The following is a 55,513-nucleotide window of genomic DNA, read 5'->3' as shown; positions in this document are numbered from 1 at the left end:
GCCCCAGCCGAAGAGGCTCTCGGCGAAGAACCCGTACACGCCGGTCAGCAGCCACATCCAGGCCGCCGTGCGGGGCCGGGTGCGGATCGCGACGACCGTCAGCACCACCAGGTGGGAGAGGAAGGCGCCGGGCGGCCACGGCCAGTCGCCCCAGCCGCCCAGCACGCCGCATATCAGCGTCGCGGCCATCGACGCCCAGAACGCGGCGACCGGCCGGACCATGGTCAGCAGCACCGGCGCGAGGGCGCACAGCGCGACGATCGGGTCCGCGCTGCCGCCGTCGCGGCCGACGGACGCCAGGAGCAGCGCGAAGAAGCTGGCGGCGCAAGTCACCGCGTGCGGGGTCCACGACACGTACTCCCGGAGCCGGCCCCGCAGCCGCCGGGTGAGCGGGCCGTCCGCCGCCATGCGGGGCAGCGGGCGGTAGGCGAAGGCGTCGCGGAACAGGTCCTGCCGCAGGCCGCGCAGGGCGTCGGCGGCCAGCCGGTACTCGGGGCTGCGCGGCTTGTAGGCGGCGTACGGGGAGCCGGCGGAACCGGCGGAATGCGTGGAGCCGGCAGAACCCGCGGGGCTCGGGGGGACTGTGGATGCCGCGTGTTCCGCGCGGCTCGCGGAGTGCGTCGGGTGGGTCTGGGGCGTCTCGGTCACGTTCGGAACGTTAGGCCGGTCGGGGGGTCACCGTCGTCACCACGCAGACGGGTCCTTCGGCGTCCGTCTCAGGTACTACGGGTCGCCCCCGCTCAGTAGCCCGTCGGCCGCACCAGCCCCGACTCGTACGCGAACACCGCCGCCTGGGTCCGGTCGCGCAGCCCCAGTTTCACCAGGATGCGGCCCACGTGCGTCTTCACGGTCTGCTCGGCGACCACCAGCTGACGGGCGATCTCCGCGTTGGACAGGCCGCGCGCGATCAGGGCGAGGACCTCCGTCTCGCGCTCGGTGAGATCCGCGACGCGTTCCTTCAGCGGGGCGCGCGGCGCGCCCCCCAGGCGGGAGAACTCGGTGATCAGCCGCCGGGTGACACCGGGCGCGAGCAGCGCGTCCCCCGCGGCGACCACCCGGACCGCCTCGGCGAGCTGGTCGGCGGAGGCGTCCTTCAGCAGGAACCCGGAGGCGCCGGCCCGCAGCGCCTCGTACACGTACTCGTCGAGGTCGAAGGTGGTCAGCACCAGCACCCGGGTGCGCTGGGTGGACGCGGTGACGCGGCGGGTGGCCTCGATACCGCCCAGCTCCGGCATGCGGATGTCCATCAGCACGACGTCCGGGTCGAGTTCGGCGACCTTGGCGACCGCGTCCAGGCCGTCCACCGCCTGGCCGATCACCTCGATGTCGGGCTTGGTGTTGAGCAGCACGGTGAAGCCCTGCCGGACCATCTGCTGGTCGTCGGCGATGAGTACACGGATCGTGCCGCTCGTCATGGGGTCTCTTCTCCTGTCGGTGGGGCTGTCGGAGGGTCGGTCGGTGGGGCTGTCGGTGGCTCTGTCGGTGGGTCGGGAAAGATGTACTCCGCCTCCGGCAGGCCGCGCAGGTCCTCGTCGGAGTCGTCGATGGCGCCGTCCCTGGGCAGGAAGGCGTTGACCTGGAATCCGCCGTGCAGGGTCGGCGACGCGGTGACGTGCCCGCCGAGCATCGCCGCGCGCTCCCGCATCCCGAGCAACCCGTGCCCGGCGCCCGGGGAGGGCGGGGCCGGGCGCTCCGGGCGGCCGTTGACCACATCCAGGAGCAGACCCTCCGGCATGTGGTCGACCACGACGCGCACGCGGGAACCCGGCGCGTGCCGCAGCGCGTTGCTCAGCGCCTCCTGCACGATCCGGTACGCCGACAGCTCCACGCCGGGCGGATACGGCGACTCCGGCCGGCCCCGCACCTCGGCGGCCACCTTCAGCCCGGCCGCCCTGGTGTTCTCGATCAGCGCGTCCAGGCGGTCCAGGGTGGGCTGCGGGGCGTCCGGCGCCGCGCCGGCCCCGGACTCGCCGAGGCCGTAGGGGTCGTCGGGGTTCTCCGAGCGCAGCACGCCGAGGACGCGCCGCAGTTCGGTCAGCGCCTCCAGCGCGTTCTGCCGGATGCCGGCCAGGTTCTCCTTCAGCTCCTCCGGCGGGTTCTCCACCAGGTGGGGGGCGACCTGGGCCTGGATGGAGATCACCGACATGTGGTGGGCGACCACGTCGTGCAGCTCCCGCGCGATCCGGTTGCGCTCCTCCAGCAGGGTGCGGCGGGCGCGTTCCTCGGCGGTGATGGTGGCCTGCCGGCCGAGTTCGGCCCGGGCCTCGCGGCGGCCGCGCAGGGCCATGCCGAGGATGACGGCGACGGCGAAGACGGCGATCGCGAGGACGCCGGTGCTCTGGTAGTCCGGTGCGCCCAGCAGGCCTTGCAGCGCCCAGGTCAGCGCCAGTGTGACGAACAGCGCCTCGGCGGACACCCGGCTGGGCACCCGCAGCGCGAGCAGCAGCAGCACGAGCAGGCCCGCGATGATCCCGGCGGAGGTCCACGGCCAGGTGAACTCGTCGGCGGCCCCCGACAGCTGCCGCTGCCGCAGCGCCACGGCCCCGGCCACGAACGCCGCCGTCGACAGCCACCAGGCGGGCACCGGCCGCCACAGCGCGAGCACCACCGCGCCGCCCTTCGCCGCGGCGATCGGCAGGGCGAAACCGAAGCCCAGCGCGCCGTGGTCCTGCAGCTGCGCCAGATCGCCGACCGTGAGGGCGACCGCGGTCAGGCACACCAGGCCGTGCGGCAGCCAGCGCAGCCACACGAACGGGGGCAGCGGGTCCGCCGCGAGGGTGCACAGGTCGTCGCGCAGCACGCGCAGCCAGACCCGCGCCCGCTCCCCCGGCCCGCGCAGCACGCGCAGCCAGAACCGCGCCCGCTCCCCCAACCCACGCACCGCCGCGTCCCGTCCCCGGCCACGGTCCCGGTCCCGGTCCGTCTCCTTTTCCGTCACTCGCTCAACCCTAGGCACGGCGGGCCTCCTTCGGCGCCGCGTCGGCGGGGCCGCGGTGGGTGCGGACGACCCGGGACGGGTGCCGCGCCGGCCGGTCCGGACGTCGCTCGCGGCCGCGGAACGCCGTCCAGCACACGCCCAGCGCGAGGGCGAACACCGGCAGCCACAGCAGCCGGGCCGCGACCCAGCCCATACCGTCGGGGACCGTGTGCAGGCCGGGCAGCCGGCCGGCGAGCAGGCCGGTGGCCGTGGTGGCCATCAGGGCCGTCTGATGCCACAGGAAGACCGTCATGGCGGACAGGCTGACCAGGACCACCGCCGCCCAGGCGACCGGGCGGCGCAGCGCGCGGCGCAGCGGCGCGCGCAGCAGCAGGGCCGCCCCGCACTGGGCCACGCCGAAGGTGACGGCGGCCAGCGTCGGCGGGTTCAGGTTGGAGACCTCGGCGCCCGGCACGCCGACCATGGACGCCGGGTATCCCGCCCAGGCCACCAGCGCCGCCGTCACCGCCGCCCCGCCGGCCAGCAGGATCCAGCCGGCGCGCCGGCGCTCCAGCTCGCCGCGGGTCCAGGCCGCGCCGAGGGTGTAGGGCACCAGCCAGCCCGCGGCCAGATTGGCCCAGCCCGGCCAGGAGGGGCCGCCGAGGCCGAAGCGCACCAGGTCCACATGGAGGACGACGGCGAGCGGCCACAGCGGGTTCACCCGGGTGAGCAGCGGGGTCGCCGCCGTCAGCGCGGCGAAGACCAGCAGGAACCACAGCGGGGACAGGGCGAGCTTGACCAGGGTGCGCACGGTGGCGAGGTCGGCGCCGGTCAGCAGCAGCGCCGCCGTGGCCACCGCCCACAGGGCGAGCAGGGCGGTCACCGGGGCGAACAGCCGGGCGAGCCGGGCGCGCAGCCACTGTCCGTACGTCTCCCCGCGGGCCTGTGCCGCGGCCAGCGACCGGGTCGCCACATGCCCGCCGGCCAGGAAGAACACGGCGAGGGTCTGGAAGACCCAGGAGACCGGTGTCAGGAGGGGCAGGTGTCCGAGCGGGCTGTCGGCGCGCAGGGTGGCGCCGTCGGCGACGAGCGCGGTCACCAGCCAGTGGCCGAGGACGACGCCGAGGATGGCGAGGGCGCGCAGCGCGTCGACCGCGCGGTCCCGCGTGGCGGGGGTCGCCGCGTCCAGCCGCGCGGCGCCCCGCAGGAGCGGACGCATGAGGTCACGCACGGGTCACCTCCGAGGTCTGGCCGAGGACGATCCGGGCGAGGTTGGCCAGGGGGACGGAGCCCGGGTCGAAGTAGTCGCTGTGGCCGCCGTCGCCTGCGGCGAAGACGCGGGCGCCGAACGCCGGGGACACCGGGTCGGTGCCGAAGCCGACGGTCGTGCCGAACAGGTCCGCCTCCGCGTGGGGCACTCGCGCGACCCAGTCGTCGCCGCCGCGGGCCGCCCAGATCCGCGCGGGGGTGTGCAGCGCGGCGGCGTCTGCGGCACCGGTGCCGGGGCTGCCGAGGAGGGCGATGTCGGCGACGGGCGGGCCGCCCCGGACGGCGGCGCGGGCGCAGACGACCGTGCCGTAGGAGTGGCACAGCAGGGAGACGCGGGTGTCACGGCCCGTTACGGCGTACAGCCCGCGCAGGAACTCGTTCAGCACGGGGGCGGCCTGGTCGGCGCGGCCGGGGGTGAGGACGGCGGTGCTGACCGTGCCGGGGGTGTCGTAGCCGAGCCAGGCCACCACCGCGACCCGTCCCGCCGCGCGGCCGTCCTCGGCGGTGAGCCGGTGGTGCAGGGCGGTCGCCGTCGCGCGGAAGCGGCCGTAGGTGTCGAGGGAGGTGTCGGAGCCGGGGACCAGCACGGCGACGCGCTCCGCGCGGGCGAGGTCGCCGAAGACCTCGACGACCCGGCCGCTGCCGCGGCCGTCGAAGGCGAGGAGCCGGCGGGACGCGGCGGCCAGGGCGCGGTCCGCGTCCGCGCGGTGCCGGTCGCCGTGCGCGGCGGCCATCCGGGCGGCCCGCGCGGCGTTGGCGCGGTTCGCCGCGTACGCCGTGTCCAGCGTGGCCGCGGTGAGCGGGGGGAGGACGGCCGGGGCCGGGGCCGGGATCGAGGGACGGGCGGCGGCGGACAGCGGCAACACCACACAGGCGGTGATGAGCAGGGCGAGCAGGGCGCGCACGCGGCGCGGCGCACGGCGGCGGCGCGCACCACCGCGACGCGCCGACGAGACGCCGGCGGTGCGAAGGCCGCTGCGGGCGCCGGAAGCCTCGGAGGCGCCGTGCATGCCGGGAGCACCGAGGGCACCGTGAGTGACGGGGGCACCGGCGGCGCTGTGCGTGCCCGGAGTGCCGGGGACGCTGTGTCCGCCGGAGGTGCCGCGGCCCGATACGGCGGTCGGCTCCATGGTCGCTTCCCTTCCGGCCCGCCCGTCCATCGGGCAGGCCCACCAGGGAAGTTACGGAGCGCGGGCCGTCGCCCGCGTCCCGCCGCGGAGCTCTTCGCGGACGTAGCTCTCAGGTACTACGGGTATGACGAGGGCCGCGGCCCGGACGCCCGGCCCGCCCGCCCGGCCGGCCCGCCCGGCCCGCCCGGCGTCTCCCCCTCACCACGCCAGCTGCGCGATCTCCTCCACCACCACCGCGCAGGCGTCCGCCGCTGGGTCGATCAGCGGGAAGTGGCCGACGTCCTCCAGCAGCGTCAGCCCGACGACCTCCCCGGCCTTGGCCGCCGCGTCCGCGTACGCCTCGGCGACCGCCTGCGGCACGTCCCGGTCGGTGCGCCCCTGGACCAGGGTCGTCGCGATGCCCGTCGGCAGCAGCAGCGCCGGGTCGGCGTACGGCTGCCGTTCGGCGAACGCGTCCTGTCCGCCCAGGAGTTGACGCACCGCGCCGCCGCACACGTCGAGCTTGTCCGCGACCGCGAGGTCGGCGATCGGGGCGAGGGCGACGACCCCGCGCAGCGGGGCGGGTCCGTCGGTGCGCCAGGGCGCGTCGGCGGGCAGCAGGTGCCGGGCGGCGGCCCACAGCGCGAGGTGGCCGCCGGCCGAGTGCCCGGTGAGCACCGTACGGCCGGGATCGGCCTGCGGCACGGCCGGGCGCACCAGCGCGGGCAGGGCGTCGAGCGCGGCGGCCACGTCGTCGAAGGTGTCCGGCCAGCGCCCGGCGACATGCGGCCCGCCGGCACCGCCCTCCTGCGTCCCGCCCGCTGCACCGCCCCCCTGCGTACCGCCCGCCGCACCGCTCCCCCGCACCCCGCCCGCGGCTCCCTCCGGCGCCCCGCGCCGGTACTCCACACTCGCCACCGCGAAACCCCTGCGGGCCAGGAAGCCGGCGAACGGGCTGATGTGACGGCGGTCGTACGGGGCCCGCCAGGCGCCCCCGTGCAGGACGACGACCAGCGGCGCGAGGGACGTGGGGCCGGCGGGCTCGGTGCCGCGCGGGGCGTAGAAGTCGATCACCTGGTCGGGATGGTCCCCGTACGCGGCGGTGGCGTCGGGGGCGACGGGCGGATGCGAGAAGGCGGACTCCTCCTCGGCGGCGGCCCGTGCTGCTGCGACGTCGTCCGTCATGCTCCAACCTCTCAGCGATGAAACCTTTTTGGCGGACCGGGTGGGTATCAGGCCGTTGGCCGGGACGGTATCAGGCGGGTGACGTGCGGGGACATGGGGATGTCACGCTCGGTGAGGGATAAACGGTTCTGCTGTTTCGTTACCCTGAAGGGACGACACAGGGACGACGAAGGGACGACCCTCAGGGGTCCCCGCGTGCACCGAGGAGGCCGCCATGTCCGCCGAACCCGGCACCGTACGTCCCGGAGGACGGACCGCCCGAGTCCGCGCCGCGGTGCTGCGGGCCGCGGGAGACGTGCTCGCGGAGCAGGGCTTCGACCGGCTCGATCTCGCGGACGTGGCACGGCGGGCGGAGGTCGGCAAGACGACCGTCTACCGGCGGTGGGGATCGGTCACGGGGCTCGTCGCCGACCTGCTCGTGGACATGGCCGAGCAGTCGTCGCCCCGGGAGGAGACCGGCTCGGTGCTCGGGGACCTGCGGGCCAACGCCTCGCTGGTGCAGCGCACCCTGGCCGACCCCCGGCAAGGGGCGCTGTTCCGTGCGGTGATCGCCGCGGCGACCTGCGACGAGCGGACGGCGGCGGCGCTGCGCCGGTTCTACGAGGTCCGGGTGGACGAGTGGGCCCCCTGTGTGGAACAGGGGGTGGCCCGCGGCGAGTTGCCCGCGGGCACGGACCCCCGGGCGGTCGTACGGGCCGTGTCCGCCCCCCTGTACTACGGGTTGCTGACCTCCGGAACCGTCCCCGACGCCCCCGCCGCGGAGCGCGCCGCGCGCGCCGCCCACGCCGCCGCCGTGGCGGGGGTGTACGTGACCGGCCCTCCCGGGCCCTAGGCCAGCACCTCCCCCAGCACCCGCGCCGCCCGCTCCACGTCCGCGAACCCCACGTACAACGGGGTGAAGCCGAACCGCAGGACGTCCGGGGCGCGGAAGTCTCCGACCACGCCCCGCCCGATCAGGCGCTTCATGACCTCACCGGCGTCCGCGCAGCGCAGCGCGACCTGGCTGCCGCGCTCCGCGTGCGGGACGGGGGTCACGGACTCGACGCGGCCCGACGGCACGTACGCGGACACGCACTCGAGGAAGAAGTCCGTGAGGGCCAGCGACTTGGCCCGCACCGCCTCGATGGAGACCCCGTCCCAGACGTCGAGGGCCGCCTCCAGCGCGAGCAGCGAGAGGATGTCGGGCGTGCCGACCCGGCCGCGGAGGGCGCCCGGCGCGGGCTCGTACTCCGGGCGCATCCCGAACGGCTCCGCGTGGGAGTTCCAGCCGGGCAGCGGGGAGTCGAAGCGGTCCTGGTGCTCGGCGCGCACGTAGAGGTACGCGGGTGAACCCGGCCCGCCGTTCAGGTACTTGTAGGTGCAGCCGACCGCCAGGTCGACGCCGTGCTCGTCGAGGCCGACCGGCAGGGCGCCCGCGCTGTGGCACAGGTCCCAGACGGCGAGGGCGCCCGCGCGGTGCGCGGCGGCCGTCAGCGCCGGCAGGTCGTGCAGCCGGCCGGTGCGGTAGTCGACGTGGTTGAGGAGCACGGCGGCCGTCCGGTCGCCCAGCGCGTCCGGTACCTCGGCCGGGGCCACCGGGCGCAGCGTGCGGCCCGTCAGGCGGGCCGCGGACGCGGCGATGTAGCCGTCGGTGGGGAAGGTCGTCGCGTCGACGAGGATCTCGTCCCGCCCGTCCCCGGCCATGCGCACGGCCGCGACCAGCGCCTTGAAGATGTTCACGCTGGTGGAGTCGCCGACCACCACCTGCCCGGGCGCCGCGCCGAGCAGCGGGGCGATCCGGTCGCCGATCCGCTCGGGCGCGGTCCACCAGCCGCTCTCCTCCCAGGAGCGGATCCGCAGTTCGCCCCACTGGCGGGAGACGACGTCGGCGACCCGTCCGGGGACGACGGCGGGCAGCGCGCCCAGCGAGTTGCCGTCCAGGTAGACGACGTCGTCGAGGACGAACTCGGCGCGTTTGCCGGCCAGTTCGTCGGCCGCGTCCAGTTTCTCGGCCCGTGCCGTGAGGTCAGACATACGACCTCGCCGTCCACAGCTCCGGGAAGACGTTCTTGCGCGCCCGCTTCTCCAGCCAGGCCACACCGGCCGAGCCGCCCGTGCCGGGCTTGGCGCCCATGGCGCGGCGGGTGGCGACCAGGTGGTCGTTGCGCCATCGCCACACCAGTTCCGCCACGTCCGTCAGCGCCTCGCCGAGGCGGGCGAGTTCGTCGCTCTCGTCGCCGGAGTAGACGGCGGCCCAGGCCCGTTCGACCTCCTCCGACGGCTCGTAGCGCCGGGACACGTCACGCTGCAGGACGGACGCCGGGATGGCGTGGCCGCGGCGGGCCAGCAGCCGCAGCACCTCGTCGTAGAGGCTGGGCTCGTGCAGCGCCTTCTCCAGTTCCGCGTGGACGCGGGGCGCGCCCCGGTGCGGGACCAGCATGGACGCGGACTTCTCACCGAGCAGGAACTCCAGCCGCCGGTACATCGCGGACTGGAATCCGGAGCCCTCGCCCAGGGCGCCGCGGTAGGCGTTGAACTGCGCGGGCGTGAGCTGGCCGAGCGGCTTCCAGGACGCGTTGAGCGCCTCCAGCTCGCGGACGGATCGTTTCAGCGCGGCGATCGCCACCGGGACGTCGTCCTCGCGCAGCGCCTTCGCGGCCGTCTCCCACTCGTGGACGACGCAGGTGAACCACAGCTCCATGACCTGGGTCGTGACCAGGAAGACCATCTCGCCGGGATCGTCGGAGAGGGTGTGCTGGAGATGGGTGAGGACGTCGGCCTTGACGTAGTCCTCGTACGGGGTGGTCCCCTGGAAGTCGAGATGCGGGGTCTCGGGCTCGTGGATGTGCTGAGCCTCGTGGGACATCGCTGTCTCCTGTTGTGCTCCGGGTAGCGGTCCGCCCCTGCCGTTACCGGCACGGGGGCCCCGGTCCCCACCCCGCATCCTGCGCAATGCCCGGCAACATCGCAAGGCCCGCCCGGTCACACCTGGCCGGACGGGCCTCACCGGCGGGCAGGACTCAGCCCAGCGTCTGCGCCGCCGTCGGCGAGGAGTCCTTCAGGAACTGCGAGCAGCGCTCGTACTCCTCCTGCTCGCCGATCGCCTGCGCGGCGCGGGCGAGGGCGTGCAGGGCGCGCAGGAAGCCGCGGTTCGGCTCGTGCTCCCACGGCACCGGGCCGTGGCCCTTCCAGCCGTTGCGGCGCAGCGCGTCCAGGCCGCGGTGGTAGCCGGTACGGGCGTAGGCGTACGACTCCACCGTGCTGCCCCGCTCGAACGCCTCGTCGGCCAGGCGGGCCCAGGCCAGCGACGAGGTCGGGTACTTCGCGGCGACCTCCGCGGCGGGGGTGCCGCCGGCCAGCAGCTCGCGCGGCTCCGGGTCGTCGGGGAGGTGGGTCGGGGGCGGGCCCCCGAGCAGGTTCTCGTGAATCGTCATGGGTTCAGTCTGTCACTGGGGGGTGTCATCGGCCGGTGGCCCTCCGGACGCGGCCGACGGGTCGCCCTCCAGCGGCGGCGCCTGCACCCCGCAGTGGGTACGGCACTGCGGGTGGCGGCAGTCCGGCGCGGGCCGGCGTACGGTCGCCCAGGCCAGGGCCGCGCCCACGGCGAGCACGCCCGCGCACCACAGCATGGCCCGGCCGAACGCGTCGTCGAAGGCGGCCGGCGAGCGGTACGCCTCCGGCCCCATCCCGGCGAGCAGCGGCAGCGCGGCGACCGCGACCAGGCCCGCCGCCCGCGCGGCGGCGTTGTTGATGCCGCTGGCCAGACCCGCCCGCGCGGTGTCGACGGAGCCGAGGACGGTCGCGGTCAGCGGGGCGACGAGGGTGACCATGCCGAGGCCGAGCACCAGCAACGCGGGCAGCACGTCCGCGGCGTACGACGCCTCCGGCCCGACCCGCAGCATCAGCAGCATGCCCGCCGCGCACAGCAGCGGCCCCACGGTCAGCGGCAGGCGGGGACCGGTCTTCTCGCCCAGCTCGCCGGCGCGGGCGGAGAACAGCAGCATCAGGGCCGTGGCCGGCAGCAGGGCGGTGCCCGCGCCGAGCGCCGAGTAACCGGAGACGACCTGGAGCTGGAGGACGGCGAGGAAGAAGAAGCCGCCGAAGGCCGCGTACACGCACAGGGTGATCAGGTTGACCGCGGTGAACTGGCGGGAGGCGAAGATGTCGGGCGGCATCATCGGGTCCGGCCGCCGCCGCTCGACGCCGACGAACGCGACGGCGGCGAGCAGGCCCGCGCCCGCCGTGACGACCACGGTCAGGGCGCCCGCGTGCGCCTCGATCAGGGCGTACGTCAGCAGTGCCAGCGCCAGCGCGCCCAGCGCGGCGCCGAGGACGTCGAAGCGGCCGCGCGCGCCCGGGTCCGCGGACTCGGGTACGTGACGCAGGGCGACCAGCACGCACAGCAGGGCCGGCGGGACGTTGATCAGGAACACCCAGCGCCAGCCGGGCCCGTCCACCAGCCAGCCGCCCAGGAACGGTCCGACGGCCGCGCCGATGCCGCCGAACCCGGACCACAGGCCGACCGCCCGGCCCCGGTCGTCGGGGTGGAAGGAGGCCTGGATCAGCGCCAGCGACCCGGGGGTGAGCAGGGCGCCGCCGACGCCCTGGAGGGCGCGGGCGGCGACCAGTACGCCCGCGTTCGGGGCGAGCCCGCACAGCAGGGAGGCGACGGCGAACCACACCACGCCGAGGACGAAGACCCTGCGGCGGCCGTAGCGGTCGCCGAGCGCCCCGCCGAGCAGGATCAGCCCGGCCAGGGTCAGGAGGTACGCGTTGACCGTCCACTGGAGCACCGCCAGGTCGGCGTCCAGGTCGCGGCCGATGCGGGGCAGGGCGACGCCCACGACCGTGGAGTCCAGCAGGACCATGGCGGAGCCGAGGACCGTGGCGAGCAGAAGCCACCTGCCCTGGGGGGAGGCCAGCCGGACGTCGGGCATGTTCCCAGGTATACAGCGAGCCCGGTGCCGGGGCACCGGGCTCGACGCGTACGGCTCAGCGCCGCAGGGAGTGACGGCTCGGCGCCGCCGGGGTGACCGGTCGGCGCCGCCGGGCTCACTTCAGCTTCGTACCGGCCGACCGCAGGCTCTGGCAGGCCTCGACGACCCGCTGGGCCATGCCCGCCTCGGCCAGCTTGCCCCAGGTGCGCGGGTCGTAGGTCTTCTTGGAGCCGACCTCGCCGTCGACCTTGAGGACGCCGTCGTAGTTCTTGAACATGTGGTCGGCGACCGGACGCGTGAAGGCGTACTGGGTGTCCGTGTCGATGTTCATCTTCACGACGCCGTTCTCCAGCGCGGTGTGGATCTCCTCGATGGTGGAGCCGGAACCGCCGTGGAAGACGAAGTCGAACGGGGAGGCCTTGCCGAACTTGGCGGCGACGCCCTCGTTCAGCTCCTTCAGCAGCTCGGGGCGGAGCACGACGTTGCCCGGCTTGTACACGCCGTGGACGTTGCCGAAGGACGCGGCCAGCAGGTAGCGGCCCTTCTCGCCCAGGCCCAGGGCCTCGGCGGTGCGGATCGCGTCGTCGACGGTGGTGTACAGCTCGTCGTTGATCTCGTGGGTGACGCCGTCCTCCTCACCGCCGGTGGGGGTGATCTCCACCTCGAGGATGATCCTGGCGGCCTGGGCGCGGGCCAGCAGCTCCTGGCCGATGGCCAGGTTGTCGGCCAGGGTCTCCGCGGAGCCGTCCCACATGTGGGACTGGAACAGCGGGTTCTCGCCGCGCGCGACGCGCTCCTCGGAGATCGCCAGCAGCGGGCGGACGTACCCGTCGAGCTTGTCCTTCGGGCAGTGGTCGGTGTGCAGGGCGATCGTCACGTCGTACTTCTTGGCGACGATGTGCGCGAACTCGGCCAGGGCGACCGCGCCGGTGACCATGTCCTTGTTGTGCTGGCCGCCCAGGAACTCGGCGCCGCCCGTCGAGATCTGGATGATGCCGTCGCTCTCGGCCTCGGCGAAGCCGCGCAGCGCCGCGTGCAGGGTCTGCGACGAGGTGACGTTGATGGCCGGGTAGGCGAACTTGCCTGCCTTCGCCCGGTCGAGCATCTCGTTGTAGACCTCGGGGGTTGCGATGGGCATCTGTCCGCTCCTTGTATGTGCGGGTGGGCGTGTGGTGCGTTTACGGCCCTGACCTAGACCATGGGGGCGACGTCATCGTCGGCCCCATCTTTCCAGACTCGGCCGGAAGGTCCATGGGGCCGTCCGAGCCGTGGGCGGCCCAGAAGGCCGCGAGGTCAGTCGAGGCCCAGCTCGTCCTTGGAGAAGGCGTACAGGTAGGGCACCCCCGCGCCCTCCTGGATCTTCTCCGCGGCGCCGGTCGCCCGGTCGACGATGGTCGCGACGGCGACGACCTCGGCGCCCGCCTCGCGCACCGCCTCCACCGCGGTCAGCGGGGAGCCGCCGGTGGTGGAGGTGTCCTCGACCACCAGCACCCGGCGGCCGGCGATGTCCGGGCCCTCGACACGGCGCTGGAGGCCGTGTGCCTTGGCGGCCTTGCGGACGACGAACGCGTCCAGCCGCTGCCCGCGCGCGGCGGCGGCGTGCAGCATGGCGGCGGCGACCGGGTCGGCGCCCATGGTCAGGCCGCCGACCGCGTCGAACTCCAGGTCCGCGGTCAGGTCCAGCAGCACCTGGCCGACCAGCGGGGCGGCCTCGCCGTCCAGGGTGATGCGGCGCAGGTCGACGTAGTAGTCGGCCTCGAGACCCGAGGAGAGGGTCACCTTGCCGTGCACCACGGCCTTGTCCTTGATCTGCTGCAGCAGCGCCGCGCGCGCGCCGGGCGGCGTTGCTTCGTTGACGTCCGTCATGCCGAACAGCTTAGAGGCGCGTCCAGCTCCAGGTCGTGGTGGCCTCCAGCGGCTCCAGCGGCGTGACCAGGCGCGGCGCGGTGTTCAGGCCGTTGGGCGGGCCGGTCTGCGGCTCCACGCACACGGCGGCCTCCTGCTCGTCGTAGACGACGACCCACTGCTCGCGGCTGGTGACCTTCAGCCGCAGCACACCGGGCCAGGTCAGGGTGACGTCCACACCGTCGGGCATCCCGAAGCAGTCGTCCCACGGGCCCGGCTTCGGGTCGATCCGGTTGCCGGTGGGCAGGTGGTCCTCGCCGCGCTCCTCCTGCCAGGCCGGGGAGAAGTCGATCTCCACGTCGGCGCCGGCGAGGGTGCGGTGGAACCACGGGTGCCAGCCCACCTGCGCCGGGAAGGACGACGCGTACGTCTCGACGGCCATCGTCAGCGTCAGGGCGTCCGGGGTCAGGGCGAACACCTGGGTGACCCGGCCGGGGTAGGGCCAGGGGTCGGTCAGGTCGTACGTGAGGACCGCCTCGTCCGCGGTGGCGCGGGCCACGTTCCACGCGGCGTCGCGGGCGGTGCCGTGGATGGCGTGCGGGGGAGCGTTCAGCGGCAACTGGCGCTCCTCCGCGCCGTCCCGGAACCGGCCGTCGCGGATCCGGCCGCACCAGGGCACCATCGGGAAGCAGCCGAAACGGTCGCCCTGCCGCAGCAGCTCGGTCCCGCCGAGCCGCAGTCCCGCGACCCGGCCGCCGTTGCCGGGTGCGAGGGTCACCTCCGCGTCTCCCGCGGTCAGCGTGATGTCTTCGTTACTCACGAGACGACCCTACTGGGCTGATCAAGAGGGCGTACCCGCCTTTCGGACACGGGCCGGGGCACCCCCTAGCGGGCGGGCACCCCCTAGCGGCGTCTGCGCAGGGCCCTGCCCACGACGATCGCCGAGGCGACGGCCAGGGCCGCGGCGGGGGCCGCCCAGCGCAGGACGCCGGAGCGGGCCACCGTCTGCGGGGTGGGCACGGGGGCGTACCGGCCGCGCGGCGGGGCGTGGTCGACCTCCTCCGCGCTGCGGCCGATCATCGTGCGCCGGGCGTGCGCGGCCTCGGCGGGCGGCTGCGAGGAGTCCCACGAGGCATCGGACTCGCCCGCGTCGTCGGTGTCCGGGGCGAGGGAGGGCGGCGGGACCTCGGTGTCGAAGAGGGAGGCCTTGGCCTCGGCCCGGGTCACGTCGTCGGGCGCGGGCGCGGTCCGCGGGGCCTCCTCGCCGCCGGCCGGCGGGGCCTCCTCGCCGCCGGTGGCCGCGGGCTCGTCGTCCGCCTCGTCCCCCAGGTTCTCCGCGAAACGGTTCAGCAGCCGGGTCGCCGCGGAGCGCACCGCGTCCTGGGGCAGCTCGGTGATCCGGCCGTCCGCCGAGGCCGTGCCCTCGAAGACGACGGTGGTGCCCTCGTCCTCGGGGCGCAGACGCAGGGTCAGGGAGAGCTTGACGGTGCCGGTGCCGCGGGTCTCGGTGCCCTCGCCGACGAGGGTGTGCGCCCCGTCGTCGCGCGCGGAGACCTCGGCCGTGCCCCGGTAGGTGATGGTGGTGCCGCCCGCCCGGAGTTTCAGCCGCCCCGCGACGGGCTCGGCGCCCGCCTCCTGCTGGAGCCCGGGGACCGCCCGGGCGACCCGCGCGGGGTCCGTGAGCGCCGCCTTGAGCCGGTCGGCCGGTACCGGTACGAACACCTCGTGCTCCATGTCGTCGGAGCCTACCCAGTGACGGCCCGGACACAACCCGCCCGGCAGCCGCCCGTCACCCCCGCGTCACCCGCCCGCGGCGCCCGGCCCGCCCGGTGTCACCAGCCCCTGCGCACCAGGGCCGTGACCCTCACCGTCGCCGCCGCCATCGCGGGCGGCGACGGCCTCACCGCGGCCGGGCCGGCCGCCGCCAGCTCGTCCCAGGGCTTCGTCTCGGGGACCAACGGCGTGAAGGACGAACTGGGGCGGGAAGCACAAGGTCACCTTCAAGCGCATCGGCGGCAAGTACCTGCTGAAGGTCAACGACGCCAAGGGCTGGAAGGTCGCCCACTACAAGACGCTGAACGTCGTCTGAGCCACCGCCCACGGGGGTGCGACGGCGGCCCGTTCCGCTCCTGGGGGAGGCGGGGCGGGCCGCCGCACGCGCGCGTACGCCGGTCAGTGCCGGTAGCGCGGGTGCATCAGGTCAGTGCCGGTAGCGCGGGTGCATCAGCGTCGACGGTGGCAGCCCCGGCACCCGGGTGGCCGCCGCCGAGGCGCGCCCGGCGGTCAGCCGGGCGGGGGTGAGGGTGCGGGGGCGCGGCGCGCCGGGGCGGCCGTCCAGGCGCAGCGGCGGGCGGGCGCCAGGCGCGGCGAGGATGAGGCCGCGGTCGCGGGTGTCGAGGTAGGGGGTGGTGTGCAGGCCGGCGGCGTGCAGGGTGCTGTCGACGGTCCAGTAGACGCGGGGGCGGACGGTCGCCGGGCCCGTGTGGACCACCAGCCGGCCGTCCGGGGCGAGGGCGCGGCGGGCCAGGCCGTAGAACTCCTGCGAGTACAGCTGGGGGCCGGCCGCGAGGCGCGGGCCGGGCAGGTCGGCGACGACCACGTCGTACGCGGCGTGCGGCGCCCCGCGCAGCCAGCGGAAGGCGTCCGCCGTGGTGACCCGCACGCGCGGGTCGTCGTAGGCGTGGCCGTTGAGCGCGGACAGTGCCGGGTCCGTCCGCGCGAGCCGCACCAGCTGGGCGTCGCGTTCCACCACGCGCACCCGCCGCACTCCCGCGAAGCGCAGCACCTCCCGCGCGGCCAGCCCGTCGCCGCCGCCGAGGATCAGCACGCGCGCGTGCGGGCCGTTCATCGCGGGGTGGACCAGCGCCTCGTGGTAGCGGTGTCCGTCGCGGGCGCTGACCCGCAGCCGGCCGTCGAGGAACAGGTCCAGGGGGCGGCCGCGGGTGCCGCCGGTGAGGACGACCTCCTGGACGTCGGTGCGCAGCGCGACCCGGACGTCCGCCCCGTACACGGCGGTCCGCGCGGCGCGTTCGAAGTCGTCGACGAGGACGGCGGCCCCGCCGAGCACGCCGAGCACGGTGACGTTGACGGCCAGCAGCGCCAGCCGGGCGCGGCGGGTGAGGTCGCGGCCGAACAGGCCGAGCACCAGGGCGCCGCCTGCCGCGACGTTGACCGCGCCGGTGAGCAGCGCGCCCGTCAACTGGCCCATCAGCGGCAGCAGGAGGAAGGGGAAGGCGAGGCCGCCGACCAGCGCGCCGACGTAGTCCGCGGCGAACAGGTCGGCCACCGCGCGGCCCGCGTCCTGGCGGCGGACGCGCTGGATGAGTTCCATCAGCAGCGGGATCTCGGCGCCGATCAGCAGGCCGATGGTGAGCGAGAAGGCGACCATCAGCGCCCGGGGCGCGCCGCCCCACAGTCCGTCCCAGTCGCCGGCCCACGCGAAGACGGCGTACAGGGCCATCGCGCTGCAGCCGCCGACCAGGGCGAGCGTCGCCTCGATGGCGCCGAAGCCGACGGCGGCGCGGCGGCGCAGCCGCTTCGCGACCAGGGAGCCGATGCCCATCGCGAAGACCATGACGGACAGCACGACGGACGTCTGGGTGACCGAGTCGCCCGTCAAGTACGCCGCGAGAGCCAGCAGTTCGAGTTCGTACACGAGTCCGCAGGCCGCGCAGACGAACACGCCCGCGAGGACCAGGCACCGCCCGGTTCCCGGACGGACGGGCAGCCGCGCGGGACCGCGCCGGGACGGCGGGGCGCCGGGCCGCGCCGGCGCGTGCGGATCGATCACGACTGCGACGTTACGTCACGGGTGTGGCGCGCTTCGTCACCCACACGTGTGGATCTGCGGGCGGACGGCGCACCGCGGGTTTGAACCGTGTCAGGCCTTCACCGGCACCCGGTTGCCGACCCGGGTGCGCGTCGCCACCAGCTGCCCGTCCTGGGGATAGGCGTGCCACGTGCGCCAGTGCACCTGGCCCTCGTGGCGCTGCGCCAGCATGGCGGTGAAGGCGTGCGGGCTGCCGGGGAAGACACCGGCGAGGCCGTTGGGGTGGTCGGAGACGAGGGCGAGGAGTTCCTGGGCGCGGCCGGCGAAGGAGCCCGGTGACAGCACCTCGACGCGGGCGGCGAACTCGTACTCCCAGTCGCCGACCCGCTTGGCGACGCCGAGCGGCAGGGGTGTGCTGCTGCCGGGGATGCACGCCACCGTCTCCGAACAGGTGCCCCGCTCCTCCTCCACGAGCACCTGGTGGGAGGCGCCGAGCAGGCGCAACTGGAGCTTGGCACCGGCCAGTTCGAGGTCGAGCGTGGCGAGGGCGGGCAGGGGTTCACGGCCCAGGGCCCAGGCGAGGTCGGCCGCGCGCGTGTCGGTGTAGGAGGTGTTCAGGGTCGTGAGCATGGATCGGCTCCGCTAGCACGCAAAGAGAGATCGACGCCGGGAGATCGGCCCGGTCAGCCCAGCCAGGAAGGGTGTCCGCCAGGACGTCCGAGGGGCTGCGTTGGTGATGAGAGGGAACCATGAACAGTGGCACCGCCACAGCGGTTTTACCCAACTTCGTAGGATTTCCATCCCTCAGAGGGCTCCCCAGCTCAACTGTTCAACCAGGGCGTACGCCTCCGCGTCGACGGCGCGCGCCGGAGCGGGGCGCGAACAGGCGGGCGCCCGCCGGTCGTCGCCGGCGGGCGCCCTGGGGATGCGGTTCCCCCCGCGGAGCTCGGCTGCCCCGTGTCAGCTGCCTCCCCCGCATCCTCCGCCGCCCCCGCAGGAGGACCCGCCTCCGCAGGACGACGACGAGCCGCTCCCGCAGGAGTGCCCGCCCGAGCTGTGCCCCGAGGACCCGGACCCCGAGTCCGACGACGACGAGTCCGAGGACGACGAACCGCTGTCCCCCACGCCCGCCGCGCCGACCACCCACCAGCTGCTGTCCGCGCTGCTGCTGCCGTGCGTGCTGCCGCCCGACCCGGCGCGGCCCCCCGACCGCACCGGCCCCCGCGCGGGCGCCCGCCGGGCACTCCGGCTCGCCAGCACACCCGCCGCGATGACTACGGCCACGACCGCCAGGATGATGCCGATGACCATGGCGCCACCCTCCTTTCTTCCCCCGAAGCGGCCCCCCGTGGGCGCCTCGTGTCGTGCGTGCCCGGGGGATGCCCGCCCCGCACGACGGCCAAAGCTGAGTTGAGCAACTCCAGAGCTTCGGGCGGAGGACGGCCGGACGGACGCCGGCCTCGCGGGCTGAGTGGTGGCCGTCCGGCGCGGTACGGCCGTGACCGGTTGGTCAGTCGGTCCTGGTGAAGGTGCCGAGGCCGGTGGTGTCGAGGTTTTCGACGCGGACCTTTTCCGCGCGGCCGTCGGCGGCGACGGTGAAGGTCACGCCGGAGAGGCCGACGGCGTTCTCGCCGGTGGTGCGGTAGCTGAAGGTGTCGCCGTCGTAGTGGCGCAGGGGGAACTCCCGCTTCGCGGGCCCGAGTCGCATGGTGAGGTCGCCGTCCCGGGCGCTGACGGTCATCGGGCCGTAGTAGTCGTTGGCGTACGTGCCGGTGTAGGCGTCGGCCGCCTCGGCGGGGGCGGGTGCGGCGGGGGGCTTGGCGTAGTCGACCGGTGAGCGGCCCGCCGTCAGGCTCTGCTCGATGAGCGGGCCGAGGAAGGCCAGCCAGTCGACGGTGGGCCCGCCCGTCTGCGCGGTGTCGAGGAACGTGGAGGTGATCGCCTCGGGCAGGCCGACGGGTTGGCCGTTGGTCAGGGCGACGATGCCCAGCTTCTCCGAGGGCAGCAGGGCGACGTGGGTGGCCGCCCCCAGCGCGAACCCGCCGGAGTGGCCGAGCTTCAGCCTCCCCTGGTCGTCGTAGCCCACGTTCCAGCCGAGCCCGTAGAACCCGGACCGGCCCGTGGGCGCGTGCGGCGGCTCGGAGAGCATGTGCGGCAGATGGGTCTGTGCCAGCGCGTCGGCGTCGACGACCCGCCGCCCCTCGAAGGTGCCCCCGCCCAGTTGCAGGCGCATCCACTTCGTCATGTCCCGGACCGTGGAACTGGCCCCGCCCGCCGGGCTCTGGGCGTCCGCGTCCCGCACATGGACGGCGCGCCAGGTGTCCCCGCTGCGCACGTGCAGGGCGGCCTTGTCGCGCGCCTTCTCGTAGTCGGCGAAGGAAGAGCTGGTGGAGTCCATGCCCAGCGGCCGGTACAGCTTCTCGGCGGACAGCTCCTCCCAGCTGGTCCCGGCCGCCCGCGCGGTGGCGACGCCGGCCTCGGTCAGCCCGAAGTTGGTGTACGCGTAGTCGGCGCGGAAGGGCGCCGACGGCTCGTACCGCAGGTGGCCCAGGATGTACGAGCGGTCGTAGCCGAGGTCCTCCAGGAGGTCTCCGGCGTGGTCGGGCAGTCCACTGCGGTGCGAGAACAGGTCGGCCAGCGTGACACGGCGGCTGACCCACGGGTCCTTCAGGGCGAAGCCGGGGTCGTGCTCGACGACCGGGTCGTCCCAGCCGACGGTCTTCTCCCCCACGGCCGCGGCGACCACCGTGGACGCGAGCGGCTTGGAGACCGAGGCGAGCTGGAAGACGGTGTCCGCGCCCACCCGGTCCTCCGTGCCCGCCTCGCGCACGCCGAACCCCTTCGCGTACACCACCTCGTCGTCGTGGACCACGCCCACGGCGACACCGGGCACCCCGGTGCGGCGCATGAGATCCCGTACGACGCCGTCCAGCCGGCCGACCGCGGTCTCGACCTCCGCCCGGGTGATCTGCGACGGCGGCTGGGCCGGCGGGACGGTGGGCAACGGCGACGTGGCGGCGGCCGCCCGCGCGACGGCGGCGGTGTCGGTGTCGGACCCGGTGCAGCCGGCGGCCAGGGCCGCCACCAGTCCCGCGGCCGCGACCGCGGCGGCGCGAACGGAGCGGAAGCGAACGCGATCGTGTCGGGACATAGGCCCATCGAAGACCCGCGCCCGCCGACCGGCACACCGGGGCAGCCGATCAGGGGAACCGGTCAAGGGAACCGGTCAAGGGAAACGGCCGACGGAACCGGCCAGGGGATCCGGCCAGGGGATCCGGTCTGCGAGGCCCGGTTGAGGAAGGCCTCGGCTTCGGCGCAGGATGGCCGCCATGACCTCCACCGCGCGCCCCTTCCTCAACCGCAGCCTCGCCGAGTTCGGCACGACGATCTTCGCCGAGATGTCCGCGCTGGCCGTGCGGACCGGAGCGATCAACCTGGGCCAGGGCTTCCCCGACACGGACGGCCCCGAGGAGATCCGCGAGGCGGCCGTACGGGCGCTGCGCGACGGACGCGGCAACCAGTACCCGCCGGGCCCCGGCGTCCCCGAGCTGCGCGCCGCGATCGCCGCGCACCAGGAGCGCCGCTACGGCCTGGCCTTCGACCCGGACACCGAGGTGCTGGTCACGGTGGGCGCGACCGAGGCGATCGCCGCCTCCCTGCTGGCCCTGCTGGAGCCCGGTGACGAGGTGATCGCGCTGGAGCCGTACTACGACTCGTACGCGGCCTGCATCGCGATGGCGGGCGGGCGGCGGGTGCCCGTGACACTGCGGCCGGACGGCGACACGTTCCGGCTCGATCTGGACGAGCTGCGCGCCGCGGTCACCGACCGCACCCGGCTGCTGCTGGTCAACACCCCGCACAACCCGACCGGCACCGTGCTCACCCGAGCCGAGCTGGCCGCGATCGCGGAGCTGGCGGTGGAGCGGGACCTGCTCGTGGTGACCGACGAGGTGTACGAGCACCTGGTGTTCGACGACGCCGAGCACGTGCCGCTGGCGACGTTCCCCGGGATGCGGGAGCGGACGGTGACGATCGGGTCGGCGGGCAAGAGCTTCTCGTTCACCGGCTGGAAAGTCGGCTGGATCACCGCGCCGGCCGGGCTGGTCACGGCCGTCCGGTCGGCGAAGCAGTACCTGACGTACGTGGCGTCGGGGCCGTTCCAGTACGCGGTGGCCGAGGCGCTGGCGCTGCCCGAGTCGTACTTCGACGCCTTCCGCGCCGACATGCGCGCCAAGCGGGATCTGCTTGCGGCGGGACTGGCGAAGGCGGGCTTCGGCGTCTTCCGCACCACCGGCACGTACTTCGTCACCACCGACGTCCGGCCCCTCGGCGAGCGGGACGGCTTCGCCTTCTGCCGCGCGCTGCCCGAGCGGGCGGGGGTGGTGGCCATCCCCAACGCGGTCTTCTACGACCACCGCGACGAGGGCGCGCCGTTCGTCCGGTTCGCCTTCTGCAAGCGGACGGCGGTGCTGGAGGAGGCGGTACGGCGGCTCACGTCCCTCGCGGGCTGAGCCGCCGTATCCACAGGCTGTGGACGGGCGAGGGGATTACTCCTCGTCCTCCGGCTTGTCCGCGTCGTCGATCTCCTGCTCCAGGCCGAGCTGCTCGATCAGCCACTTGTCGAACTCGATCGCCGCGCGCACCCAGCTGACCGTCGACGACACGAAGAACTCCAGGTTGACCCCGGGACCGATCAGCATCTGCGCCTCGCCGATGAGGCGGACGGTGCCGTCGTCGTGGGTGTGCGTGTAGACCTTCGGCCACAGGGTGCGGCGGTTCCAGTCGTCGATCGACTCCAGCAGTCGCGCCTTCTCCTCGATGTCGTGCGGGCGGTCGTAGAACGTCCGCACCGAGAAGACCTGCTGGTCGCCCTCACCGCGGAACATGAAGTACGTACGGAACTGCTCCCACGGCGCCGCGAGGTCGCCTTCTTCGTCGACGACGTACTTCAGCTCCATCTGGTCCAGGAGCTGCTTCACAAGGTCCTGATTCGGGACGACGGGGCCCGCCGGTCCTTGGGGCTGCGGCTGGGGCTGGCCCCCGAAGTTCGGAATCGAGGACGGGTCGATGCTCACCGTGAATTTCCCTTCGTACGGATCCCGCCATCCTCCCCCATGCGGGGCGGGGGGTGGCAAGCCCCGACGCGGCCTGTCAGCCTTCGGCTGACATGATCCGGCCGGTCGGCGCGGAGCCGGTGAACAGCGGGGAGACGGTATGGCACGGGGACGCGTCCGATGGGGGCCGGTGGCGGCGGTCGGGGCGCTCCCCGCACTGCTGTCGGTCTGGCTGGTCGCGGAGGTGGTGACCGCCGCGGCCTCCCCTTCCGACTATCCACGCGGCGGCGGGCCCAAGCAGGCACCGTGCGCCGAAGCGCTCGCGTTCGGCGGGGCACGGCTGCCGGAGCGCGCGTACGACACGGACTGCACCGTCGAGAGTTGGCTGGACACCCGCTACGCGGCCGAGTTCCGCCTCCCGCGCGCCGATCTCTCCGGCTGGCTCGACCGCACCTACCCGGGCGTGCCCCGGCGCACGGACCTCTGCGCGGGCGACACGACCGACCTCTGCGTGAGAGTCGGCTTCACCGACGAGGACGTCCACATGCCCGGCGAGACCTCCCCGGGCTTCGGCGCGCACACCGCCGAGGTACTCGTGGACCACGAGAGCCCGGACACGGTCCTGGTGCGCTTCTCGGCGTTCACGGTATGACCGGCGGACGCACCCGTCGCACAGCCACCGCGGGGCGCGGGACGGCTGCCGGGGGGACGGTCGGGCGCGCGCGACGTGGGCCTGAGCCCGCACGCCCTGAGGGGCGACGCACGCGACGCGCAGCCACCGTGGGGCGCAGTCACCGTGGGACGCGGCCCCCGCGTGCCCTACGGCCGCGCTGAGGGCCGACCGCAGGAACCACCGCGCCCCGCCACGCCGGAGCCGAGCCGGGGACGCCGGGGGACGGCTGCCGGGGGAAGGGCGGGCCCGCGCGACGTGGGCCTCGGGCCGCACGCCCCCGAGGGCGACGCACGCGACGCGCAGCCGCCGTGGGGTGCGACCCCCACGTGCCCTACGGCCACCGCGGGGCACGCGGCTTCCCAGACCGCCGTGCCCCGGCGTACCGGCCGCCGAGACCGCCGTGCCCCGCCGGGCCGGCCGCCGGAGCCGGGGTCGGCTACAGCGGCCGGTGCCGGGTCGGCTGCGGCGGCCGGTGCCGGGTCGGCTGCGGCGGCCGGTGCCGGGGTCAGAGGGTCTTGCCCAGGTCCGCCGGCTGCGGGGACGTGGCCGGGCCCACGTGGAGGCCGTCGGGGGAGCGGGTGACACGGACCGTGTCGCCGTCCTTGATCTCGCCGGAGAGGATCTCCTTGGCGAGGCGGTCGCCGATGGCGGTCTGGACGAGGCGGCGCAGCGGGCGGGCGCCGTAGGCCGGGTCCAGGCCCTCCTCCGCGAGCCAGGCCAGCGCCTCGGGCGTGATGTCGAGGGTGAGGCGCCGCTCGGCGAGGCGCTGGGCGAGACGGTCGATCTGCAGGCGCGCGATGTGCTCCAGCTCCGGCTTGGTCAGCGCCGAGAACACCACGAGGTCGTCGAGCCGGTTCAGGAACTCCGGCTTGAAGGAGGCCCGGACCACCTCCAGCACCTGCTCCTTCTTCTCGGCCTCGGTGGTGAGCGGGTCGACCAGGAACTGGCTGCCCAGGTTCGACGTCAGCACCAGGATGGTGTTGCGGAAGTCGACCGTGCGGCCCTGGCCGTCGGTGAGCCGGCCGTCGTCCAGCACCTGGAGCAGGATGTCGAAGACCTCGGGGTGGGCCTTCTCCACCTCGTCCAGCAGGACCACGGAGTACGGGCGGCGCCGGACCGCCTCGGTGAGCTGGCCGCCCTCCTCGTAGCCGACGTATCCGGGCGGCGCGCCGACCAGCCGGGCGACGCTGTGCTTCTCGCCGTACTCCGACATGTCGATGCGGACAATGGCCCGCTCGTCGTCGAAGAGGAAGTCCGCGAGCGCCTTCGCCAGTTCCGTCTTGCCGACGCCCGTCGGGCCGAGGAAGAGGAAGGAGCCGGTGGGCCGGTCGGGGTCGGAGATGCCCGCGCGCGAGCGCCGCACCGCGTCCGACACCGCCCGCACGGCCTCCTGCTGGCCGATCAGCCGCTTGCCGATCTCCTCCTCCATGCGCAGCAGCTTGTGCGTCTCGCCCTCCAGCAGGCGGCCGGCCGGGATGCCGGTCCAGGAGGCGACGACGTCCGCGATGTCGTCGGGACCCACCTCCTCCTTGACCATGGTGTCCTTCGCCACCTCTTCCTCGGCCTCGGAGGCGGCCTCCAGCTCCTTCTCCAGGGCCGGGATCTCGCCGTAGAGCAGCTTGGACGCGGTGTCGAAGTCGCCGTCGCGCTGGGCGCGCTCGGCCTGGCCGCGCAGCTCGTCCAGCTTCTCCTTCAGCTCACCGACCCGGTTCAGGGACTGCTTCTCCTTCTCCCAGCGGGCGGTGAGGCCGCGCAGCTCCTCCTCCTTGTCGGCGAGGTCGCGGCGCAGCTTCTCCAGGCGTTCGCGGGAGGCCTCGTCGGTCTCCCGGCTCAGCGCCAGCTCCTCCATCTTCAGCCGGTCGACGGCGCGCTGGAGCTCGTCGATCTCGACGGGCGAGGAGTCGATCTCCATGCGCAGCCGGGACGCGGCCTCGTCGACGAGGTCGATCGCCTTGTCGGGCAGGAAGCGGGAGGTGATGTACCGGTCGGAGAGCGCGGCGGCGGCGACCAGCGAACTGTCCGCGATCTGCACCTTGTGGTGGGCCTCGTAGCGCCCCTTGAGCCCGCGCAGGATCGCGATGGTGTCCTCGACGCTGGGCTCGGCGACCAGCACCTGCTGGAAGCGGCGCTCCAGCGCGGGGTCCTTCTCGATCCGCTCGCGGTACTCGTCCAGGGTGGTCGCGCCGACCATGCGCAGCTCACCGCGCGCCAGCATCGGCTTGAGCATGTTGCCCGCGTCCATCGCGGAGTCGCCGCCGGCGCCCGCGCCGACCACGGTGTGCAGCTCGTCGATGAAGGTGATGACCTGCCCGTCGGAGGCCTTGATCTCGGCGAGGACCGTCTTCAGCCGCTCCTCGAACTCGCCGCGGTACTTCGCGCCCGCGACCATCGCGCCGAGGTCGAGCGCCACCAGCCGCTTGTCCTTCAGCGACTCGGGCACGTCGCCCTTCACGATCCGCTGGGCGAGCCCCTCGACGACGGCGGTCTTGCCGACGCCGGGCTCACCGATGAGGACCGGGTTGTTCTTCGTACGCCGCGACAGCACCTGCACCACACGCCGGATCTCGGTGTCCCGGCCGATGACCGGGTCGAGCCGGCCCTCGCGGGCGGCGGCGGTGAGGTCGGTGCCGAACTTCTCCAGCGCCTTGTACTGCCCTTCGGGGTCCGGGGTGGTCACCCGGCGTCCGCCGCGGGCGGTGCGGAAGGCCTCCTGCAGCTTCTCGGCGCTCGCGCCCTGCCGGGCGAGCAGCTCGGCGACCTGGCCGCCCTTGGCGGCGAGGCCGATCAGCAGGTGCTCCGTGGACAGGTACTCGTCGCCGAGGTCGCGGGCCCGCGCCTGCGCGTCCGCGATGACGGCGAGCAGCTCCCGGTTGGGCTGCGGCGGAGCGACCGTCGAGCCGGTCACGCTGGGCAGCCCGGCGAGGATCTTCTCGGCGCCGGCGCGGACGGCCGCGAGGTCCGCCTCGACGGCGACGAGCAGGTCGGTGATGTTCTCGTTGTCCTGACCCTGGAGCAGAGCCAGGAGCAGATGAGCCGGCGTGAGGTCCGGGTGCCCCTCCGTCACGGCCCGGTTGCCGGCCGCGTTGATCGCGTCACGGCTCCGGTTGGTCAGCTCGGCGTCCACGTTCGCGTTCTCCTCCTGGCGTCGTCAGCCGTCATCCATACTGACGAAGGCAACGTACACAAAGTTGAGTCTATTCCACTCAAGGCGGATTGACCATGGCCACACACTCCCTCGATCCGGGTGCCCCGGACCCGGCGTTCCTCAGCTTCTGGCGCGAACGGCACCTGTGCACCCTGACGACCCCGCGTCCGGACGGCAGCCCGCATGTGGTCCCGGTGGGGGTGACGTACGACCCGGAGGCACGGCTGGCCCGGGTGATCACCAACAGGACGAGCGCGAAGGTGCGCCATGTGCGGGCGGCCGGGCCGCAGGGGGAGCGGGTGGCCGTCTGCCAGGTGGCCGGCAGACGGTGGGCGACGCTGGAGGGCCGGGCCTTCGTGCGGACCGAGCCGGAGCGGGTGGCGGAGGCGGTACGGCGGTACGCCGAGCGCTACGAGCGGACGCCGGCCCCGAATCCGGACCGCGTGGTCATCGAGATCGAGCTGACCCACGCGATGGGCAACGCCCGCCGGCCCGCGTGAGCGCGCGGCCGGGGACACGCGCGAGGAGCGACTCGAGGGCCGCTTGAGGGCCGGGATCCAGGCGCGGGTTTCGGCCAACCGCCGATCCACCCGAAACCCGTGGATAACAGCAGGAAACACAGCGGCGTCACCGTGTTCAGGTCACGGTGACGCCGCTGCGGGGGGAAGCACCTGAGCGATCTTTTACGACGGGGGAATCGCGTCAGGCACTGCGGGGGGTGGCCGAGATGGTCATGGGGTCCGGGGTCTCCGGCTCCGCCAACCGGTGGTCGCGCTGGTCGAGGTTCACAAAGATCATTCCGTACCGGATGGCGCAGCGCACGGGCTGCGGCGCACCCCGGGGCCGGCGCAGGCACCGGTACGCCCGTACGTCCCCGTCCTCGTCCCGGGTGACGACGACCGGCTCACCGAACACGGTGACCATGAGCGAGTCACCGTTGTGGGGGATGGCGGTGGCCAGGTCGATGAAGTGCCAGCCGGAACGGTACGCGGTGGCCATTTCACGCCGGAAGGACCGGTCGTCGGGTGGGGTGGTCATGCGTCCGCGCCCGCCGGCTCCGACCAGCCGACGTCCTCGCCGCCGGCCACGACGCTCCAGCCGACGTCGCCGGGCGCGGCCTCGACGGACCAGCCGACGTCCCCGGTCACCGCCGCCGCGCTCTCCACCTGGGCAGGGGTCCGCCAGCCGACGTCGAGAGGACCGGCCGCACCGAAGGCCAGCGCCAGAGCAACGACGGCAGTAGCAAGCACCGAGCGAAGCATTCTCTTATTCATGGTCGGCTTCGTCCTCACTTGATGGCTTCCTCTCCCCCGCGAAACAAGACGATGGCTCATTCAGGCACGTCAATGCCACCGGGGAGATGCATCATGTTCCTGCACGTTCAGGACCCTGGGGGGTGGAGATTTGTCACCGAAGAGCACAAACCCGACACATCCTCACGGCATCACTGAGCTGTGCGCCGACGGATCGCGGTTGTACGCCGCGGCCCTCAGCTCCGGACGAATAGCGCGCGACGAGGTCAAGCCCGCTCCCTGCCTGCTTGAGTTCGCCCTGCTCCACCCCGACCCCGATGACGCGAACTGGCTGCGCCCCGTCCCCCCGTCCATCGTGCTGGCCCAGCAACTCCAGCCGCTGGAACGGGAGATACAGGACCGGCGGCGGCTGACCGTCGACCTCACGGACACCTTCCAGCCCTTCCTCGCCATCAGTGCCCAGCAACCGGCGGCCACGCACGCCATCACCGTGCTGGAGGGCATCGACCGGATCCACGCCGCGCTGGACGTGGCGATAGCCGAGGCCCGCACCGAGGTGCTGACCGTACAGCCCGGCGGCAGCAGGCCGGAGCACATCCTGAGCCAGGCGCTCAAGCGCAGCAAGCCGCTGATCGAGCGCGGGATATCGGTGCGCACCCTCTACCAGCACACCGTGCGGCACAGTCAGGCCACCTTCGCGTACATGGACAAGATGGCCGGCGCGAAGGTCGAGATCCGCACGCTGGAGGAGCTGATCGAACGGCTCATCATCTGTGACGCCACGGTCGCCTTCATCCCCGCCCAGGACGACCGCCAGGTCGCCCTGGAACTGCGCCACCCCGGACTGGTCCAGTACCTCATCAAGGTCTTCGAGCAGTTGTGGCAGCGGGCCGTGCCGCTGATGGAGGAAGTGCCGTACGAGTCCACGCCGGAGGGCATCACCGGCGTCCAGCGCTCCATCGCGAAACTGCTCATCGAGGGCCACGTCGACGAGGCCATCGCCCGCCGCCTCGGCATGAACGTGCGCACCTGCCGGGCCCACATCGCCAAGCTCGCCGCCGCCCTCGGCAGCGGCAGCCGGGCCCAACTCGGCTATCTCATCGCCCAGTCGGGGATCCTGGAGCGCGACCGCTAGGGCCGGTCGTACCAGCGGGGGGAGCGGCCCGCGGCGCCGTCGGTGGCGCTGCCGCGGCTGCCGTGCGCCGTCGAGGACGGCATCGGACCGGTGACCGGAGAAACCCCGCGAGCGCCCCTGGAGGCGTCTGAGGCGGGCGTGGACGGCTCGGGAGTGCCGTGCGGGTCCGGTGGGGCCCCAGGGCGTCCGTCGGGGCCTGAGGGGCGGGCGCGGGCCTTCCCGGGTGCCGCGCGTGGCGAGGGGTGCGTCCACGCGCCCGCTGCCGGCCCGTTCCTCCGCTCAGCGGACCCCCGGCGACTCCCGCCCCGGGACCGTGAGGCCCGCCGGGCGCGGTGGGCCGTCCAGGCCGACCTGGGCGATGCGGACGCCGAGCTGGGTGCGGCTGGCCGCGCCCAGGGTTTCGCAGAGGCGGGCGATGTGGGCGCGGCAGGTGCGGACGCTGATGCCGAGGCGTTCGGCGATCACCGCGTCCTGGTGGCCCTCGGCGAGCAGCGCGGCGATGGACTGCTCGCGGTGCGAGATGCCCTCGATGCCGGTGTCGGGCAGGGCCGCGGTGAGGGGGACGGCCAGGCGCCACAGGCGTTCGAAGACCGTCACCAGGTAGGCCACCAGGCCGGGATGGCGCAGTTCCAGGGCCATCGTGCGGTCGGGGTTGGCGGGGATGAAGGCGACCGTGCGGTCGAACAGGATCAGCCGCTCGATGACCTCGTCGAGGGTGCGCGCCTCGACCGCGTCGCCCATCAGCTCCAGGTAGTTGAGCAGCCCCTGCCCGTGCCGGGCGACGTGGTTGTACAGGTCCCGCATCCGCACGCCCCGCCCGCGCAGCGCCAGTGCCCGGTGCAGGCCCTCGGACAGCTCGTGCTCGCGCCGGATGCCGCCGGGCTGCACGGTCAGCACCTCGGTCGTGCACGCCGCCGTCGCCTCGTCCAGCGCCGCCTGGATGCGCGCCGGCCCGTCCAGCACCCGGATCGCCGCCGTACCCTCACCGCCGGCCGCGGAGGCCGCCGTACGGCCGCCCAGGCCCGCGTACCACTCGACGGCGGCCACCGCCGAGCCCACCCGCCGCTGGCTGGCGCTGATCTCGTCGTACACGCCGCGCAGCAGCCGGGTCATGACCTCCTGCGGGGAGGTGGGCACCAGCCAGTCCATGTCGTCGGGATCGGGGTGCAGCAGCGCCAGCTCCAGCAGGCAGGGCACCGACTCGGCGTCGCGGCGGGGCACGCGGCCGCGCCGTACGGCCCGGGAATACACCCGATCCCCGGCCTCGCACAGTCGGTCAGCACCGTGTGGATGCTCGTCCGTCCCGTGCCCGGCCATCGCCCATCCCACCCCCGGTTTCCACGTCTTCCGCAGCGCAACTATGCGCGGAGCGCACCTGCTCCGCAACACGCCTCTTCCCCCTGTGACCGCTGGAAAGCACCGGTATGCAGGTGTTCGCCCCCACCCCGGTCCGTCACATTCCGACAACAGATCGCGACAGCTCGTTGCCCACGGCGCGCGTGCCGTCCCCCACGCCCCTCGCCCGTACGGGCTTACGGGAAGGGGAGTTCACGGCCGTACGGCGTGAACTCCCCTTGACGCGCGTCCGGACGACGCCGCGGGCGCCGGCTAGCTCAGGCCCAGCTCCGCGCAGGCCGCCTTGTACGGCCCGGCGCAGATCTCGGACACCTTGTAGATGCCGTCGGAGACGACGGTCTGCTTGATGTTCTGCCGGGTCAGCGCGACCACGGACACCAGCTGCGCCGGAATGTCCTTGTGGGTGGGGCTGTCGACCCGGTCGCGGGTCAGCGCGTCGAACTGGATGTCCTTGCCCTGCACCTTGGCGACGGCCATCTCGGCGGCGGCCTCGGCCTCGGCCGGGTAGGACTTGTAGACGCTCATGTACTGCTCGCCGCTGACGATCCGCTGCACGGCCGCCAGCTCGGCGTCCTGCCCGGTGACGGGCGGCAGCTTGGTCACCCCGGCGGCCTTCAGCGCCTTGATGACGCCGCCGGCCATGCCGTCGTTGGCGGAGTAGACGCCGGCGATGTTGCCCGCGCCGAGCACCTCGATCGCCTTGGCCATGTTGGCCTGGGCGTTCTCCGGCTTCCAGTCCTTGGTGTCGAAGGACGAGGCGATCGTCACCCGGCCGTTCAGCTCGGACAGCGCGCCCGCCTTGAACTGCTTGGCGTTCGGGTCGGTGGGCGAGCCGTTCATCATGACGATCTTGTCGGAGGTGTCGACGTCCGGGCCCATCGCCTCCAGCAGGGTGCGGCCCTGCACCTCGCCGACCAGCTCGTTGTCGAACGAGATGTACGCGTCGATCGGGCCCTCGGCCAGCCGGTCGTACGCGATGACCGGAATGCCCGCCTCCTTGGCCTTCTGCACGCCGGCGGCGATGGCGTGCGCGTCGACCGCGTCCAGCAGGATGACGTCCACCTGGTCGTCGATCATCTGCTGCAGCTGCTGGGCCTGCTTGGCGGCGTTCTGCTCGGCGTTGGCGTACGCGACCTTGCCGCGCCTGTCGGTGAGGGAGGCGACCTTGTCCCGGATGATGGGGTAGTCGAACTTCTCGTACCGGGTGTTCGCCTTCTCCGGGAGCAGCAGACCGACCGTGAGGTCGTCGCCCTTGGTCGGTGTCGCGTCGCCTCCGTCGCTTGTCGCGTTCAGCACACCGCAGCCGGCGAGCGACAGGGCCAACGAACACGCGGCCACGGACATGGCGATACGACGACGCATGGAGGAGCTCACTTCTAGGTGTCTTCCGGGGGTGTCTTCCGGACGGGGGCGCACCCTTGCGACCCATGTGACTGAAAAGCCAACGCGGCGTCGGGCCCCAGCGTCAAGCAAAACTACTTAACGAGATGACAACACCACATTCCGCTTCGTCTCGTACAACCCATCAGGCCCCGCGGGAGTCATAACCCCTACGGCCGCCGCACGGGGCGGCTCGATTTCGACCGAAGGACCGAACGAACTCGGCCAGCCGCGCCACCCCCACAGGCCTGACACTCCTTCACGATGTGCGCGAGCCGGGGCAGGCCGGGCACAACGGACGAAGGGCCCGGAGGTGTCGTACCTCCGGGCCCCGCACGCGTGCGCCGCTTCGTCAGTCCGGCTGCTGCTGCCGCTTCGGCCGCCACACCACCAGCGCGCTGGACTGCTGTACCTCCTGGTACGGCACCAGGTCGCGCCGGTAGGAGGCGTGCACCGCGGCCTCGCGCTGGCGCATGGCCGCCGCCGCGCCGTCGAGGGCGGCCTCCAGCTCCGCGACCCGGGACTGCAACGCCGCGACCTGGTTCTCCAGTTCGATGATCCGCTTGATGCCGGCCAGGTTGATGCCCTCGTCCTGCGACAACTGCTGCACCTGGCGGAGCAGTTCGATGTCACGGGCCGAGTAACGGCGGCCCCGGCCGGCGGTGCGGTCCGGGGAAACCAGGCCCAGTCGGTCGTACTGGCGCAGGGTCTGCGGGTGCAGGCCGGACAGCTGGGCCGCCACCGAGATGACGTAGACCGGCGTGTCCTCGGTCAGTTCATACGGAGGAAAACCCCCGCGCTGGCGGGGACGACGGCCATCCATCTGACTCATGCTCCCTTCGCGGCCTGGAACAGCTCCGCCCGCGGGTCCTCGCCCGCGGTCGCCTCGCGATACGCCTCAAGCGCGTCACGAGCCTTCCCCGACAGGTCCTTCGGAACACTCACCTCCACGGTGACCAGCAGGTCACCGCGGGTGCCGTCCTTGCGGACCGCGCCCTTGCCCCGGGCCCGCATCGTACGGCCGTTCGGCGTGCCGGGGGGCAGTTTCAGGGTGACGGCCGGGCCGCCGAGGGTCGGGACCCGCACCTCGCCGCCGAGCGCCGCCTCCGCGAAGGTCACGGGGACGGTGACGGTGAGGTTGTCGCCCTTGCGGCCGAACACGGGGTGCTCCTTGACGTGGACCACCACGTACAGGTCGCCCGCCGGGCCGCCGCGCTCGCCCGGCGCGCCCTTGCCGCGCAGCCGGATGCGCTGCCCGTCGGACACCCCGGCGGGGATGCGCACCTGCATGGTGCGCGACGACTTGGCCCGGCCGCTGCCCTTGCAGATCTCGCAGGGGTGCTCGGCGATCAGGCCGCGGCCCTTGCAGTCGGGGCAGGGGTCGGTGAGGGAGAAGCCGCCGCCGGAGCCGCGCGCCACCTGCCCGGTGCCGACGCAGGTCGGGCACACGCGCGGTGTGCCGTTCTTGTCGCCGGTGCCGGAGCAGGCCTTGCACGGCGCCTGCGACGACATCCGCAGCGGGACGGTGGCGCCCTCGATCGCCTCGGTGAAACTCAGGGTGACCTCGGACTCGATGTCCTGGCCCCGCCGGGGCTGGGTGCGCGTGGCGCCCGCGCCGCCCCGGTTGAACAGGCCACCGAAGACGTCGCCGAGTCCGCCGCCGAAGCCGCCCCCGCCCTGGGCGCCGCCGAAGAGGTCGCCCAGGTCGAAGTTGAAGGTGGCGCCGCCGGCGCCGGGACCGGGCCGGAAGCCGCCGTTGCCGAAGAGCGCGCGCGCCTCGTCGTACTCCTTGCGCTTCTTCGGGTCACCGAGGACGTCGTTCGCCTCGGAGATCTCCTTGAAGCGTTCCTCGGCCTTGGCGTTGCCCTTGTTGGCGTCCGGGTGGAACTCGCGGGCGAGCTTCCGGTACGCCTTCTTGATCTCGGCCTCGGTGGCGTCCTTGGGGACGCCGAGGACCTTGTAGTAGTCCTTCTCGATGAAGTCCTTGGTGCTCATCCCCGACGTCCCTCCTCTCCTGCGTACGCGATAACGTCAGCCCTCCTCCGGGCCACCGTTCTCCTTGTCGTCGGCCTTCTCCGCACCCTCCGCGCTCTGCTCGCCCTCGGCCTTGGCCGGCTGCGCGCCCGGCTGGGGCTCGGCGACGGCGACCCGCGCGGGGCGGATGGTGCGCTCGCCGATGCGGTACCCCGGCTGGAGGATCGCGACGCACGTCGTCTCCGTGACGTCCGGCGCGTAGGAGTGCATCAGGGCCTCGTGGATCGTCGGGTCGAAGGGCTCGCCCTCCTTGCCGAACTGCTGCAGGCCCATCTTCGCCGCCACGGTCTCCAGCGACTCGGCCACCGACTTGAAGCCGCCGACCAGTTCGCCGTGCTCGCGCGCGCGCCCGATGTCGTCGAGGACGGGCAGGAGCTCGGTCAGGAGGTTCGCCACGGCGATCTCCTTGACCGCGATCCGGTCGCGCTCGACCCGGCGGCGGTAGTTCTGGTACTCGGCCTGGAGGCGCTGGAGGTCCGCCGTGCGCTCGCTGAGCGCGGTGCGCACCTGGTCCAGCTGGGCCACCAGACCCGCTGTCTCGTTCGCGTCCCCGGCCGGGGCCGCCCCCTCCTCCGAGGTGGAGGAGTCGGCGGCCTTCGGCTCGGCGTCGTCAGGGGTGGCGCCGGAGGGGACGTCGGGCTTCTCCTCGAAGCCCGGGGTCTCCTCCGTCACGCCGCACCGTCCTTGCGCTCGTCGTCCACGATCTCGGCGTCCACGACGTCGTCGTCGGCCTTGGCCTCACCGGCACCGGCCGAGGCGCCGCCGGCGGCCTGCGCGGCCTGGGTGTCGGCGTACAGCGCCTGGCCCAGCTTCTGCGAGACGGCCGCGACCTTCTCGGTGGCGGTGCGGATCTCGGTGGTGTCCTCGCCCTTGAGCTTCTCCTTCAGCTCGGCGACGGCCTCCTCGACCTCGGACTTGATGTCGCCGGGGACCTTGTCCTCGTTGTCCTTGAGGAACTTCTCGGTCTGGTAGACCAGCGCCTCGCCCTGGTTGCGGGTCTCGGCGGCCTCGCGGCGCTTGTGGTCCTCCTCCGCGTAGCGCTCGGCCTCCTCGCGCATGCGGTCGACCTCTTCCTTCGGGAGCGAGGAGCCGCCGGTGACGGTCATCTTCTGCTCCTTGCCGGTGCCGAGGTCCTTCGCCGTGACGTGCATGATGCCGTTGGCGTCGATGTCGAAGGAGACCTCGATCTGCGGGACGCCGCGCGGCGCCGGGGGCAGACCGGTCAGCTCGAACATGCCGAGCTTCTTGTTGTAGGCCGCGATCTCGCGCTCGCCCTGGTAGACCTGGATCTGCACCGACGGCTGGTTGTCCTCGGCCGTGGTGAAGATCTCCGACCGCTTGGTCGGGATGGTGGTGTTCCGCTCGATCAGCTTGGTCATGATGCCGCCCTTGGTCTCGATGCCGAGGGACAGCGGGGTGACGTCGAGCAGCAGGACGTCCTTGACCTCACCCTTGAGGACACCGGCCTGGAGCGAGGCGCCGATGGCGACGACCTCGTCCGGGTTCACACCCTTGTTGGCCTCCTTGCCGCCGGTCAGCTCCTTGACGAGCTCGGCGACGGCGGGCATACGGGTGGAGCCGCCCACGAGGACGACGTGGTCGATCTCGTTGATGGAGATGCCGGCGTCCTTGATGACGTTGTGGAACGGCGTCTTGCAGCGCTCCAGCAGGTCCGCGGTCAGCTGCTGGAACTGGGCGCGGGTCAGCTTCTCGTCGAGGTGCAGGGGGCCCTCGGCGGAGGCCGTGATGTACGGCAGGTTGATCGAGGTCTCGGTGGACGAGGACAGCTCGATCTTCGCCTTCTCGGCGGCCTCGCGCAGACGCTGCAGCGCCATCTTGTCCTTGGACAGGTCCACGCCGTGCCCGGCCTGGAACTGCTTGACCAGGTAGTCGACGACGCGCTGGTCCCAGTCGTCGCCACCGAGGTGGTTGTCACCGTTGGTGGCCTTGACCTCGACGACACCGTCGCCGATCTCCAGCAGCGAGACGTCGAACGTACCGCCACCGAGGTCGAAGACGAGGATGGTCTGGTCGTCCTTGTCGAGGCCGTACGCCAGGGCGGCGGCCGTCGGCTCGTTGACGATCCGGAGCACGTTCAGACCGGCGATCTCGCCGGCCTCCTTGGTGGCCTGGCGCTCGGCGTCGTTGAAGTACGCCGGGACGGTGATGACCGCGTCGGTCACCTTCTCGCCCAGGTAGGCCTCGGCGTCCCGCTTCAGCTTCTGCAGCACGAAGGCGCTGATCTGCTGGGGGTTGAAGTCCTTGCCGTCCAGGTTGATCTTCCAGTCGGTGCCCATGTGGCGCTTGACCGACCGGATGGTCCTGTCGACGTTGGTGACGGCCTGACGCTTGGCCACCTCGCCGACCAGCACCTCACCGTTCTTGGCGAAGGCGACGACGGACGGCGTGGTCCTGGCGCCCTCGGCGTTGGTGATGACGGTGGGCTCGCCGCCCTCCAGAACGCTGACGACGGAGTTAGTCGTGCCCAGGTCGATGCCGACCGCACGTGCCATGGTTGATTCCTCCAGCGACTTGAGTGGAACAGGCTCAAGTGTGCCCCACACCATGCGCCGGGTCAACAGACCTGAGCCAACTGGGCTCAACTCTTATCCGTTCCTTACGCGCAAGTAACGTCCGACCTGCGGTGATGCCTCTCTGCGAGGGCTCCTGCACAGGAAAACGACCATCCCGAGGACCCCGACGAGGACCCACCACACGCCTCCCGCCCCCACCGACCCGGTGTGCACCAGCACCCCGACGGCCACCCCGCCGAGCGCGCATCCGGCCGTGACGACCACAGCCCCCTGGGCGGTCATCCCCCGCCGCCGCAGCCGGCAGGCGAACCCGTCGGGGGCCTCGGCGGGGGCGCGGCCGGGGGCGTCGCCGGGGATGCGCCCGGGGGTGTCGGCGAAGGGGCGTCCGGCAGTGTCGACGATGGCACGTCCGGGCGTGTCGGCGAAGGCACGACCCGGGGTGTCGGCGAAGGCGCGCCCGGAGACGTCGGCGAAGGCACGTCCAGAGACGTCGGCGGGGCCGCGCCGCCGGGAAGGGCCGATCGCCGCCGCCCGCCGCCGGTCCCGCCACCGCGCCCCCGCCGCGAGGGCCGGCTGGGCGACGGCCACCGCGGTGAGCGCGAAGAGGACCGCCGCCGATTCCCCGGGCTCGCGGCCCGCGCGGGTGAAGACGGCCGCCGCCGCGAGCAGGAACCCGGTGAACAGGGACCCGCAGGCGCCGAGGCCGATCCGCGCGGGCGGCCAGTTGTGCATCAGGAACCCGGTCAGCGCCGCCGCCAGCACGCTCAGCAGCACCGCGAGCCCGTCCATCACCTCCGCCGCCGCGCACACCCCCGCCCCGAAGGCGGTGACGACCCCGACGGTGCCCGCCAGCCCGTCCGCGTGGTCGAGCGCCCGGAAGGCCAGCGCGATCCCGGCGACCCAGCCGGCGGCCAGCACCCCGCCGAGCACGCCGGTCTCCTCGTACGGCATCACCCAGGCGGCCGCCACCGCCGTACCGGCGAACAGGGCGCGGGTCCGCAGCGGCCGTACGTCGGCCACGAGGCCCAGCAGCGCGATGCCGGCCGCGGCGGCGAGCAGCGCCGCGACGCCCTCGCCGAGCGGGGCGACCGCGGTGAGGTCGCCGAGCGTCGCCACGCCCGCGGTCGGCAGCACCACGGCGACCCCGCCGAGCAGCGGCAGCGGTCGGTCGCGGCGGCGCCGGTCCAGCAGGCCGAGGCGCTGCGCGGGGGCGCGCAGCAGGGCCGCGAGGAGGGCGGCGAGGACGAGGGCGGCGGTGGCGGCGGCAATCCCGTAGAGCACGGAACTAAAGTAGGGGCGAATGTACCGATTTGATACGAATAACACGATCGGTCGCCGCGAGGTCTCCCCCTCGCGCGCGGCCCGGTCGCCGTCGCCGTCACCGTCGCCCGCTGAGGCAACCCTCAGCGACTCAGATCACCCCGCGCCCGGCTACAGTGCGGCGGAAGATACGGGTAGTCTCAGACGGACTGCATAAGTTACCGCTTAGTAATCTCCCTCGCAGGCCCGAGGAGCCCCCATGCAACTCGCCGCGATCATCGTGTCGCTGGTCCTGACCGTGGTCGGCGTTGCGCTGCTCGCACGCGCCATCGGCCAGTTCGTCAGGTACTTCAAGCTGGGCCAGCCGGTCCCGGCAGGCACCCGGACGGACAACCCCTACCAGCGCAGTGTGACCCTGGTCCGCGAGTTCCTGGGACACACCCGGATGAACCGCTGGGGCATCATCGGCATCGCTCACTGGTTCGTCGCCATCGGCTTCCTGACGCTGCCGCCGACGATCATCACCGCGTACGGCCAGCTGTTCCGGGCCGACTGGACGCTGCCGGTGCTGGGCGGCTTCCTGCCGTACGAGATGTACATCGAGTTCATCGGCGCGATGACGACGCTGGGCATCGCCGTGCTGATGGTGATCCGGCTGCTGAACCTGCCGAGCCGGCCGGGCCGCAAGTCCCGCTTCGCCGGTTCGAAGATGGGCCAGGCCTACTTCGTCGAGTGGGTCATCCTCACCATCGGCCTCGCGATCTACGTGCTGCGCGCGCTCGAGGGCGCCCTGCACCACGTGGACCATTACGAGGCGGCGTACTTCGCGTCGTACCCGGTGATCATGGCCCTCGACGGGCTGAGCGTCAGCGCGCTGCAGAACCTGGTCTACCTGTTCGCGATGATCAAGCTGAGCACGACCATGATCTGGATGATCACGGTCTCGCTCAACACCAACATGGGCGTGGCCTGGCACCGCTTCCTCGCCTTCCCGAACATCTGGTTCAAGCGCAACGCGGACGGCTCGACGGCGCTCGGCGCCCTGCAGCCCATGACCTCCGGCGGCAAGCCGATCGACTTCGCGGACCCGGGCGACGACGACGTCTTCGGCGTCTCCCAGGTCGAGCAGTTCTCGTGGAAGGGCCTGCTGGACTTCTCCACCTGCACCGAGTGCGGCCGCTGCCAGTCGCAGTGCCCCGCGTGGAACACCGGCAAGCCGCTCTCCCCCAAGCTGCTGATCATGTCCCTGCGGGACCACGCCCACGCCAAGGCGCCGTACCTGCTCGCGGGCGGCGGCAAGACGATGGAGGGCGAGGAGAAGGCGTCCGAGGAGCAGCTGAAGGACGTCCCCGCGTCCGCCCTGGCCGAGGCCGAGCGCCCGCTGGTCGGCACGCTGGAGGAGAACGGCGTCATCGACCCGGACGTCCTGTGGTCCTGCACCACCTGCGGCGCCTGCGTCGAGCAGTGCCCGGTGGACATCGAGCACATCGACCACATCGTCGACATGCGCCGCTACCAGGTGATGATCGAGAGCGCCTTCCCCTCCGAGGCGGGCACGATGCTCAAGAACCTGGAGAAGAAGGGCAACCCCTGGGGCCTGGCGAAGAAGCAGCGCCTGGAGTGGACCAAGGAGGTCGACTTCGAGGTCCCGGTCGTCGGCAAGGGCATCGAAGACCTCTCCGAGGTGGACTACCTCTACTGGGTCGGCTGCGCCGGCGCCCTGGAGGACCGCGCCAAGAAGACCACGAAGGCCTTCGCGGAACTCCTCCACATCGCGGGCGTCAAGTTCGCGATCATGGGCGGCGACGAGAAGTGCACGGGCGACTCCGCCCGCCGCCTGGGCAACGAGCCGTTGTTCCAGGAGCTGGGCATGGAGAACGTGATGGCGCTGAACACGGCGTTCGGCGAGGAGCTGGACGACGAGGGCAAGGTCGTCCCGGAGTCCGCGAAGCCGAAGTCGGCGAAGAAGATCGTCGCCACCTGCCCGCACTGCCTCAACACGCTCGGCAACGAGTACCCGCAGCTCGGCGGTGACTACGAGGTCATCCACCACACCCAGCTGCTGCAGCACCTCGTGGACGAGGGCAAGCTGATCCCGGTGACCCCGGTCGAGGGCATCATCACCTACCACGACCCGTGCTACCTGGGCCGCCACAACAAGATCTACACGCCTCCGCGCGAGATCATCGGCAAGGTCCCTGGCCTGCGCAACGAGGAGATGCACCGCCACAAGGAGCGCGGCTTCTGCTGCGGCGCGGGCGGCGCGCGCATGTGGATGGAAGAGCGCATCGGCAAGCGCATCAACAACGAGCGCGTCGACGAGGCCCTGTCGGTCAACCCCGACATCGTCTCGACGGCCTGCCCCTTCTGCCTGGTCATGCTCACCGACTCGGTCAACGGCAAGAAGAACGACGGCAAGGCCAAGGAGTCCATCCAGGTCGTCGACGTCGCCCAGCTCCTGCTGGACTCCGTCAAGACCCCCACGGACCCGGAGGACCCGACGGGCCCCGCGGCCCCGGAGAACGCGCCGGAGCCGGAGCCGGTGAAGTAACGGCCCCTACGGCACATACGGCACCCCTGACGCCCCTACGTCGACTGCGACGTAGGGGCGTCGGCGTATCCGCTGCCGCCTAGGCCGGCTGCCGCAGCCGTGCACCGCGGCTCTCGGCGACGCGCACAGCGTCCTCAAGCGCCTCGGCCAACCGCTCGGCGAGGAACTTGAGCTGTGCGGCCGTGGCGTGGGGAAGGATGTCGTGGGCGTGGGCGAGGAGCTGGACGCCCATTCCGAGCTGGACCTGCTCCGTAATGTCGGCGAGCCGGGACACCGGTCCACCGGTGTCGTCAGTGATCAGATAACTCGCCTTGCCCTCGGTCCCCGCCCAGGGCAACAGCCTGGCGGTCCGCAACGGCGCATCGGAAGGTTCGGCTCCCATCAGGCCGCCTCCACCTCCATCGGCCTCTCCCGCCGCAGCCGTCGCTGCTCATGGAGGCAGAGATACGGACGCACGGCCACGGTGGCGGCACCGTCGAGGGGAGTGGGGAGGCCGTAGGGGCTGCGGTGCGCGGGGAGCGGTGGTTCCGGCTGCATCGGCGGCCCGTAGGCCAGGTGTGGCGGAAGGCCGTCGCGCCGATGCCGGCCGCGCGGTCGGTCGAAGGGGTTCACCCGCAGGAGGAGGCGGCGGATAAGGTCGGTCATGTCATCAGCTCCGGTTCGCTTCGGCTGGTGACCACACCCCCGGACGGCTCCACCCGTCGCGGGGGCCACTGCAACTCACAGCTCGGTCTACCGCAGTCTACCGCGGTCGCGCGGTCTACCGCAGAGTTTTAGCGTCCACCGCATGAGTCCCGAGCTTGATCGCACCCGTCCCGTTTGGCGGCAGGTAGCCGCAGTCGTCGCCGACCGCATCGCCGACGGGACGTATCCCGTGGGCAGCCGAGTGCCGTCTGTCGTCGAGTTGTCGACGGAGTTCGGTATCGCGGCCTCGACCGCCCAGAAGGCGCTGACCCACCTGAAGAACGAGGGACTCGTCCGCGCCGAGGTCGGCCTCGGCTCGTTCGTCAGTGATCGCCCCGTGCAGTCCCCGGACGGCACGGAATAACAGAGCCGCCACGAACCGTCGGCCACAGCGGAGGAACCATGAGCGCCAGCCGGTGGGTCAGCACCTCGATGCCTTACCTCACACCGCGCGGCGCACAGCACAACGGGGACGCCTGGAGCGCGGAGGCCGCCGCGCAGGACCGCCGGGGAACCCAGCGCATCCTCCACGCCGGAGAGGTGCCGCACCGACCCAGGTGGCACGGTTGTTCCGGATCCCGGACGGCGAGCCCGTCGTCGTACGCCGACGCCTGATCCTCCTCGACGACGAGCCGAACGAGCTGACCGACACCTACTACCCCACCGAGATCGCACGGGGAACCGCCCTGTCCGGTACCGCGAAGATCAAAGGAGGCGCCGTCACCCTGCTCGCCCGCCTGGGTCACGTCGGCGCGCGAGTCCGCGAGGACGTGACGGCCGGGATGCCCGACGAGGCGGAACGGCAGGCTCTCCACCTGACAGACCAGGAGCCGGTCCTACGGCTCACCAGACTCACCCTCGACCGGGACGACCGGCCCATCCAGGTCGACCGCATGGTGATGCCCGCCGGGCGCCAGCAGCTGCGCTACGAGATCAGAATCTGATGACCGTGCCCAAGGCCGAACCGGACGCCCACGACCGCCGATCGCTGCACGAACGCATCGCGGCCGACCTCCGCGAGGACATCATCGGCGGTGACGTGCCGCCAGGTGCCAGCCTCCCCTCCACCACCCAGCTCAAGGCCTGGTTCGAGGCCTCGAACGCGACCGTCCAGAAAGGCCCTGCAACCTCTCAAGGATGAGGGCCTGGTGGTCGGGCGCGCGGGCGCGGGGTGACCGTGCGCGAAGACCGCCAACGGTACGATCCGCCCCGCCGCCTCCCTGACACCGCCCACCGCCGACGCGCCCTACCCCTGGCTCACCGAGGCGGCCCGACACGGCACCGACGCCCGGATCACGCTTCTGGACGTGACCGAGGTGCGCCCGCCGGCGGATGTTCGCGCCGTTTTCGGCCTCCCGGACGAGGGGACGGCACTCCTCCGCAGCCAGCTCGTACTCATCGACGACGAGCCCGCCGAACTGGTCACGCCCACGGCACCCCGCTGATGGACCGCCGCCGCATCAAGGGCGGAACCCCCGCCCTCCTGACGGATTTGGGCCACCCACCTCACCGAAGCGTCGACCGCGTCTCGGCCCGCGTCCCCACGCAGGAACAGTTCCGGCTCCTGCGACTTCCGGGCCTGCCCGTCCTATGCCCCCTTCGCGTCGTCCACACCGAGGACGGACGCCCGGTCGAGGCAACGGTCATGGTGAAGGCGGGGCATCTGTACGAGCTGCAGTACGAGTTCACACCGGAGTGACCGCCTGAGGTGGCGAGGAGCTGATCGTCAGCGCGGGGCCGGTGAAGCCGTCTCGTCGGCCTTGATGTCGAAGTCGATCCGGTCCCCGTCGACGGAGGTGACCGTGACCGTCACGCCCAGCGTGCTGCCGTCGTCCGCGGTGAGGGTGCAACGGGTCGTCGTACCGACCTTGCCGGTGAGGTCCTCGGGGCAGGTGACGTCCGGCTTCGGCTGCCCGGTGGTGGCCGCCAGCTTCTCGGCGACCGTGTCGGCCAGCTTCCCGGAGGACAGCTTCGGCTCGGATTCACCGACGCCCGCCGAGGCCGAGCAGCCGGTCAGCAGCGCGCCCAGGGTCAGGGTCGCGGCACTCCATACCGCCACGGGCGTACGGGTCATGGTCATGATCGGTCCTCTCCTGAGGGGGCAGCGGTGAGAACGGACCCGGGGATGAGGGGTGCCGCCCCCTGAAGTGCCCCCTCATCCCCGGCCATCCCCGCCTACTCCCCCTTCGGCGCCGCCTGCTGCACGACCTCGAACGACCACAGCGTGGACCCGGTCGCGGCCGGCTTCGGCCGCTCCGCGCTCTCGCCACCGCCCTGGCCCTCACCCTGGCCCTGGCCCGCGCCACCCTGGTGGGCCGCCTTCATCGGGCCCTCCATCCACGCCTGGAACGACTCCTCGTCCCGCCACCGCGTGTACACCAGGTAGTTGTCAGTGCCCTCGACGGGGCGCAGCAGCTCGAACCACTCGAAGCCGTCGGAGGACTCGACCGCGTGGGCGCGGGACGCGAACCGCTTCTCCAGCACCTCCCGCTGCTCGGCGGGCACGGTCAGCACGTTGATCTTCACTACGCTCATGACCCCATCCTGCCGGACGCCTCCCGCCGATCCGCGCGTCGACCGCCCCCGGCCGTCAGTACGCCGAGACCGGCCCCCAGGACGACCAGCCCGCCCCACGACAGGACGGGCAGGCGTTCGCCGAGGACGGTCACGCCGAGCACCGCGGCGACGGCCGGCTCGGCGAGGGTGAGGGTCGTCGCCACGGACGCCGGGGTGGCGCGCAGGCCGTGGCCGAAGAGGCGGTACGCCAGGCAGACGGTGAAGAGGGCGAGGTACAGGGCCACCGCCGCGCCCCGCGTCTCGGTCAGCCACCGCGTGTCCGTGCCCACCACGACCGGCAGCACCAGCACCCCCGCCGCCCCGAACAGCACGCCCATCACCGCGTCCGAGGAGTGCCCGTCCGTGATCAGCCGGCCGCCGATCAGCGAGTAGACCGCGTACGACAGCCCGGCGCAGGCGGCCAGCAGGACGCCGGAGGCGTCCACCGGCGTGCCGGACCCGCTGAACCCGGGGCCCAGCACCAGCAGCGCGCAGCCGAGCACGGCCGCCGCGGTGGCGCAGGTCCAGCGGGTGGTGGGGCGGGAGCGGCCCAGCGCCCAGGAGAGCAGGCCGACGAAGACCGGCGCGCTGCCGAGCGCGATCACGGTGGCCACGGCGACGCCGGTGCGGGCGGTCGCCGGGTAGAAGGTGAGCGGGTACCCGGCCACCGCGAGCGCGCCGAGCAGCAGCAGCCACCGTTCACGGCGGGTGCAGGCGGCGGGCAGCGCGCGGGCGGCGCGGGAGGTGACGTAGAGCAGGAGGCCGCCGAGGGTGAGGCCCGCGCAGCCGATGGCCGCCGCGGGCGCGTCGGCCGGGGCGAGGGCGCCGGCGGTTCCGGTGGTGCCCCACAGGACGGCCGAGATGAGGATGGGGGCGGGGCCGCCGAGGAGACCGGCGAGCGGCGTGCGCGGGCGTGCGGCAGCCGGGGAGGAGGTGCGGTTCGGCACTGTCGTGAATCTTCCGTCGTCGTATGCGTCCGGGACCTGTCGGTGAGTCCGAGAACGGGCGCGCGACGACGACCCCCGACGGCTCGGCGAGCCGGCGGCCCGGTGGGCCGGTCGGGGATCAGATCAGACGGTCGGTCCGCCGTCCGCGCCCGTCAGGCGCGGAGCGGCGGCAGTACGACGTGCCAGTAGGTCTTCATGCCGCGATTGTATGCGGCGGCCCGGCGGCAGCCCTGCGGCAGTCCGGGGCAGTCCGGCGGCGGCCGTCACAGCCGCTGCCACAGGCAGCCGACGTCACGGGCAGCCGCCGTCACAAGCAGCTGACGTCACGGGCAGCCACCGTCACGGGCAGCCGCCGTCACAGGTAGTCGAAGAACCGCGTCCACCAGGTCACCTCCCCCGGAGGGTCCGCGTCCGCGAGCCACGTCACCCCGTCGTACTCACGCAGCAGCAGCCGCGGCGGCACCAGGGTGTACTCCAGCTCGGCCAGCGCGCTCACGACGTGCCGGCGGTCCCCTTCGGACAGGGCGCCGGCCGCCACGGCCGCGTCCAGGTCCGGGTGGCTGTCCGGCTGGGGCGTGGTCACCACGGCGAGGTCGCCGTAGTTGCTCAGCCGTACGGAGATCCACTGCTTGGCCTCCGTCACTCCGGGCGGGATGCGCAGGCCGAAGGAGAAGGAGGCGTCCTGGATGCCCTCGTCCAGGCGGACGGGCTGATCGCGCTCCGGGGTGCCGAAATCCTCGTTCAGGCGCTTCCTGAGCTTGATGGCGCGGATACGGGCGCTCATGAAGTCGAAGCCGTCGGGGAATTGCAGGTGCTCCGGCCCGGGGAGGCGGTCCAGGGTATGGAGGAGGTCGATGATGCTCCGGTCGTCGTCCACGACGGTCAGCCTAGGACCGTTTCGCGGCCGCCGTGCCATTCCGGTCAACGAAGTTCGTACTATCCGCCTTTCTCGAACAGGTGCATCATTGCTGGTCGTTGTGCGCGAGGCGGACGAGGTGAAGGACGCGCGTGCGAGCTGCCGGGGTGGCCGTGGTGACCGGTGTCCCGCTGCTCACCGCGCGCGGATCCATCGCCCCCTCCGCGCCGCCAAGCCCTCCCCTGCGGCGGGCCGCCGACGCCCCGCCCCTGCTCCCGGTGCCGCGCGGGACGGCAGCGACGTCCCCCCGACGACTTCAACGGCGACGGCCACCGCGACCTCGTCCTCAACGACCTCGTCCTCAACGACCTCGTCAAGCGGCAGAGTCACGCCGACGACGCGGGCATCGGCATCGTGTACGGCGGCGGCCCGCGCGGACTGATCTCCGGCGCAGCACGGCAGTTGATCACGCCGTGCCGCCAAACTGCCCGTACGGTCGCTCAGTTGCCCGCCGCCCTCGACGCCGAGGCGAGCTGCGACCTTGACGGCGACGGGTTCACCGACCTGGTCGTGTCCACGGATCCGCCCTACGACGGCCAGGGACGGCCCCCGGTCCCCCTCCAACTCCTCTTCGGCTCCCCGGAAGGACTCACCGGCCGCGCCGTGCGGCTGGTCGTCCCCGCCCGCGCCCGGGCCGGCAACGACTGGCCCGACCGGCCGGTGTGCGGCGACTTCGACGGCGACGGGGGGGCACGTCCTGGTCGTGCACGCCTCGGGCAAGCAACTCAGCTTCTTATGCGGCCCGTTCACCCCTAATGGTGCCCCGAAGGCGGCGGGCGCGCCGATCGCCGCGCCGGGGAACGTGCCCGTCGGCCCGTCCGCCGACGTCGACCGCGACGGACACGACGACCTGGCGATCCGTACGGCCGAGGGCGCGGGCCCCGCGGCGGTCGCCCTCGGCGGCCCGGCCGGCCCGCCCCGCACCGGCGTCACCCCGCCCGCCCCCGCCGCCCTGCTCGACACCGCCGACCTGCTCGACACCGCCGACCTCGACGGCGACGGCCTCGACGGCGACGGCCTCGGCGAGCTGATCTCGGGCGGCTCGGCACTGCGCGTCTTCCACGGCCGTACGCAGGGACTGTCCGCGGCCGGACCGGTGACGGTGACCCCGCCCGCCGCCGGCACCACCCGGGTCCTCGCCACCGGGGAGTTCGACGGGGACGGGCGGGACGGCCTCGTCGTACGGACCCACCGGGGCGACACCGAGGACACCGTCGCGCTGTACCCGGGCGCGAGGACGGGGCTGCTCGCCCGCACGCCGGCGGTCGCCTTCTCGACGTCCGCGTTCCTGGCCCGCTGATCCGGTTCCGAACTCCCCTCGAACTCACGTACAACCCTTGCGCCCCACCAGTGGTCTCCTGTTCGCCGACCGGACCGTGAACACCTGGGGAACTCGCGGCGACACCAGCCGAGGCGTCCCGGCACGCACGCCGTCCGTCGCACCCCCATCGACGCGGGACGCCTGCCGGGCGTCCCCGCATGCCGCAGGAGATCCGCATGCAGCACACCCTGCGACTCGCCCTCGCGACGGCCACCGCGGCCGCGCTGACGGGCGGGCTGCTCACCTTCACGGCCGCGACGGCGACCGCCGCCGACTCCACGCACGTCCCGCAGGCCGACTTCAACGGCGACGGCATCGGCGATGTCGCCTTCTCCGCCGCCGGCGCCCAGGTGAGCGGCAAGCAGACCGCCGGCCAGGTCGTCGCCCTGTACGGCACCGCCACCGGCGTCACCTCCACCAAGCGCGCCGTGGTCAGCCAGAACACCACGGGCACCCCGGGCAGCGCCGAGACCGGCGACGGCTTCGGCGCCGAGACCGCGTACGCCGACTTCAACGGCGACGGCTACGACGACCTGGCCGTCTCCGCCCCCTGGGAGGACGTCGGCAGCGACCAGGACGGCGGCGGCGTCGCCGTCCTGTGGGGCTCCGCCAAGGGCCTGACCGGCACCGGCGTCACGATCAGCGACCCGGCGCCCTCCTCGCACGACATGTGGGGCAAGAACCTGGCCGCCGGCGACTTCGACGGCGACGGCAAGGCCGACCTGGCCGTCGGCAACACCTCCAGCACCATCCACGTCCTCAAGGGCGGCATCAGCGCCACCGGCAAGGCGGTCGGCGGCCGCTACACGATCAAGCCGCCGATCCAGTCCGGCGGCTCCGCCCGCGGCCCGCTCAACCTCACCGCGGGCGACGTCAACGGCGACAAGCGCACCGACCTCGTCGTGGACGGCTTCGAGACGCAGACCGACTACGGCTGGAACACCAACTACCTGGTGCCTGGCACCGCGAGCGGCCTGTCCACCGCCTCCGCCAAGCAGCTCAAGGCGGGCGTCATCACCGCGATCGGCGACATCAACGCCGACGGTTACGGCGACATCGTCACCGGCATGTACTGGAACCGGGCCGACGGCGACGTCGCCTTCCCGGAGGCCTCCGACGGCGGCAAGGTGTGGATCACGTACGGCACCGCGAGCGGCGCCGGCTCCACCACCAGCGTCACCCAGAACACCGGCAACGTGCCCGGCACCTCCGAGAAGAACGACTACTTCGGCTACGAGCTGGACCTCGGCGACATCAACGGCGACGGCTACCAGGACCTGGTGGTCGGCGTGGCCGGCGAGAACATCGACGGCATCACCGACACCGGGATGGTCACCGTCCTGTACGGCTCGGCCTCCGGTCTGAACACCTCCTCCGGCGCGCAGTCCTTCGCCCAGAGCACGGCCGGCGTCCCCGGCGAGGACGAGAAGAACGACGCGCTCGGCGCCGACGTCAAGCTCGACGACGTCACCGGCGACGGCCGCGCCGACCTGATCGCCGGCTCGTACGAGAACGACGGCAACGGGGCGGTCCTCTACCTGCCGTCCAACGGCACGAAGATCACCACGTCCGGCGGCCGCACCGTCTCGCCGAGCGCGACCGGCGTCTCGACGACCGGCACGCCGTCGTTCGGCGTGAACATCGCCGACTGACCCCGACGGCAGGCGGGCCGGGCCTCTGCCGTGTCCGGCCCGCCCCCTGCGGGCCGAACCGCCCGGCCCCCTAAGGGACATCCGTAAGGGATGTCACAGCTCGGCAGCAAAGCCGGGCCCGGAACCCCGGGCCCGGCACGTCACTCTCCGGGACCAGGTACGTTCGTTGACGTGGCTGGATTCAGGATCGGACGCGGCGGCCGGGACGACCGCGCCCCGCACACGCGACCGCACAACCCCCCGTACGGCCGGCAGGCGCCGCAGGGCCCGTCGTCGTACGGCCATCCCCCCGCGCCGCAGCCGCACCCGTACCCGGGGCAGCAGAGCTACGGCGGCGGGCCGGGCGGCCCGTGGCCCCCGTCGCACGGCGGTCCGGGCGGACCGGGCGGTCCCGGCGGCCGAGGCGGCCACGCCGGTCACGGCGGCCCTGGCGGCCACGGCGGCCACGCCGGTTACGGCGGTCACAGCGGCGGCGAGCCGGAGTACTTCGGCGACGACGGCTCGTCGTACCCGCACCCGGGCACCACGGACCCGTACGCGGCGAACAACCCCGGCCACACCCAGGCCTTCTCCATCGACGAGGACCCGTACCAGCAGGGCGGGACCTACCAGGCGGGCGCCATGGCCCCGGCCGCGCCGATCGGCCCGCGGCTGCCCTGGAAGGACCTGCTGAAGGGCATCGTCCTCGCCCCCAACCAGACGTTCCTGCGGATGCGGGACTACACGATGTGGGGCACCGCCCTCATCGTCACCTTCCTCTACGGCCTGCTCGCGGTCTTCGGCTTCGACGGCGCCCGCGAGGACGCGATCAACGCCACGCTCTCCAGCGCGGTGCCGATCGTGCTGACGACCGCGGTCGCCATGGTGCTGAGCGCGTTCATCCTGGGCGTGGTCACCCACACCCTGGCCCGCCAGCTCGGCGGCAACGGCGCCTGGCAGCCGACGGTCGGCCTCTCCATGCTGATCATGTCCCTCTCGGACGCGCCGCGCCTGATCGTCGCGATGTTCCTCGGCGGCGACGCCCCGTTCGTGCAGATCCTCGGCTGGGTCACCTGGGTGGCGGGCGGCGCCCTGCTCACCCTGATGGTGTCCCGCTCCCACGACCTGCCGTGGCCGAAGGCGCTGGGCGCGTCGGCGATCCAGCTGATCGCGCTGCTGTCGATCGTGAAGCTGGGCACGTTCTAGCGGCCGTCCGCGCAGTGCACGGGGAAGGGCCCCTGGCGTCGCGCCAGGGGCCCTTCCGCATGTCCGCCGGATGTCAGGCGTCGAGCACCTGCCCGGCCCGCTTGACCACGGGCGGCTCGACGGACCACGGGAAGTTGATCCACTCGTCGGTCCGCTTCCACACGTACTCGCACTTCACGAGCGAGTGCGACTTCTCGTAGATCACCGCGGACCGCACCTCGGCGACGTGCTCCAGGCAGAAGTCGTGCACCAGCTTCAGCGTCTTGCCGGTGTCGGCGACGTCGTCCGCGATCAGCACCTTCTTGTCGGTGAAGTCGATCGCGTTGGGCACGGGGGCGAGCATCACGGGCATGGGAAGCGTGGTGCCCACACCGGTGTAGAACTCGACGTTCACCAGGTGGATGTTCTTGCAGTCGAGGGCGTAGGCGAGCCCACCGGCCACGAACACCCCGCCCCGCGCGATGCTCAGCACGACGTCGGGCTCGTACCCGTCGTCGGCGATGGTCTGCGCAAGCTCACGGATGGCGGTACCGAACCGCTCGTAGGTCAGATTCTCCCGTACGTCGCTCACGCTGCTCACACCTGCGTCCTGTGGAAATTGAGGAAGGAGCGCGACGCGGTCGGACCGCGCTGCCCCTGGTACCTGGAGCCGTACCGCTCGCTCCCGTACGGGAACTCGGCCGGCGAGCTGAGCCGGAACATGCACAGCTGGCCGATCTTCATGCCGGGCCACAGCTTGATCGGCAGCGTGGCGAGGTTCGACAGCTCGAGGGTCACGTGCCCGGAGAAGCCGGGGTCGATGAACCCGGCGGTGGAGTGGGTGACGAGCCCGAGCCGCCCCAGCGAGCTCTTGCCCTCCAGGCGGGAGGCGAGGTCGTCGGGAAGCGAGATCACCTCGTACGTGCTGGCCAGCACGAACTCCCCGGGGTGGAGGATGAACGGCTCGTCCCCCTCCGGCTCCACGAGCCGGGTCAGATCCGCCTGCTCGATGGAGGGGTCGATGTGCGGGTACCGGTGGTTCTCGAACACCCGGAAGAAACGGTCCAGCCGCACGTCGATGCTCGACGGCTGCACCATCGATTCGTCATAGGGATCGATCCGTACCCGCCCGGCGTCGATCTCGGCCCGGATGTCCTTGTCTGAGAGAAGCACGCCCCGAGGATACGCAAGGCGCGCGGGGCCCCCGTAATCGTGAGAACCTCGCGCGCCCATGCGTAACCCTTGCCACTACGGCCGACTACAACCGGCTACCGCCGTGCCGGTCACGGCGACGGCTCGCCGGTGCCGGCTAATGCTTCTCCAGCACCACCGGCACGACGCTCCGCAGCCGCGCGCAGCGCGGACAGCGGACGAGCCGTCCTGGGCCGAGACGCTCGGCCTGCTGCATCGGGAACGAGGCGGTGGTGAACACGTGCCCTTCGGCACAGCGGACGACGGTGCGCTCCATCAAGTCCCTTAAGTCCCTTCCCCAAGAGCCGCGTCAGGCTGCTGCTTGCCTGACGACAAAAGCCACACTACGGGATCAATGGGACGCCCCTCCAGGCGGCACTCCGATCCCGCGCGACCCTTCGGCGACCCCTCCACCGTACGCCCCAACTCCCGCCCCGCGCAGCCGCATACCCGCCCCCGACCCCGCCCACTCCCCCCGCAAACAGACTGAGGCCCCTCGGCTGGAACACCGGGGGCCTGCGGTTTGGTACAGTGGGCGAGCGTTCGGACACCGACTCATCGGTCGGCGTCTTACGCGGGTGTAGTTTAATGGTAGAACATCAGCTTCCCAAGCTGAGAGCGCGAGTTCGATTCTCGTCACCCGCTCCATATAAACCCCCGGGGTCAGAGACCCAGGGGGTTCTTTCTCGTCGGTGCGTATTCCACTCATGCCGCTCACGCCGGCCAGGCATCGGTCATCTCGAAGGAGACCACCGTTCCGCCGAAGCGGCTGGGCCCGGCGTACCACGACGCGGCGATGGAGTCGACCAGCAGCAGCCCGCGCCCGTGCGCGTCGTCGGCGTCGGGGCGCCGCAGCCGTACGTCCGCCGGGAAGCCGGGGTTGTGCACCTCGACCCGGAGCGAGGACCCTTCGCGGAACCACTCCACCCGGACGAGCCAGGTGTCGTCCGACCGGCCGTGGAGGATGGCGTTGGTCACCAGCTCCGAAATCATCAGGGTGCAGTCGTCGACCGAGCAGGCCGGCGCGTACGGAGCGATGAACTTCCGGAACCACCGCCGGGCGCGGGGTACGGACTCCGCGACGGGGTGCAAGGTCATCGCGCCGAGCCGCGGTGAGTCCTCGCAGGGGTAGCGGTCGATCATGTAGGCCATCCGCACTCACTCCCTGCCGCTGCCGTCGCAGGCGAGACAGCGGCGCTTCGATGTGGCACGGGTGCGGTCGGCGGCGGCAAGCGCCAGGGTCGTACGTGAGGCGACGCGCTTCCAGTCGCGGCCCCCGGCAACTCCGGCAGGGTAAGCGCGTGCCCTGACGCGGCCGCTGACTCGTCACACCCGTGCCCCCTTCCAGCAAAGTGGCCTTAGCCACCTGGTGGATGGTGGCATTAGCCACTTGGCGATGCAAGCGGTTCGCCACAACCGCCCGACCGTCAGGTGAGCGGATATCCCTGCTCGAACGCCCAGCGGTGCGGCGGGTAGGCGGCCTCGGCGAACTCCAGCGGCCGGTCCTGGAGGTCGTAGACGACGTGGTGCACGATCAGGACGGCGGAACCGGGGGCGAGCTGGAGGGCGGTCGCCTCCTCGTCCGTCGCCGTCCGGGCACACATGCGGTCCTCCGCGTAGCTCCCCTGGCGCCCCGTCATCTTCTCGACGTACAGCAGGGTCCCTTCCTGGATCCGCTCGGGTTCCATCAGCTTCGGCGCCCGCTGCCCGACGTCCGGCGCGAACCACGAGGTGGACAGGGTGATGGGCCCGTCCTGGTTGTTGGTGACCCGCCGCCGGTGAACGGCCCGGCGATCCTTCACCAGGCCCAGCGCCTCAGCCACGCAGTCCGGCGCCTCCAGCCAGCCGGCCGAGGTGATGACCGCGTACTCGCCGGGCGTGTAGATCTTGCCGGTCTGCCGGGCGCGGCCGTACAACTCGCGCGCACGCCGGTTGACTTCCAGGCTCCGCACGTACGTGCCTGACCCCTGCCTCTTCTCGACGAGCCCCTGGTGGCTCAGCGCCTCCAGCGACCGGGCCGCCGTCGGCCGGGACACTCCCCAGTCCGCCGCCAACTGCCGCTCCGAGGGGACTTCGTCCCCCGGCTTGAGGTCCCCTCGAAGGATCTGATCGCGGATGTAGTGCGCGATCTGGAGATACTTCGGCTGGGCCTCCTCGATCTTGGGCATGCCGCCCTCCTCGTGCGATGCCGCGTCGACGGCAAAGTGGCTATGGCCATTGGCCACTATAGGGTGAGTGGTGAAGGCCCGGCCCCCGTACGCTTGGGTCTATGACGCGGTTGATCGTCGCAGCAGGAGGGGGTGGCGACGCAGTCGCCGCCGCCATGCTTGACGCCGCCCTGTACGGCGACGGCAACGGCCGGGCGGTGGTCCTGACGTACGCGTGGGACCGCTTGCTGATCGACCCGGTACCGGGCCCCCGCGACCCCGAGAACTTCACCGGCCTCACCCCCCTCACCCCAGCCGTCTGGAAAGTGCCGGCGGAGGCCCGGCCCATCGCCCCGGCAGGCTCCACGCTCCCCCGGCTCGCGGCGGAACTCCCGCACACGTTCGCGCTGATCGACCCGGGACATGGCGCCGAGGGCGTCACCCGCCAACTCGAAGAACTGATCAGTCACTTGGAGCCCACGTCGATCGACCTCTTGGACGTCGGCGGCGACCTGCTGGCACGGGGCGACGAGCCAACACTGAAAAGCCCGCTCGCGGACGCCCTCACCCTGGCGGCATGCGGCCAGGTGAACGCGTCCATGCGGCTGCTGATCGCGGGACCGGGCCTGGACGGGGAACTACCCCTCGACGACCTGCGCGGCGTACTCGGCCCGGTCGTCCACACTCTTACGGCCAAGGACGTGGAACCGGTCGGCTCGGTCCTGGAGTGGCACCCCTCCGAGGCCACCGGAATGCTCGCGGCCACGGCCCGCGGAGTACGCGGCACCTGCGAGGTCCGGGACGCGGGACTCCCCATCCCCCTCACCGACGAGGGCCCGGGGATCCACGAAGTCGACCTTGACGAAGCCCTGAGCCGCAACCAGCTGGCCCGCGCGATCATGACGACGTCCACCCTGGACGAGGTCGAGGCCCTGAGCCGCGAAGTGTGCGGCTTCTCGGAGATCGACTACGAGCGCAACAAGGCGCTGTGGCTCAAGGAGCAGCCAGCGGCGAAGCTGGACGCCGAGGCAGTGCTGCCCCGACTCGACCAGTTCGAGACCGAGGCACGAAGCCGCGGCATCACGCATACGACGTTCCGTCGGCTCACAGAAGCACTGAGTCTGAACGGCACTCAGCGCGAGGCCCTGCGCCAGCTGCTCATCAACAGCCGACCGGAGCAGTACACCGCTCCGCTGTGGCGCATCGCAGCAGAAGCCTGAGTAACAACTTTCTTCACGGGTTCAAGGCGGCTCGCTCCGCTCACCGCGCGCGGCCCGGCCCCCGGCCGGGCCGCGCTCAGGCAGCTGCCGCCTGGCGCCGGGGAGGGGATGCATCGCGGTTCGGCTGAGGGGGTCCGCTAGGGGACGTTGATTTTCGCCCAACTTGAAGAACTGGCCCACGCTTACGGCCTCGCGACCGTAGCCTACGATCATGGCCGCTCACGTAGGTAGTCGTCTCTCAACAGCAACTCCGTACATCAAGGACCTCAACACTCAGGTCCGGAAAGGCGAGATCAAGGTCCCACAGTTCCAGCGCCCATTTGTGTGGGGCGTAGCTCAAGCACTGGACCTACTGGATAGCGTCGCCAACAATTACCCCATCGGAAGTCTTCTTCTCTGGCGCACCGCAGACAAACTTGCCACAGAGAGGAACATTGGCGAGTTCAAGCTACCGGAAACCGAAGATCTCACTCCCACCGACTACGTGCTGGACGGACAACAACGAATGACCGTCCTCTATTCTGCACTTGGAGCCGAGGACGAGGGCATAGGGTTTTCCGCCGTCTACGACCTAGAGGCAGAGAAATTTCTGGAGGAGAAACCGGGAGAGCGACCTCTGCATCACTTTCCGATGCGCTGGCTCTATCAGACAACTAAGCTACTCAACTTCAGGACCGCGCTCCAGTCGCACAAAAATGCAGACCTACTGCAAGAGCGATTTGATGCATTGATCGAAGTATTCAGCGGCTATCAAATCCCAGTCGTCACCTTGAGGGACCTCACAATCGAGGAAGTTTGTCCGATCTTCGAGCGTATCAACAGTTCGGGGACCGACCTTTCGACTTTCGACCTGATGGTAGCCGCTACATGGTCGAAGGGATTCGACCTCAACGAGAAAGTCGAGGAGATTTCCTACTCCCTAGAGCCCAAGAACTATGGCGAAATCAAGGGAACCACGGTACTCAAGTGTCTTTCCGTGGTTCAATATGAGTCCGCAAACCGTGAGCGCGTAATTGCACTACGCGGCTTCAAAGGGGACCCGCAGAAAATGGACTCCCTGGTAGACCGCACCCGCAAGGCGCTACTTCGAGCGGTAGACCAGCTGGCAACCGACTTCAAAATTCACTCTCTAAGCTTCCTCCCTTACGAAGCGCACCTAGTGATCCTCACTTACATCTACGCCAACAACCCGAATCTCTCCGCACAGGCACTTCGTAGGGTCCGGCAATGGTTTTGGCGCACATCATTTTCTGAGCGCTACCGCGGCGCGCCTGACGATTTTGTAACCCGAGACCTTCAGGCGATCAAGAACTTCGTCCTCGATGGCGAGGACGGCAGCGAGGGAATCTTCGGCACCGGGTTGACCAATGCAGAGATCAAGAAAATGGTCTTCCGGAAAAATAATTCACGCTCCAGGGCATTCATTCTGGCTCTGGCGAAAAACAGCCCCAAGAACCTGACCAACGGAAATACAATCGATACCTCCGAGGCGCTTTCTGTCTACAATCGCAAGCAGTTCCATCACATCTTCCCGGAAGCCTTCCTGAAGCGTACGGCGCCAGGGGTAGAACGCAGTAATCTGCTGAACTTCTGCATGCTAGCAGCCGCCGATAACAATCGGATCAGCGACAGGGATCCTAAGGACTATCTGCCGGAGCTGATTAGCGACTTGGGGCTTCATGCCGACGATGTTCTCCGATCCAATCTCATGCCCACAGCAGACGAGTACGACTACACCATTGCGGAATTGGGTACGTTCTTCGACGCTCGCGTAGATATTGTCAGACGCGAAATCTTTCGACTGTGCTCAGGCGCGTACTGAGCTGTCTTTCTCCTCGTGGGGGAGGGGTCGGTCACAGTACCGCAGGCCCGCGCGCAGGCGCGGTACGACAACAGCCGGGCCGACGACCGGCGGTTGGCGGTGCGGCTGTGGGTCACTTCGGAGAACGGCTCCCTCAAGGTCAGCGGCGACCACTTCAGCATCAACACCCCGGTCCGCTCGTGTTCTTCGACGCCGTCAACAGGAGTTGGACGGTCACGGCCACCAGGCACGCCGGATACGCCGGCGGGAGTTTCGGTTTCACCCCCGGCTTCCCCGGACAGTGCGCTCCCGGGAACCCGAACGTCCCCGTTCGGGCGGTCGATCTGACGTCGGGGCGAAGCACAGTCAGCATGCCGTTCTTGTACTGCGTGAGGATCGACTGACCTCTTCCGAGAGAAGAGATTCCAGAGCCCGTCCGTCTGCAGCAGCCACGTGGCTCGGCGGTGATCAGAGAGACGTATCCGACGACCCCACGATCGCCCGCAGTGCCGCAAGGTGCCCCTGATAT

The 55,513-nt window shown here is 72.0% G+C and carries 53 protein-coding genes, 1 tRNA gene and 2 pseudogenes (2 of these 56 running past the window's edge); 16 read left to right on the top strand and 40 right to left on the bottom strand.

Going from position 1 to position 55,513, the window contains the following annotated elements; genetic code table 11:
- The 6 genes from AB0K92_RS03685 to AB0K92_RS03660 all read right to left on the bottom strand — a co-directional run.
- Positions 1–483, bottom strand: the start of a protein-coding gene (locus tag AB0K92_RS03685; protein ID WP_365919397.1) for a histidine kinase. 786 nt of this gene lie to the left of the window's left edge; only the first 483 of its 1,269 coding nucleotides appear in the window; its start codon is at positions 481–483; its stop codon lies off the left edge, out of view.
- 257 nt (positions 484–740) lie between these two features.
- Entirely contained in the window at positions 741–1,415 is a 675-nt protein-coding gene (locus tag AB0K92_RS03680) for a response regulator transcription factor (RefSeq protein ID WP_365919042.1), read from the bottom strand.
- Positions 1,412–2,800, bottom strand: a complete 1,389-nt coding sequence (locus tag AB0K92_RS03675) for a sensor histidine kinase (RefSeq protein ID WP_365919395.1) — start codon at positions 2,798–2,800, stop codon at positions 1,412–1,414. Before AB0K92_RS03675 ends, AB0K92_RS03680 begins: the two co-directional genes overlap by 4 nt.
- Before the next feature lie 148 nt (positions 2,801–2,948).
- The gene (locus AB0K92_RS03670) at positions 2,949–4,136 is read right to left on the bottom strand and encodes an acyltransferase (RefSeq protein ID WP_365919394.1); all 1,188 of its coding nucleotides are present in this window, start codon (positions 4,134–4,136) and stop codon (positions 2,949–2,951) included.
- A 4-nt stretch (positions 4,137–4,140) separates the two neighbouring features.
- Positions 4,141–5,316, bottom strand: coding sequence for an alpha/beta hydrolase (locus tag AB0K92_RS03665; protein ID WP_365919040.1), 1,176 nt, complete (start codon positions 5,314–5,316; stop codon positions 4,141–4,143).
- Between the two features lie 198 nt (positions 5,317–5,514).
- Positions 5,515–6,480 (bottom strand): alpha/beta hydrolase, encoded by a 966-nt coding sequence (locus AB0K92_RS03660; protein WP_365919038.1) that lies wholly within the window; start codon positions 6,478–6,480, stop codon positions 5,515–5,517.
- 214 nt (positions 6,481–6,694) lie between these two features.
- Here AB0K92_RS03660 and AB0K92_RS03655 point away from each other — a divergent pair, with 214 nt between their 5' ends.
- Complete coding sequence (locus AB0K92_RS03655) at positions 6,695–7,312, top strand: TetR/AcrR family transcriptional regulator (RefSeq protein WP_365919036.1); 618 nt, start codon at positions 6,695–6,697, stop codon at positions 7,310–7,312.
- Here AB0K92_RS03655 and kynU read toward each other — a convergent pair.
- The 11 genes from kynU to AB0K92_RS03600 form a co-directional block, all read right to left on the bottom strand.
- Complete coding sequence (gene kynU, locus AB0K92_RS03650; RefSeq protein ID WP_365919034.1) at positions 7,309–8,493, bottom strand: kynureninase; 1,185 nt, start codon at positions 8,491–8,493, stop codon at positions 7,309–7,311. The two genes, AB0K92_RS03655 and kynU, sit on opposite strands and share 4 nt — an antisense overlap.
- The gene (locus tag AB0K92_RS03645; RefSeq protein WP_166000788.1) at positions 8,486–9,325 is read right to left on the bottom strand and encodes a tryptophan 2,3-dioxygenase family protein; all 840 of its coding nucleotides are present in this window, start codon (positions 9,323–9,325) and stop codon (positions 8,486–8,488) included. The genes kynU and AB0K92_RS03645 overlap by 8 nt, the downstream gene beginning before the upstream one ends.
- A gap of 154 nt (positions 9,326–9,479) precedes the next feature.
- Positions 9,480–9,893, bottom strand: coding sequence for a DUF3151 domain-containing protein (locus AB0K92_RS03640; RefSeq protein WP_166000786.1), 414 nt, complete (start codon positions 9,891–9,893; stop codon positions 9,480–9,482).
- A 12-nt stretch (positions 9,894–9,905) separates the two neighbouring features.
- Positions 9,906–11,396 (bottom strand): MFS transporter, encoded by a 1,491-nt coding sequence (locus tag AB0K92_RS03635; protein ID WP_365919032.1) that lies wholly within the window; start codon positions 11,394–11,396, stop codon positions 9,906–9,908.
- A 115-nt stretch (positions 11,397–11,511) separates the two neighbouring features.
- Positions 11,512–12,534: a class II fructose-bisphosphate aldolase gene (fbaA, locus tag AB0K92_RS03630; RefSeq protein WP_166000782.1), complete on the bottom strand. Its 1,023-nt coding sequence runs from the start codon at positions 12,532–12,534 to the stop codon at positions 11,512–11,514.
- Positions 12,535–12,689: 155 nt separating this feature from the next.
- The gene (pyrE, locus tag AB0K92_RS03625) at positions 12,690–13,262 is read right to left on the bottom strand and encodes an orotate phosphoribosyltransferase (protein ID WP_166000780.1); all 573 of its coding nucleotides are present in this window, start codon (positions 13,260–13,262) and stop codon (positions 12,690–12,692) included.
- 10 nt (positions 13,263–13,272) lie between these two features.
- Positions 13,273–14,061 carry an aldose 1-epimerase gene (locus AB0K92_RS03620; protein ID WP_365919029.1) on the bottom strand — a complete coding sequence of 263 codons (789 nt, stop codon included), beginning with the start codon at positions 14,059–14,061 and terminating at the stop codon, positions 13,273–13,275.
- A gap of 83 nt (positions 14,062–14,144) precedes the next feature.
- Positions 14,145–14,975 (bottom strand): SRPBCC family protein, encoded by an 831-nt coding sequence (locus AB0K92_RS03615; protein ID WP_365919027.1) that lies wholly within the window; start codon positions 14,973–14,975, stop codon positions 14,145–14,147.
- Between the two features lie 466 nt (positions 14,976–15,441).
- Entirely contained in the window at positions 15,442–17,031 is a 1,590-nt protein-coding gene (locus tag AB0K92_RS03610) for a polyamine aminopropyltransferase (protein ID WP_365919025.1), read from the bottom strand.
- A 90-nt stretch (positions 17,032–17,121) separates the two neighbouring features.
- Positions 17,122–17,640 carry a DUF2617 family protein gene (locus tag AB0K92_RS03605; protein ID WP_365919023.1) on the bottom strand — a complete coding sequence of 173 codons (519 nt, stop codon included), beginning with the start codon at positions 17,638–17,640 and terminating at the stop codon, positions 17,122–17,124.
- An 880-nt stretch (positions 17,641–18,520) separates the two neighbouring features.
- Positions 18,521–20,161 carry a serine hydrolase gene (locus tag AB0K92_RS03600; RefSeq protein ID WP_365919021.1) on the bottom strand — a complete coding sequence of 547 codons (1,641 nt, stop codon included), beginning with the start codon at positions 20,159–20,161 and terminating at the stop codon, positions 18,521–18,523.
- A 169-nt stretch (positions 20,162–20,330) separates the two neighbouring features.
- Between AB0K92_RS03600 and AB0K92_RS03595 the strand changes: the two genes are divergently transcribed.
- Positions 20,331–21,521, top strand: coding sequence for a pyridoxal phosphate-dependent aminotransferase (locus AB0K92_RS03595; protein WP_365919019.1), 1,191 nt, complete (start codon positions 20,331–20,333; stop codon positions 21,519–21,521).
- Positions 21,522–21,557: 36 nt separating this feature from the next.
- Here the strand turns inward: AB0K92_RS03595 and AB0K92_RS03590 are convergent, their stop codons facing one another.
- Positions 21,558–22,085 (bottom strand): YbjN domain-containing protein, encoded by a 528-nt coding sequence (locus AB0K92_RS03590; RefSeq protein ID WP_365919017.1) that lies wholly within the window; start codon positions 22,083–22,085, stop codon positions 21,558–21,560.
- 139 nt (positions 22,086–22,224) lie between these two features.
- On the opposite strand from AB0K92_RS03590, the gene AB0K92_RS03585 reads away from it, so the two are divergent.
- Positions 22,225–22,716, top strand: coding sequence for a hypothetical protein (locus AB0K92_RS03585; RefSeq protein ID WP_365919015.1), 492 nt, complete (start codon positions 22,225–22,227; stop codon positions 22,714–22,716).
- Positions 22,717–23,242: 526 nt separating this feature from the next.
- Here the strand turns inward: AB0K92_RS03585 and clpB are convergent.
- The gene (clpB, locus tag AB0K92_RS03580; protein ID WP_365919013.1) at positions 23,243–25,861 is read right to left on the bottom strand and encodes an ATP-dependent chaperone ClpB; all 2,619 of its coding nucleotides are present in this window, start codon (positions 25,859–25,861) and stop codon (positions 23,243–23,245) included.
- Between the two features lie 95 nt (positions 25,862–25,956).
- Here clpB and AB0K92_RS03575 point away from each other — a divergent pair, with 95 nt between their 5' ends.
- A complete protein-coding gene (locus tag AB0K92_RS03575) occupies positions 25,957–26,382 on the top strand; it encodes a TIGR03618 family F420-dependent PPOX class oxidoreductase (protein ID WP_365919011.1) in 426 nt (141 codons plus the stop codon).
- A 202-nt stretch (positions 26,383–26,584) separates the two neighbouring features.
- On the opposite strand, the gene AB0K92_RS03570 is transcribed toward AB0K92_RS03575, so the two are convergent.
- Together AB0K92_RS03570 and AB0K92_RS03565 are read right to left on the bottom strand one after the other, a co-directional pair.
- Positions 26,585–26,920, bottom strand: coding sequence for a hypothetical protein (locus tag AB0K92_RS03570; protein ID WP_043502721.1), 336 nt, complete (start codon positions 26,918–26,920; stop codon positions 26,585–26,587).
- A complete protein-coding gene (locus AB0K92_RS03565) occupies positions 26,917–27,132 on the bottom strand; it encodes a hypothetical protein (RefSeq protein ID WP_206313098.1) in 216 nt (71 codons plus the stop codon). The genes AB0K92_RS03570 and AB0K92_RS03565 overlap by 4 nt, the downstream gene beginning before the upstream one ends.
- A gap of 154 nt (positions 27,133–27,286) precedes the next feature.
- Here AB0K92_RS03565 and AB0K92_RS03560 point away from each other — a divergent pair, with 154 nt between their 5' ends.
- Positions 27,287–28,270, top strand: coding sequence for a helix-turn-helix transcriptional regulator (locus AB0K92_RS03560; RefSeq protein WP_365919008.1), 984 nt, complete (start codon positions 27,287–27,289; stop codon positions 28,268–28,270).
- A 279-nt stretch (positions 28,271–28,549) separates the two neighbouring features.
- On the opposite strand, the gene AB0K92_RS03555 is transcribed toward AB0K92_RS03560, so the two are convergent.
- The 7 genes from AB0K92_RS03555 to AB0K92_RS03525 all read right to left on the bottom strand — a co-directional run bounded on the left by AB0K92_RS03555 (position 28,550) and on the right by AB0K92_RS03525 (position 36,855).
- A complete protein-coding gene (locus AB0K92_RS03555) occupies positions 28,550–29,587 on the bottom strand; it encodes a LuxR C-terminal-related transcriptional regulator (protein ID WP_365919006.1) in 1,038 nt (345 codons plus the stop codon).
- Between the two features lie 291 nt (positions 29,588–29,878).
- Complete coding sequence (locus tag AB0K92_RS03550; protein ID WP_365919004.1) at positions 29,879–30,988, bottom strand: substrate-binding domain-containing protein; 1,110 nt, start codon at positions 30,986–30,988, stop codon at positions 29,879–29,881.
- Between the two features lie 370 nt (positions 30,989–31,358).
- Entirely contained in the window at positions 31,359–31,838 is a 480-nt protein-coding gene (locus AB0K92_RS03545; protein WP_277347410.1) for a helix-turn-helix domain-containing protein, read from the bottom strand.
- Positions 31,835–33,001 carry a molecular chaperone DnaJ gene (dnaJ, locus tag AB0K92_RS03540; protein ID WP_365919002.1) on the bottom strand — a complete coding sequence of 389 codons (1,167 nt, stop codon included), beginning with the start codon at positions 32,999–33,001 and terminating at the stop codon, positions 31,835–31,837. Before dnaJ ends, AB0K92_RS03545 begins: the two co-directional genes overlap by 4 nt.
- Positions 33,002–33,037: 36 nt before the next feature.
- Positions 33,038–33,712 carry a nucleotide exchange factor GrpE gene (gene grpE, locus AB0K92_RS03535; protein WP_365919000.1) on the bottom strand — a complete coding sequence of 225 codons (675 nt, stop codon included), beginning with the start codon at positions 33,710–33,712 and terminating at the stop codon, positions 33,038–33,040.
- On the bottom strand, positions 33,709–35,553 hold the full coding sequence (gene dnaK, locus AB0K92_RS03530) for a molecular chaperone DnaK (RefSeq protein ID WP_166000746.1): 1,845 nt from the start codon (positions 35,551–35,553) through the stop codon (positions 33,709–33,711). Before dnaK ends, grpE begins: the two co-directional genes overlap by 4 nt.
- 93 nt (positions 35,554–35,646) lie before the next feature.
- Positions 35,647–36,855: an MraY family glycosyltransferase gene (locus AB0K92_RS03525; RefSeq protein ID WP_365918997.1), complete on the bottom strand. Its 1,209-nt coding sequence runs from the start codon at positions 36,853–36,855 to the stop codon at positions 35,647–35,649.
- 238 nt (positions 36,856–37,093) lie between these two features.
- Between AB0K92_RS03525 and AB0K92_RS03520 the strand changes: the two genes are divergently transcribed.
- On the top strand, positions 37,094–39,385 hold the full coding sequence (locus AB0K92_RS03520) for a (Fe-S)-binding protein (RefSeq protein ID WP_365918995.1): 2,292 nt from the start codon (positions 37,094–37,096) through the stop codon (positions 39,383–39,385).
- Between the two features lie 79 nt (positions 39,386–39,464).
- On the opposite strand, the gene AB0K92_RS03515 is transcribed toward AB0K92_RS03520, so the two are convergent.
- Together AB0K92_RS03515 and AB0K92_RS03510 are read right to left on the bottom strand one after the other, a co-directional pair.
- The gene (locus AB0K92_RS03515) at positions 39,465–39,767 is read right to left on the bottom strand and encodes a hypothetical protein (protein WP_365918993.1); all 303 of its coding nucleotides are present in this window, start codon (positions 39,765–39,767) and stop codon (positions 39,465–39,467) included.
- Complete coding sequence (locus AB0K92_RS03510; RefSeq protein ID WP_365918991.1) at positions 39,767–40,030, bottom strand: hypothetical protein; 264 nt, start codon at positions 40,028–40,030, stop codon at positions 39,767–39,769. Before AB0K92_RS03510 ends, AB0K92_RS03515 begins: the two co-directional genes overlap by 1 nt.
- Before the next feature lie 142 nt (positions 40,031–40,172).
- On the opposite strand from AB0K92_RS03510, the gene AB0K92_RS03505 reads away from it, so the two are divergent.
- The 3 genes and pseudogenes from AB0K92_RS03505 to AB0K92_RS03495 all read left to right on the top strand — a co-directional run bounded on the left by AB0K92_RS03505 (position 40,173) and on the right by AB0K92_RS03495 (position 41,768).
- On the top strand, positions 40,173–40,433 hold the full coding sequence (locus AB0K92_RS03505; protein WP_365918989.1) for a winged helix-turn-helix domain-containing protein: 261 nt from the start codon (positions 40,173–40,175) through the stop codon (positions 40,431–40,433).
- Between the two features lie 38 nt (positions 40,434–40,471).
- A pseudogene (locus AB0K92_RS03500) lies at positions 40,472–41,013 on the top strand (UTRA domain-containing protein).
- Positions 41,013–41,768: pseudogene (locus tag AB0K92_RS03495) on the top strand (GntR family transcriptional regulator). The pseudogenes AB0K92_RS03500 and AB0K92_RS03495 overlap by 1 nt, the downstream one beginning before the upstream one ends.
- A 27-nt stretch (positions 41,769–41,795) precedes the next feature.
- Here AB0K92_RS03495 and AB0K92_RS03490 read toward each other — a convergent pair.
- The 4 genes from AB0K92_RS03490 to AB0K92_RS03475 all read right to left on the bottom strand — a co-directional run bounded on the left by AB0K92_RS03490 (position 41,796) and on the right by AB0K92_RS03475 (position 44,449).
- Positions 41,796–42,149 carry a DUF4333 domain-containing protein gene (locus tag AB0K92_RS03490; protein WP_365918987.1) on the bottom strand — a complete coding sequence of 118 codons (354 nt, stop codon included), beginning with the start codon at positions 42,147–42,149 and terminating at the stop codon, positions 41,796–41,798.
- 95 nt (positions 42,150–42,244) lie between these two features.
- On the bottom strand, positions 42,245–42,604 hold the full coding sequence (locus AB0K92_RS03485) for an antibiotic biosynthesis monooxygenase (RefSeq protein WP_365918985.1): 360 nt from the start codon (positions 42,602–42,604) through the stop codon (positions 42,245–42,247).
- Positions 42,601–43,572, bottom strand: coding sequence for an EamA family transporter (locus AB0K92_RS03480; protein WP_365918983.1), 972 nt, complete (start codon positions 43,570–43,572; stop codon positions 42,601–42,603). The genes AB0K92_RS03485 and AB0K92_RS03480 overlap by 4 nt, the downstream gene beginning before the upstream one ends.
- A gap of 355 nt (positions 43,573–43,927) precedes the next feature.
- A complete protein-coding gene (locus AB0K92_RS03475; protein ID WP_365918981.1) occupies positions 43,928–44,449 on the bottom strand; it encodes a hypothetical protein in 522 nt (173 codons plus the stop codon).
- 162 nt (positions 44,450–44,611) lie between these two features.
- Here AB0K92_RS03475 and AB0K92_RS03470 point away from each other — a divergent pair, with 162 nt between their 5' ends.
- The 4 genes from AB0K92_RS03470 (at position 44,612) to AB0K92_RS03455 (ending at position 48,646) form a co-directional block, all read left to right on the top strand.
- Positions 44,612–45,244: an FG-GAP repeat protein gene (locus AB0K92_RS03470; RefSeq protein WP_365918979.1), complete on the top strand. Its 633-nt coding sequence runs from the start codon at positions 44,612–44,614 to the stop codon at positions 45,242–45,244.
- A complete protein-coding gene (locus AB0K92_RS03465; protein ID WP_365918977.1) occupies positions 45,192–45,788 on the top strand; it encodes a hypothetical protein in 597 nt (198 codons plus the stop codon). The genes AB0K92_RS03470 and AB0K92_RS03465 overlap by 53 nt, the downstream gene beginning before the upstream one ends.
- A 197-nt stretch (positions 45,789–45,985) precedes the next feature.
- Complete coding sequence (locus tag AB0K92_RS03460) at positions 45,986–47,461, top strand: VCBS repeat-containing protein (protein ID WP_365918974.1); 1,476 nt, start codon at positions 45,986–45,988, stop codon at positions 47,459–47,461.
- A 90-nt stretch (positions 47,462–47,551) separates the two neighbouring features.
- Positions 47,552–48,646, top strand: coding sequence for a Yip1 family protein (locus AB0K92_RS03455; protein ID WP_365918972.1), 1,095 nt, complete (start codon positions 47,552–47,554; stop codon positions 48,644–48,646).
- Between the two features lie 73 nt (positions 48,647–48,719).
- On the opposite strand, the gene AB0K92_RS03450 is transcribed toward AB0K92_RS03455, so the two are convergent.
- From AB0K92_RS03450 to AB0K92_RS03440, 3 genes are all read right to left on the bottom strand, one after another.
- Entirely contained in the window at positions 48,720–49,217 is a 498-nt protein-coding gene (locus AB0K92_RS03450; RefSeq protein ID WP_166005071.1) for a phosphoribosyltransferase, read from the bottom strand.
- Positions 49,218–49,222: 5 nt separating this feature from the next.
- Positions 49,223–49,798 carry a dCTP deaminase gene (gene dcd / locus AB0K92_RS03445; protein WP_166000720.1) on the bottom strand — a complete coding sequence of 192 codons (576 nt, stop codon included), beginning with the start codon at positions 49,796–49,798 and terminating at the stop codon, positions 49,223–49,225.
- Positions 49,799–49,934: 136 nt separating this feature from the next.
- Positions 49,935–50,096, bottom strand: coding sequence for a hypothetical protein (locus tag AB0K92_RS03440; RefSeq protein WP_158102053.1), 162 nt, complete (start codon positions 50,094–50,096; stop codon positions 49,935–49,937).
- Positions 50,097–50,390: 294 nt separating this feature from the next.
- Here AB0K92_RS03440 and AB0K92_RS03435 point away from each other — a divergent pair.
- Positions 50,391–50,464 (top strand) — tRNA-Gly (locus tag AB0K92_RS03435).
- 66 nt (positions 50,465–50,530) lie between these two features.
- Here AB0K92_RS03435 and AB0K92_RS03430 read toward each other — a convergent pair.
- Together AB0K92_RS03430 and AB0K92_RS03425 are read right to left on the bottom strand one after the other, a co-directional pair.
- On the bottom strand, positions 50,531–50,968 hold the full coding sequence (locus AB0K92_RS03430) for an ATP-binding protein (RefSeq protein WP_365918970.1): 438 nt from the start codon (positions 50,966–50,968) through the stop codon (positions 50,531–50,533).
- A gap of 275 nt (positions 50,969–51,243) precedes the next feature.
- Positions 51,244–51,984, bottom strand: a complete 741-nt coding sequence (locus AB0K92_RS03425; protein WP_365918968.1) for a GntR family transcriptional regulator — start codon at positions 51,982–51,984, stop codon at positions 51,244–51,246.
- Between the two features lie 101 nt (positions 51,985–52,085).
- Here AB0K92_RS03425 and AB0K92_RS03420 point away from each other — a divergent pair, with 101 nt between their 5' ends.
- Positions 52,086–53,183, top strand: coding sequence for a DUF1152 domain-containing protein (locus AB0K92_RS03420; protein WP_365918966.1), 1,098 nt, complete (start codon positions 52,086–52,088; stop codon positions 53,181–53,183).
- Positions 53,184–53,394: 211 nt separating this feature from the next.
- Positions 53,395–55,005, top strand: a complete 1,611-nt coding sequence (locus AB0K92_RS03415; protein WP_365918964.1) for a DUF262 domain-containing protein — start codon at positions 53,395–53,397, stop codon at positions 55,003–55,005.
- A 447-nt stretch (positions 55,006–55,452) separates the two neighbouring features.
- Here AB0K92_RS03415 and AB0K92_RS03410 read toward each other — a convergent pair whose 3' ends face one another.
- Positions 55,453–55,513 carry the 3' end of a transcriptional regulator gene (locus tag AB0K92_RS03410; protein WP_365918962.1) on the bottom strand. 260 nt of this gene lie beyond the right edge of the window, so 61 of the gene's 321 nt are visible here — the last part of the coding sequence; the start codon falls outside the window, past its right edge; the stop codon is at positions 55,453–55,455.

It is taken from the genome of Streptomyces sp. NPDC052687 (assembly GCF_040678395.1).
In the GTDB taxonomy this organism is placed as follows: Bacteria; Actinomycetota; Actinomycetes; order Streptomycetales; family Streptomycetaceae; genus Streptomyces.
The sequence above is the reverse complement of the archived record's forward strand: the minus strand, read 5'-3'. Positions and strand labels throughout refer to the sequence as shown.

Excerpts from the sequence above, each read along its gene's own strand:
- AB0K92_RS03505 (WP_365918989.1), top strand. The coding sequence starts at position 40,173 with ATGAGTCCCGAGCTTGATCGCACCCGTCCCGTTTGGCGGCAGGTAGCC.
- AB0K92_RS03520 (WP_365918995.1), top strand. The coding sequence starts at position 37,094 with ATGCAACTCGCCGCGATCATCGTGTCGCTGGTCCTGACCGTGGTCGGC.
- AB0K92_RS03680 (WP_365919042.1), bottom strand. The coding sequence starts at position 1,415 with ATGACGAGCGGCACGATCCGTGTACTCATCGCCGACGACCAGCAGATG.
- AB0K92_RS03420 (WP_365918966.1), top strand. The coding sequence starts at position 52,086 with ATGACGCGGTTGATCGTCGCAGCAGGAGGGGGTGGCGACGCAGTCGCC.
- AB0K92_RS03655 (WP_365919036.1), top strand. The coding sequence starts at position 6,695 with ATGTCCGCCGAACCCGGCACCGTACGTCCCGGAGGACGGACCGCCCGA.
- AB0K92_RS03640 (WP_166000786.1), bottom strand. The coding sequence starts at position 9,893 with ATGACGATTCACGAGAACCTGCTCGGGGGCCCGCCCCCGACCCACCTC.
- AB0K92_RS03460 (WP_365918974.1), top strand. The coding sequence starts at position 45,986 with ATGCAGCACACCCTGCGACTCGCCCTCGCGACGGCCACCGCGGCCGCG.
- AB0K92_RS03615 (WP_365919027.1), bottom strand. The coding sequence starts at position 14,975 with ATGGAGCACGAGGTGTTCGTACCGGTACCGGCCGACCGGCTCAAGGCG.
- AB0K92_RS03665 (WP_365919040.1), bottom strand. The coding sequence starts at position 5,316 with ATGGAGCCGACCGCCGTATCGGGCCGCGGCACCTCCGGCGGACACAGC.
- AB0K92_RS03645 (WP_166000788.1), bottom strand. The coding sequence starts at position 9,325 with ATGTCCCACGAGGCTCAGCACATCCACGAGCCCGAGACCCCGCATCTC.
- AB0K92_RS03635 (WP_365919032.1), bottom strand. The coding sequence starts at position 11,396 with ATGCCCGACGTCCGGCTGGCCTCCCCCCAGGGCAGGTGGCTTCTGCTC.
- AB0K92_RS03660 (WP_365919038.1), bottom strand. The coding sequence starts at position 6,480 with ATGACGGACGACGTCGCAGCAGCACGGGCCGCCGCCGAGGAGGAGTCC.
- AB0K92_RS03600 (WP_365919021.1), bottom strand. The coding sequence starts at position 20,161 with ATGTCCCGACACGATCGCGTTCGCTTCCGCTCCGTTCGCGCCGCCGCG.
- fbaA (WP_166000782.1), bottom strand. The coding sequence starts at position 12,534 with ATGCCCATCGCAACCCCCGAGGTCTACAACGAGATGCTCGACCGGGCG.
- AB0K92_RS03425 (WP_365918968.1), bottom strand. The coding sequence starts at position 51,984 with ATGCCCAAGATCGAGGAGGCCCAGCCGAAGTATCTCCAGATCGCGCAC.
- AB0K92_RS03555 (WP_365919006.1), bottom strand. The coding sequence starts at position 29,587 with ATGGCCGGGCACGGGACGGACGAGCATCCACACGGTGCTGACCGACTG.
- AB0K92_RS03490 (WP_365918987.1), bottom strand. The coding sequence starts at position 42,149 with ATGACCATGACCCGTACGCCCGTGGCGGTATGGAGTGCCGCGACCCTG.
- AB0K92_RS03415 (WP_365918964.1), top strand. The coding sequence starts at position 53,395 with ATGGCCGCTCACGTAGGTAGTCGTCTCTCAACAGCAACTCCGTACATC.
- AB0K92_RS03570 (WP_043502721.1), bottom strand. The coding sequence starts at position 26,920 with ATGACCACCCCACCCGACGACCGGTCCTTCCGGCGTGAAATGGCCACC.
- AB0K92_RS03575 (WP_365919011.1), top strand. The coding sequence starts at position 25,957 with ATGGCCACACACTCCCTCGATCCGGGTGCCCCGGACCCGGCGTTCCTC.
- AB0K92_RS03585 (WP_365919015.1), top strand. The coding sequence starts at position 22,225 with ATGGCACGGGGACGCGTCCGATGGGGGCCGGTGGCGGCGGTCGGGGCG.
- AB0K92_RS03605 (WP_365919023.1), bottom strand. The coding sequence starts at position 17,640 with ATGCTCACGACCCTGAACACCTCCTACACCGACACGCGCGCGGCCGAC.
- AB0K92_RS03670 (WP_365919394.1), bottom strand. The coding sequence starts at position 4,136 with ATGCGTCCGCTCCTGCGGGGCGCCGCGCGGCTGGACGCGGCGACCCCC.
- AB0K92_RS03430 (WP_365918970.1), bottom strand. The coding sequence starts at position 50,968 with ATGGCCTACATGATCGACCGCTACCCCTGCGAGGACTCACCGCGGCTC.
- AB0K92_RS03550 (WP_365919004.1), bottom strand. The coding sequence starts at position 30,988 with ATGCGTCGTCGTATCGCCATGTCCGTGGCCGCGTGTTCGTTGGCCCTG.
- AB0K92_RS03485 (WP_365918985.1), bottom strand. The coding sequence starts at position 42,604 with ATGAGCGTAGTGAAGATCAACGTGCTGACCGTGCCCGCCGAGCAGCGG.
- dnaJ (WP_365919002.1), bottom strand. The coding sequence starts at position 33,001 with ATGAGCACCAAGGACTTCATCGAGAAGGACTACTACAAGGTCCTCGGC.
- AB0K92_RS03595 (WP_365919019.1), top strand. The coding sequence starts at position 20,331 with ATGGCCGCCATGACCTCCACCGCGCGCCCCTTCCTCAACCGCAGCCTC.
- pyrE (WP_166000780.1), bottom strand. The coding sequence starts at position 13,262 with ATGACGGACGTCAACGAAGCAACGCCGCCCGGCGCGCGCGCGGCGCTG.
- kynU (WP_365919034.1), bottom strand. The coding sequence starts at position 8,493 with ATGTCTGACCTCACGGCACGGGCCGAGAAACTGGACGCGGCCGACGAA.
- AB0K92_RS03545 (WP_277347410.1), bottom strand. The coding sequence starts at position 31,838 with ATGAGTCAGATGGATGGCCGTCGTCCCCGCCAGCGCGGGGGTTTTCCT.
- AB0K92_RS03515 (WP_365918993.1), bottom strand. The coding sequence starts at position 39,767 with ATGGGAGCCGAACCTTCCGATGCGCCGTTGCGGACCGCCAGGCTGTTG.
- dnaK (WP_166000746.1), bottom strand. The coding sequence starts at position 35,553 with ATGGCACGTGCGGTCGGCATCGACCTGGGCACGACTAACTCCGTCGTC.
- AB0K92_RS03510 (WP_365918991.1), bottom strand. The coding sequence starts at position 40,030 with ATGACCGACCTTATCCGCCGCCTCCTCCTGCGGGTGAACCCCTTCGAC.
- AB0K92_RS03455 (WP_365918972.1), top strand. The coding sequence starts at position 47,552 with ATGTCACAGCTCGGCAGCAAAGCCGGGCCCGGAACCCCGGGCCCGGCA.